Below are 57,671 nucleotides of genomic sequence, written 5' to 3'. Positions count from 1 at the left end.
GGTCTCGGCGCTGATCCGGTGGTGGTACTCGGCGACCGTGACGGGGTCGGCGACGACGCCGTCCTCCAGGGCCTCGGCCATGGCCCGCAGACCCGCCAGGGGCGTCCTCAGGTCGTGGGAGACCCACGCGACGAGCTCCCGGCGCCGTGCCTCGGCCTCCCGCTCCCGCTCGCGCGCCTCGGCCGCCCACATGCTGGCCCTGGCGAGGCGCCGACCGGCCCAGAGACCCGCGGCGAGGCTGACGGTGGCCGCGGTGCCGACGACGATGAGCAGCACGTGCAGGTCGTGGTCGGAGATGAACATCTCCATGGCGGCGCCGAGGATGCCGGCGAGCACGCTGAGGACCGTGACGAGCAGCAGCACGACGATGTGCACGGTGACGGAGCGGCCGCGCAGCGGGCCGCGCAGCACCAGCAGCCCGGCGACGGCGACGGCCAGGGAGCAGCCGAGCGCCATCAGGAACGTGAGGAGGACGTCACGCATATTCGTACCGGTACCCGACGCCCCACACGGTGAGGATCCGCCGGGGCTCGGCCGGGTTGTCCTCGACCTTCTCCCGGAGGCGTCGCATGTGGACGGTGACGGTCGACTGGTCGCCGAACGTCCAGCCCCACACCTGCTGGAGCAGTTCGGCGCGGCGCAGCACCCGGCCCGGGTTGCGCATCAGGAACACCAGCAGGTCGAACTCGCGCACGGTCAGGGCGAGGGCCTGGCCGCGGAGGGTGGCGACCCGCCGGGCGGCGTCGACGCTGAGGTCGCCGTCGACGAAGGTCTCCACGGCGACCGCGACCGGGACGACGCGCCGCAGCACGGACTGCACCCGCAGGACCAGCTCGCGGGGTGAGAACGGCTTGGTGACGTAGTCGTCGGCGCCGATCTCGAGGCCGAGGACCCGGTCGGACTCCTCACCGAGCGCGGTCAGCATGATGATCGGCAGGGTGCGGTCCTGCTCGCGCAGGCGGCGGCAGACCTCGAGCCCGTCGATGCCGGGCAGCATGAGGTCGAGCACGACGAGGTCGGGGCGTTCGGCGGCGTACGCGTCCAGCGCCCGCTGCCCGTCGCCGGCGAGCTCGACGGTGAACCCTTCGCGTTCCAGATACCGCCGCACGACGTCGCTGACGGTCGGGTCGTCGTCGACGACCAGCACGTGCTGCCCCATCGCCCGAGCGTAGAGCGCGAAGCGCGGGCGCGGCACACCGCCGGCGGGGTCGTAAGGGAACCGTCAGGTCTCGCCGCCGAGGTCGGTGTCGTAGGCCTCGTAGAGCAGGTCGGCGCCGCGCTGCCGGTGCTGCCACACCTCTCTGATCAGGCGGGCCGCGTCCTGGCGGACGACCTCGTGGCGGGTGCCCCGCGAGCCGAGGTGTCCTTCGAGGTCGTCGAGGGCTTCCCAGACGGTCTCGTGGTCGCCGACGAGCCCGTGCAGCCCCTGCGCGAGCCGCGGCGCGTCGCCGAGGACGCCGGCATAGAGCCCGGACGGGCCCTCGGTCTCCTCGACGTGGGCGGCGAACGCCGCCTTGAGTTGTGCGAGGGCCTGACTGACCGCCTGTCCCCAGGCCGGGTCGCCGGCCGGCGTCTGTATCGCGTGCTCCACCCGCTGAATGCCACCGAGCAGTTCCATTGGACGCACCTCCGCCGCGGTTACGTCAGTCCCTCCATGGTGTGACCTGGAGCACAAAATGTCCAGGTCAAAGTGTCGGAATTTCCTCATTTACCCCGGATGACGCGGCCGCCATGCGGTGCAGCCACGCGGACACCGCCGCGAGCTCCGACGGGTCGAAGCCGGCGGAGAGACGGGCCTCGACGGCCTGCACGGTCGGCAGCGCGGCCTCCAGCCGCTCCAGGCCCGCGGGCGTCAGCGTGATCTGCTGCGAGCGCCGGTCGGTGGGGTGCTGGCGGCGCTCGACCAGGCCGGCCCGCTCCAGGCCACCCAGCATCTCGTTGGCCGACTGGCGGGCCGTGGAGACCTTGCGGGCGACGTCTGCGACGGACATGCCGGGCGACTCGCGCAGCAGGAGCAGGGAGGCGAACTGCGCCACGGAGAGGTCGTGCTCCACGAGGGCCTCGGCGACCACGCCGCGCAGGCTCAGCCACGCGTGCCGGACGAGAAACGTGGAGCAGGCTTCTTCGGTACTCACGCGACCATTGTGCGCCGTACCATCATTGACAGGAACCTGACGTTCTTGCCACAGTGAAACCATGACCGTCAGGGACCTGTCAATCAGCGTATCCCAGCAACGCCGCGTGCTGTCCGTGCTCGTCTTCGCCGCGGTGCTCATCTGGATCGACACGACCATCCTCGGCATCGCCCTGGAACGCATCGCCGACCCGCGCACCGGCCTCGGCGCCACCCCGGGTGAGCTGCAGTGGGCCGTCGGGTCCTACGCGCTGCTGTTCGCGACCGCCCTGTTCGCCGCCGGCGCGCTCGGCGACCGCTACGGGCACCGCACGATCCTCGCCGCCGGCCTCGCGATCTTCGGCGCCGCGTCCGTCTGGGCCGCGTGGGCCGGGGACGCGACCGGCCTGATCCTCGCCCGCGGCCTGATGGGGCTCGGCGGGGCGATGATGATGCCGACGTCGATGGCGATCATCGGCGCGACGTTCCCGGCCGAGCGGCGCGCCGGCGCGATCGCGGCCTGGTCCGCCTCCAGCGGCGTCGGCGTCGCGCTCGGCCCGCTGCTCGGCGGGGTGCTCGTCGACCACTTCTGGTGGGGGTCGGTGTTCCTGGTCAACCTGCCGGTCGTCGGGATCGCCCTGGCGGGCGTGCTGCTCGTGGTGCCCGACCCGAAGCTCGGATCCCGCCGCCGTCCCGACCCGCTCGGTCTGCTGCTGTCCACCGGCGGCCTGGCGCTGCTGGCGTACGGCCTGATCGAAGCCGGCCAGGACACCGGCTGGACCCGGTGGCAGGTGTGGGCGCCGGTGCTCGGCGGTCTCGCGGTCCTCGCCCTGTTCACGGCCGTGGAGTGGCGCTCGGCGGAGCCGTCGTTCGACCCCCGCCTGTTCCGCAACGGCCGCTTCAGCGCCGGCAACCTCGCCCTCGCCGCCCTGTTCTTCGGCATCACCGGCCAGATGTTCTACGGCAACTTCTACCTGCAGGGCGCCCGCGGCATGTCGGCCCTGGAGACCGGCCTGGCGTTCCTGCCCGGCGCGATCGGCGTCGCCGCCGGCTCGGGGCTCGGCGCGCGGCTGGCGAAGCGCCACGGCGTCGGCCTCGTCAGCGGCATCGCGCTGCTGGTGGTCGGCGCGAGCTTCCTGACCAACCTCACGTTCGGCCTCGACACGCCGCTGCTGTGGTTCTGCGCCGTCGGCCTCGTCAGCGGCATCGCGATGGGCATGGTGATCGCGCCGACCGTCGCCGCCGTGATCGCGGTGCTGCCGCTGGACCGGATGGGCGCCGGGTCCGCGGTCAACAACACCGTCCGGCAGGTCGGCAGCGTCCTGGGCATCGCGCTGCTCGGCACGATCCTGGCGAGCACCTACCGGGACCGGATCGCGCCGGCCCTGGCCGGTTTGCCGCCGGCGGCCCGCGACGCCGCCGCCCCGTCCGCCGAGCACACCCGCGCGGTCGCGGAGCAGCTGCACCGCCCCGACCTGGCCGCCGCGGCCGACGACGCGTTCGTGACCGCCATGCACGTCACGGCCGTCACCGGTGCGCTTGTCGCACTGGCGGGTGGCGTACTGCTGCTGCTCGCCTTCAGAGCGCGCAGGTCCACTGTGGACGAGCAGCGGGTCTTGTCACCGACCGGCTGAGCGTCGACGATGGCGGGCATGACGGCACGCCGGGGGGCGCCGCCCCCACCCGAGCAACCTGCCGAGCCGACCGCCGAGCCGACCGCCGAGCCGACGGCCGAGCCGACCGTCGAGCCACCTGCCGGGACGACAGGCCCGGCGCCGGTCACGGGGCCGCCGGAACCAGGCCCCGGACCGGCGCGACCGGCGGCCCGCCGGTGGACCGCGCTCGCCCTCACCGTCCTCGGTGGACTGACCCTGGCGGTCGTCGTGACCGGCCTGCTGACCCTGTCCGTCGCGTCGTGGCGCTTCGTGCAGTTCATCCCGCTGGAGCGTCCCGCCCGATGGACGCCGATGGTGGTGGCCGCCGTGGCGGCGCTGATCGTCGCCGCCCACCTCGGCCTGCGCAGCCGGGTCGCCGCGCGGGCGGCCACTACGGTCGGCACGCTCGTGGCGCTGTTCGCGGTGTGCGACGGCGCGATCGCCAACGTCGGCTCCTCGGTCGACCCGGACCCCGTGCAGGCCACGGGCACCCGGGTCGTCGCCACCGGCGGCGGCCGCGAGCTGGTCGTGCACAACGACGGGTGGCTGCACTACCGGGTGCGCACCACCGGCCTGTTCGGCCGGGAAAGCCGCAAGGACGTCGCGTGCACGGCCCGGTCGGGCGCCCGGACGCGGGCCGAGTACGACCCGCTGCTCACCGGCTACGGGTCGCAGGAGATCCCGGCGATCAAGGTGAACTCGGCCCGCTTCACCGACGCGACGCACCTGGAGTTCGCCATGACGGACGGCCGCACGTGGACGGTCGCGGTCGACGGCGTCAAGGCCGACCGGATGCTCAACTGGTGCGGGGGCCGCTCGGCGGAGCCGAGCTAGCCGGTCGAGGCGCGGACCTTCAGCTCGCAGGGCACCCGGATGAGCTCGTGGTGCTGCGGCGCGCCGTTGATGGCAGCCAGGAGCAGGCTGCCGGCGGTGCGGCCCATCTCGTGCAGGGGCAGGGCCACCGTCGTCAGCGGCGGGCGCTGGTGCACCGCCAGGGACCGGTCGTCGAACCCGACGACCGCGACGTCGGCGGGAATCCGCAGGCCCCGCTCGTGGATCGCGGCGAGCGCGCCGGTGGCCAGGTCGTCGCTGGCGCAGAAGATGGCGTCCGGCGGCGCGGGTGCGGTGAGCATCGAGTCGGCGAGGGTGTAGCCGTCCTCCGGCGACCAGGACGGCGCGTGCCGTACCAGCGCCGGATCGAGCGCGAGTCCGGCCTCCTGCACGGTCGCGGTGAGGCCGTCGAGCCGGTCGCGGGTCGCGTCCCATGACGCGGGCCCGTTGATGAAGCCGATCCGCCGCCGGCCGATGCCGATCAGGTGCCGGGCGGCGAGCGCGGCGCCGCCCCGGTCGTCGGGCAGCACGCTCGGCACGGGCTCGGAGGTGCCGTACTCGTACAGGAACACGTACGGCGTGCCGGGCAGCGGCAGGGCGGGGCCCGGGCGCGGGCGGACCCGGTTGCCGGACATGATGATCAGGCCGTCGACCTGGCGGTCGATGAGCCGGCGCAGGTGTTTGCGCTCCCGCTCGGGATCCCCGTAGCTGTTGGCGAGCAGGACCGAGACGTCGTACTCGGAGGCGGCGTCCTCGACCCCGCGCATCAGCGCGTTGGTGAAGATCCCTTCGAGGTCGTCGGTGAGGATCGCGATAGTGTCGGTGTGCCGGGAGCGCAGCCCACGGGCCACGGCGTTGGGCCGGTAGCCGAGCCGGGTGATCGTCTCCAGGACCCGCTGCCGGACCTCGGCGCCGACGTCGGGGCGGTCGTTGAGCACCTTCGACACGGTCGCCGTGGAGACTCCGGCGACGGAGGCGACGTCCCGCATCGTGACGCGGTCGGCTGGGCTGCGCTGTGCGGTCACCCGGGGTCCCCTAATCGGTTACGTAATTCTCGGCGTACCGGACCCTAGCAGAAATCCCAGCTGACACTCTTGACATGGAGTGGACGCACGGATGTAACGTTCGCTCCACGAAATCGATTACGTAACTCGGAGGGGGTTGACCGAATGAGCCGCAGGAGGCTCGGCCCGCGGGCCCGCCGGCAGCGCCTCGGCCTGCTCTTCGTGGCCCCGGCCGTGGTGCTGGTGCTGGGCATGTTCGTGCTGCCGGTGATCGTGACCGCGGTGATGTCGTTCTACGACTGGTCCCTGCTCGGCCAGCGGCGCTTCGTCGGCCTGGCCAACTACCGGCGCCTCGCCGGCGACGGCTCGTTCCTGGAAAGCCTCGGCTTCACCACCGTCTACACCGTGGTCGTCACGGTCGCGCTGTTCGTCGTCGGCGTCGCGCTCGCCTCCGCCGTCCGGCACCGGCGCCCCGGCGTGGGGCTGCTGCGCACCGCGTACGTGCTGCCGGTCGTCATCGGCTTCGCCACCGCCAGCTACCTGACGTTGTGGCTGCTGGACGACCGCATCGGCATCGTGCCGGACCTGCTGCGCCGCCTGGGGGTCGTCGACGGGCCGGTCTCGGTGTTCAGCCACTACGGCACCGCGCTGACCGTGGTCGTCGTGCTGGTCGTCTGGAAGACCGTCGGGCTCACCATGCTGCTGCTCATGACCGGCATGCAGGCGATCTCGAAGGACTACTACGAGGCCGCCCAGGTCGACGGCGCCACCAGGGCCCGGGTGCTGCGCTCGATCACGCTGCCGCTGCTGCGCCCGACGATCGCGCTGGTGCTGATCCTCACCGTGATCGGCAGCTACCTGGCCTTCGACCAGTTCTTCATCCTGACCCAGGGCGGCCCCGACAACAGCACCATCCCGGTCGTCTACCTCATCTACCGGGCCGGGTTCATCGACTTCAACCTCGGCTACTCCGCCGCGATGTCGATCGCGCTGATGGCCATCCTGCTCGTCCTCACCAGCGTCCAGTTGCTCGCCCTGCGGTCCAAGGAGGACGGGTGAAAAGCATGCCCAAGGTGGCCTTCTACACGGTGTGCGGGCTGGTCGCGCTGCTGTTCGTCGCGCCGCTCGGCTGGCTGGTGCTCGCGTCGTTCAAGAGCTCCGGCGAGTTCGCCCAGTCGCCGCCGACGCTGTGGCCGCAGAACTTCAGCCTGGAGAACTACCAGCGGCTGGTCGACGCCGGGCTGTGGACCAACGTCGCCAACAGCCTGCTGGTCACCGCCGGGACCGTCGTCGCGGCGACCGTGATCGCGGTGTTCGCCGGCTACGGCTTCGCCAGGTTCCAGTTCCCCGGCAAGGGCGTGCTGTTCCTGACCATCCTGTCCACGATGATGATCCCCTTCCAGTCGATCGTGCCGTCGCTGTACGTCATCCTCGACGACCTGGGGCTCACCAACTCCCTCGCGGGGCTGGTCCTCGTCTACACCGTCTTCGCCCTGCCGTTCGGCATCTTCACGATGCGGGCCGCCTTCGCCGCCGTCCCCGCGGCGATGGAGGAGGCGGCCGTCATCGACGGCGCCGGCGCGATCACCAGCCTGCGCCGGGTCCTGCTGCCGATCGTGGCGCCCGGCGTGGCGACCGTCGCCATGTACGCGTTCTTCACCGCCTGGAACGAGTTCCTGGCCGCACTCATCTTCACCACCCGCCAGGACCGCTACACCCTGCCCGTGGTCCTGGCCAACCTGCAGACCGGCGCCGGCGGCACCCTCAACTGGGGCGTCCTGGAGACCGGCGCGGTCTTCGCCGCGGTGCCGTGCATCGCCATCTTCCTGATCCTGCAGCGCTACTACGTCGCCGGTCTCACCGGCGGCGCCGTCAAGGGATAACCCGAGGAGCCCTTCGTGTTCACACCCCGCCGGTCGGCGGCGATCGCCGCCGCCCTCCTGACCCTCGCCCTCGCCGCCTGCGGCAACACCGACGACCCGGCCCCGTCCGGCCCCGTCGAGCTCACCGGCGACGGCCCCGCCACGCTGTGGGTCCGCGCCGCCGACGAGCCGCTCGACAAGGCGCTCGTCGCCGCCTGGAACGAGCAGAACCCGACCCGCAAGATCACGATGCTGACCGTGCCGGACGCGCAGTACGTGCAGAAGTACGTCCAGGCCGTCCGCGGCGGCGACGCCCCCGACCTCGCCGCCGTCGACATCGCCAACGTCAAGTCCCTGACCAGCCAGGGGCTGCTGACCGACATCACCGCCCAGGTCGACGCGCTGCCGTACAAGAGCGCCCTCGCACCGGCGGGCGTGCAGATCAGCACCGTGGACGGCAAGATCTTCGCGCTGCCGCACCAGCTCGACGTGTCGATGCTGTACTACAACAAGACCCTGTTCACGAAGGCCGGGCTCGACCCGGCGAAGCCGCCGGCCACCCTCGACGAGGTGGTCGCCGCCGCCCGGAAGATCACCGCACTGGGCGACGGGAACTACGGCTTCGCCTTCGCGGGCAACTGCGCCGGCTGCAACGCCTACACCCTGCTGCCCTACATCTGGGCCAGCGGCGGCGACATCATGAACGCCGACGGCACCCAGGCCACCCTGGACGACCCCGCGGTCGCCGCCGCGCTCGACGCCCACAAGACGATGTGGGACGAGAAGCTCATGCCGCCGGCGGTCAAGGACGACAACGGCGCCACCTGGCTGGCCGGTTTCCAGTCCGGCAAGGTCGGCATGCTGGCCCTCGGCAGCTTCGGCATCAGCGTGTACAAGGCGGAGAAGAACCTCGACTTCGGCGTCGCCGCGATCCCCGGCACCAAGGGCACGTCCGCGTTCCTCGGCGGTGACGTCATCGGCATCTCCAAGGGCGCCAAGAACGCCAAGACGGCCTGGGACTTCATCGCCTGGAGCATGAGCGAGGACGTGCAGAAGAACGTCGTCGCCAAGACCGGCCAGCTGACGGTGCGCTCCGACACCGCCGACAACCCCTCCACCCAGGCCGAGCCCCGGCTGCTGACCGCGAACAAGCTCATCGCCGACGCGAAGGTGCCGGTCACCGCCAAGTACAACTCGCTGTTCATCGACCCGACCGGCCCGTACCTGCAGTTCATCCGCGACTGGGTGTTCACCGGCGACCCGGCGAAGGCGATCGACAAGGGCAAGAGCGGCTTCAGCAGCCGCCTCGCGTCCTGACCCCGTTCTAGGAGAGGCAGAACCATGCACGACCTGAGCTTCCGGTGGCCGCACCCGCGTTTCGCCACCCCGCTCGGCCCGGTCAGCGTCCGCATCCACACCGGCGAGAACGTGTACGGGCTCGACCCCGACCGCGTCCAGGTCTCGCTGGACGGGACCACCACGACGATCGTCTCCGAGGGCCTCACCTGGGCCGGCGGTCAGCAGACCGGCCCAGGTAGGGCTGTGGTCCGGATCCTTCAAAACGAGGGTATCCGGGTCGAGGTGCGCGCCGAGCACCTCGACGGGGTCCGCTGCGTGGCCGTGGTCCTGCACGACCAGCCGACCGGCGACGTGACCGCGCTGCGCGAGGGTGACCTGCCGGTGCCGGTCACCGGACGGGTCGTGACGTATCCCAACGGCTGGTTCGACCTGGCCACGCCGCTGCTCGGGCTGCGCCGGCCGGACGGCACCGTCATGGTCGCGCGCAGCCTCGACCGGCAGGTGCGCGGCAAGCGCTTCGCGGTGGTGCCGCACTTCGCCGACCCGTCGGTCTGCGACTTCGAGCTCATCGCCGACGCCGACGCCACGTGCCCGTCCGCCTCGCTCGACGTGCCGCCGTGGCAGCTCGTCCGCACCGGGGAGCTGGCGCCGGTACTGGCGGCGCACACCGCCCACATCCGCGACGCGTACGCGCTGCCGACGTGGGAGGAACGCACGGACGTACCGGACTGGCTGCGGCGGACCGCGCTGGTCGTGTCGCTCAACGGCATGCACTTCACCGGCCGGGTCTTCCTCGACTACGACGGCATGCTCGACACCCTGCGCCGGCTGTCGGAGCAGATCGAGCCCTCCCGGATCCTCGCGTACCTGCCCGGCTGGGAGGGGCGCTACTACCGCTGGTACGGCCGCTTCGACGTGGACGAGCGGCTCGGCGGCGAGGCCGGCTTCCGGCGCCTCGTCGACGGCGCGCACGAGCTCGGCGCCCGGGTCATGCCGATGTTCGGCGCCAACGTCGCCGCCCGCGACCTGCCCGGCTTCGAGACCTGGGCGGCGCCCGGGCAGCTGCTCAACCCGAGTGGGCACATGCCGATCGGCTCGGTCGACTGGGACGCCTCCCGGCACTTCGACCACAGCTGGGGCGCGCTGATCAACCCGTCGTACGAGCCGTGGCGGCGGCACCTCGCGCAGCAGATCGTCCGGCTGTACCGGCGCTTCGGCTTCGACGGGGCGTTCCTGGACATCTCCGCGATGTACAACAACGACCCGCGGGGCGGCACGACCGAGGGTATGCGCGCGCTGGTGGAGCTGATCCGCGCCGAGTGCCCGGACCTGCTCATCGCCGGCGAGGCCTGGTTCGACGCACTCGGCGGCATCATCCCGCTGGTACAGGCGGGGCATCGCGACACCGTGCCGACCCTGCACGACCAGCCGGACCCGGCGCTCTTCAACGGCACCAACCGGTCCTTCGGTCACGTGTGCCTGGGTGACCCGGCGCACGGCTCGACCGGCGTGCACGAGGCGGGCTACAACCCGCACTGGCGGCTCCCGGTCCGCGAGGGTGTGATCCCCACGCTGACCGTCGTCGACGACACCCTCGACCTGGCCTCGGAGCGGGTTTCCCTGATCGTCCAGGACGCCCACGAGTACGCGGCGAAGTTCTTGCAATAGCTTCCCGGTGGCGGCCGGGAATGTGAGGGCGGCGGCGCGGCTTGAGCAACCGCGCCGCCGCTTTCTTGCTGCTTACCGGGCCGTATTACAGGGCCGGGTAGGCGTTCTGCATCAGCTGCTGGAACTGGGCCGAGAACCAGGCACCGGAGACCGGGGCGTTGGGCAGGGCACCGCTCATGCTGTTGCCGTTGCGGCCGTTACCGGTGTACGTCGGGTCGCACATCCCGTCGAAGCCCTTGCCGCCCGGGTTGTTCGGGCCGGTGGGGATCAGCGAGCTGGAGCCGTCGGACTCGCCCGGGGGCTTGATCCAGACGTACGCGTCGATGCCGGCGGCCGGGGTGGCCCGCGGACGCTCGCCGAGACCGGCACCGGACTGGTTGCACCAGTTACCGGCGTGGATACGACGGTCGATACGCGACGCGTTGACCCAGGTGTTCATGTCGGTCGAGGTGCTCGCCGCGGTCGGACGGGCGGAGCCGCCCCAGCCGTTGCGGGAGGTGTCGATCAGCATGCCGATGTTGGCGTTGAAGCCGAGCGAGACCAGCTTGGTGCGGAACGCCTGGGCGAACGTGAGCTCGTCGGTGTAGTAGTTCCAGTCGACCCACTTGGACTGCCGGACCGACTGACCGCCGACGGTGGCGCCGATGGTGACGAACGGCTCGGTCAGCGCCGAGTAGTTCGCGGTGTTGGTGATGAAGCCGTCAACCGTGCTGAAGCCACCGGTGGCACCCTGCACCGTGGTGGCGAACAGCTGCGCGGCGGGGCCGAAGTTGCTGTCCCAGCCGAGCCAGCCGTGGTGGGCGGCGTCGATGTAGTTGTACGTGTTGCTGCCGGCCGCACGCAGCTTGCTCAGGGCGTACTGGATGCCGGTGGAGTAGTTGCCGTTGGCCTTCATGACCGCGCAGGCCGCGGTCGCGCCGGCCTCGCCGCCCGCGTTGGTGACGATGTTCGGCAGCGAGTCGATCTCGATGATGTTGACGATCCGGATCGACGCGTACTTCGGGTCGGCCTCGATCGCGGCGATCGGGTCGATGTACTCGGTCTTGTACCGGTCGATCTCTGTCGGGCCGAGCTCGCCGTTGGAGGCCAGCGCGGCGCAGTCACGGCCGGGCAGGTTGTAGATCACGAACTGCGCGAGCGTGGCACCCTGGGCGAGCGCGTTGTCGAGGTGCTTGCGCATGCTCGTGGTGTAGCCCGAACCGGCCGGCGCGGCGATCGCGGCGATCGTGTCGAGCCAGACACCGGTCGGCTGGTTGGCGATCCGGCTACCGCCGGCCTCGGCCGAGGCCTTCGCCGACCAGTCCGGGTTCACGTAGACCTTGGCGCCGACGTACGGGTTGTCGACGTGGCCCGGGTTCGTGCCGCCGGTGGTCACCGTGATCGGCACCGCGGTGCTGGTGGCCGTCGCGTTCGCGGCGTTGAACACCTTCGCGGACAGCGAGTACGAGCCGGCGGCGACGTTCGCCCAGCTGTAGGTGTACGGCGAGCTGGTGTCGGTGCCCAGCAGCGTCGTGCCGTTGTAGAACTCGACCTTGCTGACGGTGCTGCCGGGGGCGGTCGCGGTCGCGGCCAGGCTCACCGTGGCGGGCGCGGTGAACGAGGAGCCGGACGACGGGCTCGTCAGCGTCACGGTCGGCGCCGTCGGGTTCTGCGACGTCGACTGCGACGGGGTCGGGCTGGTCGTGGTGGTGCCGCCGGTGCACGCCGTGCCGTTCACCGTGAAGTTGGTGCCGGCGGGGTTGGCACCGCTCCAGCTGCCGTTGAACCCGAACGAGATCGTGCCGCCGGTGGCGACGCTGCCGTTGTAGCTCAGGCTCGTGGCGTTGACGTGCACGCCCGACTGCGTCTTGTTGGCGTTCCAGATCTGCGAGATCGTCTGGGACGCGTTGCCGAAGTCCCAGCCGACGTTCCAGCTGGTGAGCGGGTCGCCGAGGTTCGTGACGTCGACCTGGGCGCCGAAGCCGCCGGGCCACTGGTTGGTGATCGTGTACTTGGCCGAGCATCCGGCCGCCGCGAACGCCTGGTTGGCGATCACGACGGCACCGCCGGTTGCCGCCAGCGCGACAGCCGATATGAGGGCGAGCTTGCGCCTCATCGAGTCTCCTTACATCGGTGAACTGCGGTTATGCGTGATGACAGTCCGTACGGGCGCAGTACCGCGTCAAGGAGCCCGCTCATCGGCATGCCGTCTACCTCGTGCGAAGACGGAAAAAGGTCTGAAACTTTCGCTGCGCACCCGCGTTCCAACCGCGCGCCCTTGTCCCTGGGACAAGGACCGGCTCTCACCCCGGAAAACCCGTCCGACCAGGCATTGCACGGCAACCGGGCGACCCGGTCATGTCCCTGGGTCGTTTCTTGTCGTACCCGGGTGAGAGGGTGGGCGGAGAGTCGAGGAGGCAGGCATGGCAGGGCGGAGCATCGCGACCCACACGACGATCTACGACGAGGACTGGACCGACCACAACGCGGTCGGCCTGGAGCACTCAGGCGTGGCGTTCGTCGACGTCGACATGTGCGAGGCGACCAACGAGCGGTCGGTCTTCACCGAGTGCACGTTCACCAACGTCAGGTTCAACTGCTCCGTGCAGACCGACGTCGCGTTCCTCAACTGCCAGTTCGTCGGTTGCAACTTCTTCGACGCCACCTTCACCCGCTGCAAGCTCGTCGGCAGCGCCTTCGACCGCTGCACGTTCGAGCTGCTGAAGGTCGAAGAGGGCGACTGGTCCTTCGTCGCCATGCCCGCCGCAAGACTCGGCAGCGCCGAGTTCACCGGCGTGCGCATGCGCGAGGCGGACCTGACCGCCGCCAACTGCGAGGGCGGCACGTTCCGCGACGTCGACCTGTCCGGCGCCTCCCTGCAGAAGGCCGACCTCACCCGCTGCGACCTGCGCGGCAGCGACCTCTCCGGCCTCGACCCCACGACCACCGAGCTCCGCCAGGCCATCATCACCGCCGACCAGGCCACGATGATCGCGATCGCACTGGGCCTGGACGTCCGCCCCGCCTGACCCCCACCGTCACCCGCTGTCGGGGCGGGCTGTTTCCCACTCGGGCTGACGGCTTTCCGCTGCCCGGTAACCGGCTCCCTACCAGGGCTTTGTCTGACGCAAATCCCGCTGCGTTCCCCGGCAGCTCGCCCGGCTCTTCCTCAGCGCCCGCCCTGACGCCGGCTTCTTCGACCGCTTCGTTGCCTCCATCGCCCGCGTCGTGCATCTGGCCACCGCACTACCTCGCCCCTCAACGCCCGGCCTGGCACCGTTCCCGTTCCCCCGCCCCGTTTTCTGTCCGCCGCCCGCCTGGTGACGCCCGGCGAGAGCACTGCTTCGCCCCCGACGCCCGGCCTCGCGCCGCTCCCGTTCCACCGCCCTGTTTCCGGCGCTTCGACCGACCGCCCTGACGCCGGTTCCCCTACACCGCAACGCTTTCCGTCCACCACCCGACTCGTGACGCCCCGACGAGAGCAGTGCCTCGTCCCCGACGTCCGGCCCCTTCAAGTGGTCCCGTCCACCGCCACCGCCCGCTCTTGACGCCAAGCCAGAACTCGCCGCCCGTTCCGCCGCCTTGCTTCCCCTCCACCATCCGGATCCGGCGTCCCGCCTGACCGCCTCTCCCGCCCGGTCTGACCTTCGCAATTCGTCCTCCGCCCAGCTCCCTCACCCACCGCGCTCCCTCAGCCGCCCAGCTTTGACCGCCGCTCCCGTTCCACCGCTTCGCTTCCTGTCACGGTCCCGTATCCCAGCGCCGACCTTGACGCCACCATCCTCCGCTGCCAGACAACGGCGGTTTCGCTTCCACCGCGACGTTTTCCTCCGCCACTCGGTCTGACCGCTGCCGCCTGCCGCAGGTCGGTCTAGCCGGCGCATCCTTTTCGCCGCCCGCTTGACCGCCACTTCCCCTCCACCGCCCGGCTTGGCTGCGCTCCCCTACGCCGTCCCATTTCCGGTCCCGATGGGCCGCTGCCGTACAACGCTCGCTCCCCTGTGCGCCCGCTTCCCCTCCGACACGCCGGCGCCCCGTGGCTTGGCGCCCGTGCCTGGTGGCCGCGCTCCTTCACCGCCTGGCCGATGCTGCCTCCCACCACCCAGGTCAATCGCTGTCACGGGTCTGAGCGCCGTTTCGCTTCCACCGCGACCCTTTCTCGCCATCGCCCGCTACCTCCATGGCCGGCGCCGCGGATCGCCGGGTCAGGCGTGCAACCTGGGCGGGGGCGGGATGCGTTGAAGTCGGGACATGCAGGCGGAGGCGGGCGGAGGCGCGGGGGATGCGGGCTGAGGCGCAGCGGGAGTACGTCGAGTACGTGACCGGCGCGATGCCGGCGCTGCGCAGGCTGGCGTACGTCCTGTGCGGGGACGAGCACCGCGCCGACGATCTGGTGCAGCAGGCGATCACCAAGTTGTACATCAGCTGGCAGCGGATCAGGGACGTCGAGCATCTGGACCAGTACGTGCGGACGATGGTCGTGCGAGGGTTCATCGACGAGCGGCGGCGGTCGTGGTTCCGGGTGGGGCTGACGGGCACGCCGCCGGAGGCGGTGGATCCGGCCGGTTCGGTGGAGGGGAGGGTCGAGGAGGCGATCGTCCTGCGGGCCGCGCTGGCGAAGGTGCCGCGGCGGCAGCAGGCGGTGCTCGTCCTGCGGTTCCTGTGCGACCTGCCGGTGGACGAGGTCGCCGCGATGCTCGGGTGTTCGGCCGGGACGGTGAAGAGCCAGACCGCGCGGGGGTTGGCGACGTTGCGCAGGTATGTCGAGCAGGCCGATCTGACGGACACGCGGAAGGGACGATGACGGTGGAATTCGACGAGCAGGACGGTGCGACGCTGCTGCGGCCGCTCGCCGGCGCGCAGCCGGCCAGGGCGTCCACTGTGGACATCGCCAGGGCGGTCGCGGACGGCGACCGGCATCACCGCCGGGTGCGGCTGGCCGGGTCGGCGGGCGCCGGCGCCACGGTCGTCCTCGTGGCGGTCGCGGGCTGGACGGCCGTGGCGGACCATCCGCGGCAGGAGAACGATCCCCTGCAGGCGGTCCCCAGCACGACCGGGAGCGTCACGGGCAGCGGCGCCTGCACGGTGCGGCGGCTCGCGTCGCCCGGGGGCGAGGGGCCGAAGGCGGTGGTCAGCGGGTCCGATCCGACCGGCAGGTACATCCTCGGGCGCACCTATCCCAACGGGAAACCGTCCACAGTGGTGTGGGACGACCTGACGGTGCGCAAGGTGCCCATGCCAGGCGACGACCCGATGTTGTACGACGCGACGTCCGCCGGTGTCTTCGTCGGTGCCAGTTTCACCGGCGGCGACACGACCTCGGCGTGGGTCTACAAGGGCGGGAAGTTCACCAAGCTCGCGGGTGCGGACGCCGAGGCGCTCGCCGTCAACGAGCGGGAGGTCATCGTCGGATCGGTGCAGGGCAGGCCGGCGATGTGGGCGTCGCCGGGGGCGCAGCCGACGATGCTGGCGATGCCGGGCAAGGGCATGACGGGCAAGGCGTCCGGGATCGACGAGGACGGCACCGTGGTCGGCACGCTGGAAGGTGGCGAGGCGAAGGGCGGCCGGGCCTACACGTGGTCGCCGGCGGGCGCCGTACAGCAGCTGCCGCCGCCGAAGGTGAAGGACCAGCCCGCGAGCGTCTACCACGCGAAGGTGATCCGGGACGGCTGGGTCGTCGGGTGGGCCGCGTACGACGAGCCGGGCAGCGGCGCGCGGTGGATCGGTGCGCCGAGGTGGAACCTGCGCACCGGGCACATGGACACGACGGACGGCCTGCTGTGGGTGATCAACGCCCAGGGCAGCGTCGCCGGCGCGCAGACGATCGTCGGCGCCGACGGCACGGTGCGGAGGCTGCCGCTGCCGGACGGGTTCGACGAGCGGACCGCGTCGCTCAACGTCGAGGTGCTCAGCGACGACGGGACGATCGCCGCCGGGTACCTGTCCGGCAGGAACAGCGACATGACCACGCAGCCGGTGGCCGTCGCCTGGCGTTGCTAGAAGGACTGTTGACCTGGAGCGCGCTCCAGCTGGCAGCCTGAGCGGCATGACGGAAACGAGGAAACTGGGCCGCAGCGGCATCGAGGTCAGCGCTCTGGGGATCGGCTGCTGGGCGATCGGCGGGCCGTTCTGGGCCGGTGACCGGCCGCTCGGCTGGGGCGAGGTCGACGACGACGAGTCGATCCGCGCGATCCGCAGGGCGCTCGACCTCGGCGTCACGTTCTTCGACACCGCCAACGTCTACGGCGCCGGGCACAGCGAGCGGGTGCTGGAGAAGGCCCTGAAGGGCCGGCGGGACGAGGCGGTCATCGCCACGAAGTTCGGCGGCACGTTCGACGAGGAGACCAAGCGCGTGGGGCCCGACGACGGCTCGCCCGAAGGACTCGGGCGGGCCGTCCGCGAGTCGCTGCGGCGGCTCGGGACGGACTTCATCGACCTGTACCAGCTGCACATCAACGCTCTGCCGATCCCGCAGGCACTGGAGCTGATCCCGGCGCTCGAGCAGCTCGTCGAGGACGGTCTCGTCCGGGCGTACGGCTGGAGCACCGACTTCCCGGAGCGGGCGACCGCCTTCGCCGAGGCCGGCGTGCACTGCGCCACGATCCAGGCGGACCTTTCGGTGCTGCGCGGGTCGTTCGGGGTCATCCCGGTCGCCGACGCGCACGACCTGGGCGTGATCATCCGCGGGCCGCTCGCGATGGGGCTGCTCAGCGGCAAGTACACCGCCGAGTCGAAGCTGCCCGAGGACGACATCCGCGGGCTCAGCCCCGAATGGATGACCTACTTCAGCGACGGGCGGCCGGCGGCGGAGTTCCTGAACAGGATCGACGCGGTCCGCGACGTGCTGACGTCCGGCGGCCGCACCCTCGCCCAGGGCGCGCTCGCGTGGCTTTGGGCGTACAGCGGCCGGACCGTCCCGATCCCCGGCTGCCGCACGGTCGCGCAGGTGGAGGAGAACGCCGGCGCGCTCGCCCACGGGCCGCTCAGCGCGTCCGAGCTCGCCGACGTGGAAAAACTCATGGGCCGTTGACGGAACCGGCGCGGTCACCTGTGCGCCTGCACGATTGTGACCGTGGCGACTGACGATCCCGTCCCGGGAGGCCCTGGGTTCGACCCCGAGGCCTTCCGGGAGGTGTACGCCGTACACTACGCGCCGCTCGTCCGGCTGGCGTACCTGACGACGGGCAGCCTCGCCGCCGCCGAGGACGTCGCGCAGGAGGCGTTCATCGAATGGTTCCGCCGCGGCGATCAGGTCCGCGAGCCGGTGCCGTTCCTGCGCCGGGCGGTCGTGTCACGGTGCACGTCCTGGGTGCGCCGCCGCAGGCTGGAGCGCCGCCACGCGACCGTCACCATCGAGCCGGTCACCCATCCCGACGCTGACACCGAGGTCGTCCGCGCCGCGCTGCACAAACTGTCGCCGCGCCAGCGCGCCGCCGTCTTCATGCGGTTCTACCTCGACCTGCCGGAGGCGCAGATCGCCGCGGCACTCGGCTGCCGCCCCGGCACGGTCAAGTCGCTGCTGCACCGCGCGCTGACCGCGATCAAGGAGGACCTCGATGTCTCCTGACCCGCAGGCCCGTATCGGCGCGGCCGTCCGGTCCCTCGCCGACGAGGTCCACGTCGACGCGCCCGACCTGGCGTCGCTCCTGGACAAAGCGCGGCGGCCCGGCCGGTGGCGTCCGCTGCTCAGTGCTCTGGGGGTTCTGGGTGTACTGGCAGCGGCGGCGCTCGGTCCCGGGCTGCTGGCGCAGCCGGCGGCCCCCACCGGCGGGACGGTCCTGCCGACCCGCCTCGCGGGCCTGTCGCTGCTGACCGCGGCGGTGTCGGACGCGCCCGCCGGGCCGGCCCTCCTCGCATACGCGCAGGGCGCCAACGGCCCGCGCTGGCTGCACACCCTGCAGACGGTCGTCCTGAGCACCGACGGCCACACGTACCGGCGGCTCGACGAGGCCGAACGGCGCGGCGGCCCGGCCGAGTTCGGCACCTGGCAGGACGCGCCGGTGCTGCTCGCGCCGGACGGGTCGCGGATCGCGGTCGGCAGCGTCGAACCGCGCGCGGACGTCGCCGTCGTGGACCTGCGCACCGGCCGGACCAGCACCTACCGCGCCGGCGCGACGGGGATCGTCCGCCCCCTGGCCTGGTCGCCGGACGGCACCCGCCTCGCGTACCTGACCGGCGACACCGACTCCGCCGTCCTCGACATCACCACCGGCGCCTCGACCGCGCTCCCGGCACTCGCGACGGCCGCCGCGTTCTCGCCCGACGGCCGGCGGCTCGCCGTGCAGGGCCTGCCCGAGACGGAGGTCGAGCCGCGGCGGCCGGTCAGGATCGTCGACCTCGACGGCGGCGGCCCACCCACCGAGCTCACCGAGGTCGGGTTCGGGGTCGTCATCGCCGGGTCCGGCGCGTGGTCGCCGGACGGCCGGTGGATCGCCGTCGCCGACAACGCCGCCTCCGGCAAGCTCGACTGCACGATCACCTTCCTGCCGGTCGACCCGGCGGAGCGCAACCCACCGGAGCGGATCGCCACGGCGGAGCAGATCGCGCTGCTCGGCTGGGCGGCCCCGGACCGGCCGCTGGTCACCCAGGGCGGCGCCACCGGGCGCCGCACGATCAGCGGACCGGACCTGCGGCCGCTCACCACCGCCGACGGTTCCGACACCTACGACCTGCAGGCCGCGACCGCGCTGCTGCCGGGGGCGCGGGTGGCCGACGCCGGCGGCCCGTCCCGCGGCCCGTGGCCGGTGTGGCTGAGCCTCGCCACGGCCGCGGCCGCGCTGACCGTCGCGGGTCTCGGCTGGCTGCTGTGGTCCCGCCGCCGGCGGCACTGAAGACCCCGGGACGTCCGAACTGCGTCCCGGGGTCGGCCTCAGGTGTCGTTGAACTGGATCTACCGGGCGCTCTCGCAGCCCTTCGCGCCGCTGGTACCGCTAGGCGAGGGTCTCGCAGAGGTTCTCCATCGTGCCGAGCTGGACGGGCACCTCGCGGCTGCCGTCCGGGTGCCGGATGACGACGAAGTCGCCGCGGGTGATGTAGTCCCCGCCGGGGAACCCGACGTTGGACGCCTTGATCGGCAGGGCGTTGTGCCCGTTCAGCTGCGAGATCCGGGTGCCGTCCGGCAGGTAGTACACGCGGATGGTGCCGGTGGCGTCGCGGACCACCGACTTGTGGTTGCTCGTGTTGGTGTAGCGGATGACCAGTACGCCGGCGAAGTCCTGGACCTTCGGCGAACCGTCCGGATAGGTGGCGGGCGTCCGCATCTTCTCCCGGTCCCGGACGATGTCGCCCTTGACCTCGAACGAGCAGACGTCCCCCGCCGGGATGACGAACGGCGGCGTGCTCGTCGGCTCCCACCCGCCGTTGCCCGGGCCGGACGCGGCCGCCGTGCCCGCCGTCACCGCCACGATCGCCGCCGCCAGAACAAGTGTCCTCACCACGCGCATGTGGTGTCTCCCCTCAGGTCCGATGTGCTGTCCCGGACATGGTGGGCTCGGTCGATGCGGCGGCTCCACGATTCGGCTGTCACCGAATCGTCGACGCGGCTCCCAGCAGATCGGTGCCGAGGGCGGTGCGCTGGTACAGCACCTGCCGCCCCGACTTCCGTGACGCGACGAGCCCCGAGCGGCGCAGGACGGACAGGTGCTCACTGACCGACGCCGCGCTCAGCCCCAGGTCCCGGGCGACCTGCGTGGTGGACAGCGGAAGGTCGAGCGTCGCCAGCAGCGCCGCCCGGCTGCGCCCGAGCAGGTCCGCGACCGGCGGCGCCGGCGCCCGCGCCGAGCTGTCCCACACCTGCCCGACCCCGCGCGGCCCGTAGATCAGCGTCGGCCGCTGCGGGCTCGTGTCCACCAGCAGCGACGGCCACGCGAACACGCACGGCACCAGCAGCAGCCCAGCCCCGTCGAGCCGGTTCCGCGACTCCCACGTGGGCCACAGGATCCGCAGCGCGTCCTCGTCGTACTCCAACTCCGGATGCAGGTTCCCCAGCACCCGCACGATCCCGCCGGAGGTCAGCTGGTCCGCCCGATACCCGACCTCCGCGTCGACCAGCCCCGCCAGCCGCGACCAGACCGGCGCGACCGCGGCCTGCCAGTACGCCTGTACCTCGGCCGCCAACCTCCCGAGCTGCCGCTCCGGGTCTTCGTAGAGCGCGACCAGCGCCGCCGGCAGCGCCCCGCTCCCCCGCAACAGATCCAGCTGCGCCCGCACCTCCCCATCAGGCGTGCTGCGCACCAGCCCCACCTCGTCGGCGAACCGCGTGTCCATCCGCTCCGGCGCCGGCATCAGGAACTCAGGGATGTACCGCCGGTCCGCGAGCAGCGCCCGCAGCATCTCCAGCCGCAACGACGACACGACCCCGCTCACCGACCGGACCCACGGCAGATGCATCCGAACCCGCTCGGCATGCCCGCCGACCCGCACACTGCTCACCAGCTCATGCATCGGCGACCGCGCGAACCGAATCCGCGCCAGGTCCCCCGGCTCGAACAACAGCTCGATCACCCAACCCACGATACCGATGAATCCGCAGCCCAGACCGCTCCCCAACAGTCGGAAAAGCGCCCCCGGCGGTGGTCGGCACGGGCGTCGATGCGGCGGCACGGTACGGTATGCGCGCTGCTAGGCAGATCGGAGGATCCGAATGCCTGCGGCATTCTCATCCGCACCACGAATCGCATCCGCGAGGAGGCCGAGCACACTGTGGACCACCAGATCTGGTTCGTGCTCGCCGTTCTCGTCGGCAATGGTGTCGGTTCCCTGCTGGCCGTGTTCTGCCTGATCCGGATGACCGACCAGCGGCAGACGGGACGCAGCCGCCTCCTGCTGGTGCTGGTGGCGTCGTGGGCACTGGTCGAGACGGCGCGCGACGACATGCTCTTCGTCGCCGCCACCGCCATCCACATGAGCGACTACCAGGTCCACTTCTTCCTGGCCCCGAGCATGATCCTGACCGTCCTCGCGGTCGCGTTCACGGCCGGCGTCCTGTGGCTGGTCGCCAAGCATCCCCATCCAGCACGGGCAGCCGCCGCAGGAACGGCGATCGGCCTGCTGCTGGGCGTGATGAGCCTGCAGGCGGCACTCGCCGGGCGTACCGGATCGGCCCTGTCGATCGACATCTTCAACTCCGTGGTGGTCACCGCCGGGCTCGGCGTCGCGACCGGCATCTCGGTGTGGCTGGGCACCGGAGCCACTCGCCGGTCCGCCATCGCGACCGCCGTCACGCTGCTGGCAATCTGTTTGACGATCGCGCAGTACCGGATCGCCAACGTGGTGACGACGGATCCGTCCATCCCGGTCGACAGCAACGCCGGCATCGACCCGATCCAGCTGGGCGTCTTCACCGCGGTCGCATTCGGAGTCCGAGCCATCGCGCTCACCGTCATGAGCATCATCGACGAGGGCCGCGCGGAGCTCACACCGGAGCAGGAGCCGGTCGCCACCCGCGACCGGACCTGATTCCCGCTGTTCTGGCGCACGCGAACGTGCGCCAGAACGATTGGACTTCCAGGTCAGTGCGGCGAATCGAACGGCGCCATCAGTGCGTATACGGCGACTGCGACGGTGGACGCTGAGACGGCGGCCATCCAGAGCTTCGCCCGCAACGACTTCGACATTGTGATCACCTCCCCGTTGGCGATGTTGACGCAGGTTTCCCACCTCGGGAAACCGCTAAGCGGTCAACGCCGACTCCTCACCGACCGATGGTGCGGCGGCGGATCGACGGGCCGGCGCGGCCGTGAGGGTGACCAGCACCCAGGTACCGCCGAGCAGCATCAACAGGTCGCCGATGCTGACGACACGCTGCAGGCCGGGCACCGGGATGAGATCCGAGAACACCTTCAGCCTGGTGTCCGAGGTGAGCCGCGGGTGACCGAGCTTGGGCGTGACGATGTCCGGCTCGGAAAAGCCCGCGCTCCTGGCGGCGGTCGCCGAGAACGGCATGCCACCGTTGAGCGCCACGGTCAACGAATTGAGGCTGAAGCCCAGCACGAGGATCGCAAGGCCGAGCCGGGCCACGCGACGCATGGCGCCGACGTTGACCACGGCGAAGAGCATCGCCAGCAACCAGGTGGCCAGCACCGGCCACAGGCCCTTGAGCGGGGTCAACACGGGCGCCGCCCAGTCAGGGTCGGACACGCGGACGAACTGCACGGCGGCGGCCAACCAGACCAACCACACGTGGCGGAGCCGCTGGAGCGGGATGCCTCGTACGCCACCGTTTCGCACGACGACGATGAGGGCCGCGACAACGAGCGGGAGCGCCATCAACACGAGCATGCGCGGACCCGGCATCACTGCCCCCGTCCCAGACTGATCGACGCTTGCCACAGTCAGTCTGCTACGCCCTCGAAGATCGATACCAGCCGATAGTCAGAAGCGCGACGAAATGGAGCGCAGACATTCGCACGACGCTGGCCGGGCTTCTGCAGCCAGCCGGCCGGGCCGATGGTCCGTCCCCACCCGCCGGGCGACAGTAGGGCATGATCGACGGGCGTGATTCCTCGGCCGAGGGTGCCGCTCTGCCCGACGCGGGACGTATCCGAACCACCCCATCCCATTCAGGAGCGGACATGCGAAAGCATGCACTGCGCCGCACCCTGCTCTACGCAGCGGTGACGGCAACCACGATCGCCGGTGCGGCGGTCTCCAGCACGCCGGCGCACGCCGCGACCGGCACAAGTGTCATTGCGGGCGACGTCATCATCGTGGGCGCGGGAGCCACGGTGGTGGACGACCAACTGCCGACCGGGACGATCTCCGGCAGCCTGCTGAACCGGGACGGCACGCCGACCTGGGCATACCTCACGGTCTTCGACAGCGCCGCGCAGAACTTCATCACCAGCGTCAGCGTGCCGTCCAGCGGCGCGTTCACGCTCGATCTGCCGGCCGGCTCGTACAAGCTCAACTACCGGGTCCGCGGCGCGTTCGACCAGTGGTCGGGCGGGAAGACCTCCTACGAGACCGCCGTACCCGTCGAGGTGACCGCCGGCCAAGCGGTGCAGGTCGTGGAGACCGTGCTGCCGACGGGTTCGGTCGGCGGACAGCTGACCGACGCCGACGGCAGCCCGGCGGCGAACGTGAGCGTCACCGCCAACCAGCTCGATGGCAACGGCGGCTCGGGCTGGACGACCACCGGCGCCGACGGGCGGTATCGCATCGACGACCTGATGCTCGGCGAGTACGTCGTCGCGTTCGCCGGGCCCGCGGGCGTCACACAGTACGCGCACGGCAAACTCGACAGCGCTGCGGCCGACCGGTTCACGGTGACCGACGGCCGGCTGACCACGGTCGACGAGACATTTCTGCCGACCGGCGCGATCCGGGTCGTCGCGCACGACGCCACGACCGGCGAACCGCTGGAGCACTTCTGCGTATGGGCGACGAACACCGACAACGTCAGAGGCTGCGCCACGGGTACCGAGTTGCTGGTCACCGGCCTCTTCGTCGGCACGTACACGCTCAACGTCAACATCGACGACCGCCTCCACCTGACGGTGCCCTACACGCCGGTCACGGTCGCCGCCGGGCAGACCGCGACGATTGACGTGGCCATGCGCCAGGGCGCGTCGATCACCGCCACCATGGTCGACCGCGACGGCGGCACCGCGGTCGACGGCTGCGTCGGCGTAGCGAACATCGACCAGCCCTACGGCTACGACCCGTACGGCTTCTGCTCGGACGAGGGTCCGGGCCCGACGCCGGGCTCGGTGGTGATCGGTCCGCTGGAGCCCGGCACGTACCAGCTGCTCGCCGACCCGCGCGGCGACGCACTCGGCCTGCAGTGGGTCGGCGCGGCCGGCGGCACCGGCGACCGCGACGCCGCCCAGCGGTTCACGGTCGCGTCCGGAGACCAGATCACCACGCCGACCATCCAGTTCGACCGGGCCGGCACGGTCCGCGGCAAGGTGACCGACGTCAACACCGCCGCCCCGGTCGCAGGCGCCTGCGTCTCAGTCGTCGCCCTGTCGCACGGCTTCGCTCCCCAGGGCGGCTGCGCATTCTCGACCGGCGCCGACGGCACGTACAGCATCCCGGGCGTCGGCCCGTACGCATGGCCGGTGCAGTTCATCGGCCGTGGATACCAGTGGCGCTGGTCCGGCAACGCGGTGAACCGCCCCGAGGCGACGAAGGTGACGGTGCCCGCCGGCAAGAAGGTCGCCGCGAACATCAAACTGCGCACCGGCGGCGGCACGCTCACCGGCACGGTCCACGACACGGCCGGCAACCCGCGCAACGCGTTCCTGGTCGCGTACGACGCACTGTCCGGCGAGGCGCTCCACTCCGGGGACAGCAACAACCAGTACAGCAACCCGCCCATGACGTTCACGATCACGAACATCGCGCCGCAACAGATCAAGATCTTCTACCAGTTGCCCGACGGCCGCAGCGGCTGGGTCGGCGGTGCCGACCTCGCACACGCCCAGACGTACCAGATCCGGAACAACAGGACCCTGACCGTCGACGTCATCGTCCCGTAGCGACGCCGGCCGGGGCCCGCCACGGCGGACCCCGGCTCCGACACCCGGACCGGTAGGACCCGGGACGGCGTCTAGGGGCCTACTTGAACCCGGCGGATTGGTCCGCTCTCGGCGGACGGCTAGTGTCGCCGCGTGGTCAGTGAGCATGTGTGGGAGCGCATACCGGTTGCCTTCTTGAACTGCGTCACGTCGAGCCCCTCAGGCGAGATGGCACACGCGGTGTCCCGCAAGGCGACCTTGTGCGGCATCCCCCTGCGCCGCGTGGACCAGGCACCCGGCTTCTTCGCTCCCGACACCGAGTCGGCGTGCGCACGCTGCGTGGAGCGTGCCGCCGCCACGCCGCCCCGACCGTCCCCGCAGGAGAGGCTGTACCGCAAGATCGTCACTGCGGATGCCGGCCCACTGCGCGACGAATTGATCGAGGCCCTCAAGAAGGGCGCACCGGTCCACCCATGGATTCTTGGGGCGTCCGCTGACGTCATCCGGTCATCAGCCAGGCTCCATCAGGCGATCGAGGGTGGCAGTCAAGCCCGCACGGCCTTGCAGACCGAGGGCCGGTTCGGGATGGCGGAGGTGGTCACAGATTCGTGGCGGTTCGTCGCGATCATTCCCATGAACTCGCGTCCGGTGATCGTCCGCCGGCCAGGACGACGTAGCGCCGCACCCGAACGCCCCGGCTGGTCCTTTGCAGACGCCCGTGAACCGGCCTGGTTCGCTGCCGGCCTCGCACCAGGCGCAACACCGGACGGAACGGAGCATGCGGTCGACGGCGACACGACGCTGTGCGGCATCCCGGCGGCGCAGGTGACCGTCGTCCGTCACCTTTTCGCGGCGGAGCACCGATCGGCATGTTCCCGCTGCGCCGAACGCGCCGCCGCGGCCCCCACGCGACCAGGTGCCCAGGAACGGCTCCACGCCGCGATCGCAACCGCGGAGTCCGGGCCGCTACGAGATGAGCTGACCGCCGCGCTCAGCCGCGGCGCGGAGATCACGCTTTGGATCAACGGCACCGGCCCGGACCTGGCGAAGCACTACGCAAAGCTCGACGAGATCGACGAGAACCAGGCCGAGTTGATGGAGGCACTGGCGAACGGCGGGCATGTCGGCCTCGCTCACGTCCTCCACGGATCGTTGCGATCCACCGTCGTCCTCCGCGAAAACGGACGCCCCTTGATTGGTCGCGGCCCGACATAGCCGTGCAGCTCACCACGGATGATCGGCGCACGTGCCAATCCAACACATCCAGCCAGCAGCAACCACGTTCCGCCGTCCAGAGGTGGAGCTAACGATGGCCTACTGAACCCGGCCGACTGACTGACTTGTCACGTGTCATCCGCCGTGAGCCAGACCGGCAGCGGCGAGGACGGAAACACCACCGCGACATTGTCGGCGGACGGTTGCAGCTCCGTGCCAGTTCGACTGCTTTCTCCCAGAAGGAGGTTGACGTCGCCGCGGTCGTACCGAAGTGTCGCCCGACCACACCAGAACCCGCCGTCGGCCGGCGCGTAGTGCACCCGGACGTCAAGGACCGGTCGACCAACGAAGTCGGCCCAGCCACTCCGCGCCGTCACGTCCCACACCGCCACATCCGCTTCGGGTCGAACAGCGTTGCCGAACAGCGGCTGCTCCCAGAACACCAGCCCCTCGGTCCAACCAGGCGACTGCCAGGTAACGCTGAACACCCGGCCGTCGGCGCACTCGAACTCGACACCGTGGTCGACGGAGTCGAACCCATCGCATCGCCACGCCGGTCGCTCCCACTCCGCCTCGTCGACGATCCGGCGCGGACCCTCATGTTCGGCAGCCACCTCGTGACGGAAGTAGTCGATGTCGACGTATCGCACCGCGTGGACGAATGCGCCAACCATCCGCCGGGCGTGCCCCTCACGGGCATCGCGCTCGGCAACCGTACGGACGAACGACACCATCGGATCCGACACCGAGACATTGTCGACGGCATCGCGGCCGGCGCACCTGAAATTTCGTGGCATGCCAGAAAGCGACGTCGGCGCAGAACCCGGCAGGCCGGAACAACTCGGCGGCCCGACGTTGGGCGGGCTTCGCAGCCAGTCGGACAGGACGATGATTTTGAGGCGGTGTGGGTGGAGCGCAGCTCCCCCACTGGGGAGCACGAGCTTGCTCGTGCGGAGGAACCCGAACCGGTTCGGTGGAGCTGACACTGGCGCACTTGAACCCGCTCAGGTGAGGCGGCGAGGCACCCGGCGCAGCAGGTCGGCGGTGTCGATCTCGAACGTAAACGGCTCATCGACGGCGAGCACCTCGCCCGCCTTCGCGACCGCGTGCTCCGCATAGTGCGCACCGTCGAGCCGGAACAACCGCAGCGTCACAGAACCGGGCGGCTCCTGCTCCACGAGCAGGTAAAGATCGATTCCAGCCTTGGCGTACAGTTCCATCTTCACCAGGCGATCGGTCCCGGCGTTGCCCGGCGAAACGACCTCGCCGATCAGGACCACGTCGGGAGCATCGATCACCACACCGTCCTCGTCGGTGTCCGCCACGACAAGGTCCGGGATCATGATGCGTCCGCTCTGCAGCCGGACGTTGACCGCCTCCAGCGCGAGCAGTCCCGCATCGAACGCAGCCCGATCGAGCTCCACGAACAGCAGCGACGAAAGGCGCTGGTGCCGCTTGCTCGGCGCCGGGCTCACCAGCAGACTCCCGTCCAGCAACTCGATCCGGTCGACGGTCTCGCCGAGCGCAAGGTACTCGTCCTCACTCCACGGTCCTTCGTGTTCGAGCACGGCGACGCTCATCAGCTCACACACCTCCCGACGGATGCTCGTCACCAGCCTGCCATGCCAACCACTCAGCGGCGACGCACACGCCCTCAAGACTCACCCGAAACGATGGCCAACTAGTGGCCATATGCCAATTCGACAGCAGCGCAGTTACGGCCTGCCGAGCGAAGCCGCAGCAAAACTTCGTGACGCACACGAACGCTCATGCCGGGCGATCCGACCGCTCGAGACCCCGCCCGACCCAAGACCATGCGCAACCAGAGCGCGCCGCGACGGTCTTGAGGGGGTGCGGGTGGAGCGAAGCTCCCCCACTGGGGAGCGCCGGTGGAGCTGACGCTCGTCTACTTGAACCCGCCCGGTCCGATCCGCAGCTACGCCGGCCAGCTGGACTAAGCTGTTAGCTAAGGAGGTCCCATGTCAAGCGAAGCCGTCGTTCCACAGTTCAACATCCACGACGCGAAGACCAACCTCTCCCGAATCATCGACCGCGTGGAGCACGGCGAAGAGATCATCATCAGTCGCGCCGGTACGCCGGTCGCCAAGGTGATCCCGCTTCACCCACGCATCAAACGCGCTGGCCGAGGATCACTGACCGGCCAGCTCACCGTGAGTGACGATTGGGACTCGCAGGCCGTCAACGAAAGCATCGCCGACGACTTCGGCTTGACGCCGTGAGCCTCCTGCTCGACACCCACGTGGTGTTGTGGTGGCTCACCGATGACGAAACGCTTGCCGAAGAGGTCAAAGACCGCCTCGACCACGAACTCAATGTCTACATCAGCCCGGCCACCATCTGGGAAGTAGCCATCAAGCAGTCCATTGGCAAGCTGCAACCGGTGGACCTGCCAGAGCGCATCCGCGACAGCGGGTTCCGCGAGCTACCGATCACGTCTGCCCACGCCATCGCCGCAGGGCGCCTGCCCCTCATCCACCGCGACCCGTTCGATCGGATGCTCATCGCACAGGCCCAGCTCGAAGAACTCACTTTGGTCACCCGCGACGCCCACATCCACAAGTACGACGTCGACTTCCTCGCCGTCTGATTCCGCGCATGCCGAGCATGCGCCCGCAACACGACGCGCCACATTCGACCAGCGAGCCAGCGGCGACGCTCACAGGCGACGCACTCGACCTCGACCGACTGACAGTCGGGTGCCGAGCGGCGCGAAGGACCCTGATGAGTCTCATCGTGCGCCGATCATCGCTCAACACCCATGACAGCACTGCCAATCGCGAAAGCGGCACCAGCGCAAGCGCAACCCACGCCCCAGCGAAAACCGGCCCGACCACATCCATAATGCCGATGATCGGCCAGCCCGGGGGCCGCGGGAATACCGACTTACGGTCCGACTTGGCGTACCGACTTACGGTCCGACTTGCGCTCACCAGGGCAAACTGCAGCGATAAGCCAAAGATCACGTGGCCGACAGCGCGAACGAACGACCCTGGAGCGTCACATTGAGTGAGCGCGTTCAGAGCCGCAGACAACAACGGCGTCCCCGCCCGTCCGGAGCGAACTCGACACCATCGACGCCGCGAGCGGCCGCTACCACACGATGTGGCGACGCCCCTGGAACTGTCGTACTCCATCGTTAGCCTGACCTTAGCGCGTTCGGCAGAGAGCGAAGTTCGGCCAGACAGGCAACGTGCAGGACACAGGCCGCCCAGGGCGGGGTGACGCGGTGTGGAGCATTCGACAGCACAACCAACCAAGCCAGCGTGCCCCCGCGGAGAGGACGCGCTGCGACCAGTGGGCTCCGCTGCGGTTTTGAGGGGGTGTGGGTGGAGCGAAGCTCCCCCACTGGGGAGCACCGGCGAAGCCGGTGCGCGGGGAACACGACACCTCCAACGGCGGACGGCCCCTGCGTCAGCAGGGGCCGTCCAGAGGTGGAGGTGCCGGGAATCGAACCCGGGTCCTTCGTTGCTTTGCTAGGGCTTCTCCGAGCGCAGCTCGCTGTGTCTCTACTCGGCCCTACCGATCACGCGAGCGAGTCGGTATGACGGGTCCAGTCGCGATTGATCTCGCCGCACGAGCCCCGCGACAGGACTCGGTTGGCCAGCCTTCTAGCTGATGCCGGTGATCGGGTCGAAGGCGAACCCGGACCGACAGATCTACGACTCTTGCTTAGGCAGCGAGAGCGAGATCGGAGCGCTTGTAATTGGCGCTTATACTTTTCCGACGACTGATTCACGAGACAACGTCGGCTTCCTCGGCTCGCTTCCCCTAACGCGGCGCACAAAGTCGAAACCAGTCACCCCCGCGCGGGTGGTGTTGGCTGCCGCTCCCACGAGCGACTGATCCAGAGTAACGCGTCCCCGCCAGCTTTTCATCCCGATACCTGGGTGCACGGACGGGTGTCGATGGTGCAAGCGAGGGGGGTGTTGCGCATGCCCAGGCCCTGGACCTCGAAGCGGACGTTGACGGAGGCGCCGGCCGGGACGGTGCGGGTGCTGTCCACTGGGGTGAAGATCACCTGCAGGCCGGTGCGGGCCATGACGGCGCCGTCGACGTTGCGGACGGTGAGGTCGAGCAGGGGCAGGGTGATGGCGACCGTCCAGTCGGCGGCCGGGGTGGTGGCCGGGTTGGCGATGGTGACGGTCACCCGGTAGGAGGTCAGGGTGAGGTCTTCGGTGCGGGTCTGCGCGGTGAGCTGCGGCGCGGCGCTCGACGCGGGGACGGCCGAGCCGGACGGGGCGGCGGCGGGCGCGGAGCTCGCCGAGACCAGGGTCGGGCGCGGGGACCGTTCGGCGGGGGCGGCGGCCGGGAAGCTGGCCTGGAGCGGGCCTTCGACGCCGCCGCCGGTGCGTGGTGGCTTGGCCGGGTGCGGTGCGGTGGCCTTGCCGACGAGCAGGGCGATCATGGCCAGGAGCAGCAGGATCGCGGCCGCGGCGGCGACGGCCTGACTGCGCCGGTCCGCGGACCAGTCGCGCGCGGCGATCAGCCGCTGCAGGCCGCCGCGCATCCTGGCGAAGAGCGCCGGCGCGCCGGCCGCCGGCCGCGGCGACCGGTGGGCGGGCAGGGGGTCGCCGGTGCGGGCGGCGGGGATCACCGGCGGGGCGGGCACCGCGGCGACACCGGTCGCCTTGGCGCCCAGGACGGCGGCGGCGAAGCCCGGCATGGTCGTCGTCGGCCGCGGGCCCGCGGTGGAGGGCCGTTGCGAGCTGAGGCCCGGCGCGGACCGGCTCGGCGCGTTGGGCTGGCGTGGCAGCCGGTTGAACGGCCCGCCGTCGTTGCGCCGGACCACCGTCACCGGATCGGTGAGGGTCGCGGCGACGGGGGAAGCGGGTGGCGCCGCCTGCTTCGCCAGGGTGGCCGCGAGCGGGCCCTCGAACAGCCGCTGGAACGTCCCGCGCAACGTCCTGCGCCGCAGCGCCCCCTGCGGCCCCAGGAACCCGCTCTGCGTGAACGTCAGCCTGGTCCCGCCGGCGACCTCGTCGAGGACGATCGCGACGGCCGTGTGCAGGTTTTCCCCGGACCAGCGCATGACGATGCGGTGCGGCGCCTCGGTGGTGACGATCTCGCCCTCGATCGGGTCCTCGAGACCGGCGAGCGTGGCCGCCTGGAACGTGAACGTGCCGTCCTCGCGGACCATGAAGCGGGTCGTCGGCAGCCAGTCGGTGACGAGGTGGGCCTCGGTGAGCGCGCGCCATACCGCGGCGGGCGGGTGCTCGAGGTCGACATCGACCCGAATCTCGGTCACGCACGGACTATATGGCTTGTACGCATTGCTCGCCCGCCTGTCGGGCATTACTCAGCCAGCGGGGTCGATTTACTCGGTTCTGCCCTTGTTGCGGCTGCCCATGACGCGAGAGATCTCCCGCTCGGCGTCACGTTTCGCCAGAGTCTGGCGCTTGTCGTAGGACTTCTTGCCGCGGGCGATGCCGATCTCCACCTTGGCCCAGCCGTCGGCGAAGTAGACCGACAGCGGCACCAGGGTGAGGCCGCTCTCACGGACCTTCGTGCCGATGCGGTCGATCTCCTGGCGCTTCAGCAGCAGCTTCCGGACGCGACGGGGCGGGTGGTTGGTCCAGGTGCCCATCGTGTACTCAGGGATGTGCATCGCATGGAGGAACACCTCGCCGTCGGAGATCTGCCCGAAGGCGTCGACGAGCGAGCAGCGGCCGGCCCGCAGCGACTTGACCTCCGTGCCGGTCAGCGCGACGCCGGCCTCGATCGTCTCGAGGATCTCGTAGTCGTGGCGCGCCTTCCGGTTGGACGCGACGACCTTGCGTCCCTTTTCGCGCGGCATCGACCCCTCCAGCAATCTTGACAGGAGTATCAGCGTATCGCGTTGAGCAACAGGGTTAGCACAAGCAACCGGGCAGCCAGGACAACGGCTGCACGGGGCTGCCGTTGAGCCTGACCTCGAAGTGCAGGTGGTAGCCGGTCGAGGCGCCGGTGGTGCCGACCCGGCCGATGACCTCACCGCGGCGCACGGTCTGCCCGACGCGTACGAGGATCTGCGACTGGTGCGCGTAGCAGGTGGCCAGCCCCTTGCCCTGATAGAGGCCGTGGGACACGCAGGTGTAGTTGCCGTTGCCGCCCGCCCAGCCGGCCCGGACCACCTTGCCGTCGGCGGCGGCGAGGATCGGCTGCCCGCCGCCGGCCGCGACGTCGATGCCGGCGTGCAGCTGGTACACCTTGTAGACCGGGTCGAAGCGCATGCCGTAGTTGCTGGACTTCCAGCCGTGCACGGGCATCAGGAAGAAGGCTCCGGTCTTCGGCGGGAGCGCGGTGGTGAGCGGCGCGCCGCCGGTGCTCGGCTTGCCGGCCGCCTTGGCCGCCTTCGCCGCGGCCGCCGCCTCCGCCGCCGCGGCGGCCCGCAGTTCCGCGGCGACCCGGTCGCTGTCGACCTTGAGCTGCTGGTAGCGGGCGAGGACGGCGGCACGCTCGGAGTTGGCGACGGCCTCGGCCTGGGCGCTCTTGTCGATCAGGATCTTCACGTCGGCGGCGGCCTGCTCGGCGCCGGTCTGCGCGGCCATGCTGTCCTGCAGGGCCTGACGGGTCTGTTCGGCCGCCTGGCCGGCCTTGTCGCGGGCCAGCTGGGCGACGTCGGAGCGCTGCTTGGCGGTCATCCTGGCGATGGTCAGGTCGTCGAGTGCGCGCTGGCTCTCCGCGGCGACCCGGTCGAGGTAGGAGATGCGCAGCGCGAGGTCGTTCGGCGAGCCGGACTCGAGGATCGAGTTGAACATGGCGAAGCCGCTGCCCTTGTACGCCGCCGCGACGAACGCGGACACGTGCTCGCGGCCTTCTTCGACGTCGGCCTTGGCGCCGTCGTACTCGGTGTCGGCGGCGTCGAGCACGGCGTCCGCGGCGTCCCGGTCGCGCTGGGCCTGCCGGGCGGCGGCGTCGGCGGCGATGACCCGGCCCTTGGCGACCTCAAGGGCGTCCTCGGCGCCGGGCAGCGCGGCGGTCGCGGCGGCGTGGTCGGCGGCGGCCTGCTGCGCCTTGTCGGTGGCGGCCTCGAGCGTCGCCTGCGTCTCCTGGATCTGGCGGTCGATGCGTGCCTTGTCGTCGCGGGCGTCGGCGTGCCCGGCCGTGCCACTGCCGAGCAGCACGACGGTGGCGGCGATGGCGCAGACGATCCTGATCCGGTTCACATAACCCTCCAGTACCACTTGAGGGTTACCGTAAGCGGCTAAACAGCCATAAGTCCGGATTTCGGGTAAAACGCGCGGGACCGGGCACACGAAAGGGGGCGGACCGCGACGGCCCGCCCCCTTCGGTGAACGTTCGTCAGACGCGCACGTAGAACCGCAGCGTGATCCAGGCGGTGATCGCGCTGACCAGACCGCCGGCGCCGGCGAGGACCGGCAGCATCAGCCAGATGCTGCTCCAGTCGATCGGCAGCAGCACATTGGCCAGCGCCTTGAGCGACCCGTCGATGAAGAAGAACTTCGCCGCCACCAAGCCGCCGAACGCCAGCAGCGCGCCGAGCAGACCGGCAAAGACCGCCTCCAGGACGAAGGGCAACTGGATGAACCAGTTCGACGCGCCGACGAGCTTCATGACCGCGACCTCACGGCGCTTGCTGTAGGCGGCCACCTGGATGGTGTTGGCCACCAGGAGCAACGCCGCGGCGCCCTGGATGATGGCGACGGTCAGCGCGAGGGTCTGCAGGGCGCCGAGCAGCTCGAAGACCTTTTTCAGCAGTTCCTGCTGGTCGACGATGTCGCTGATGCCCTCCTGGGACCGGATCTCGTCCTGGAGGTCCTTGACCTTGGTCGGGTCCTTCAGCTTGACGCGGTACGACTCGGGCAGCGACTCCTTCTTCGTCGCGTTCACCAGGTCGGGCGCGTCACGGAACTGCGTCTTGAACCGCTCCCATGCCTGGTCCTGGGTCTCGTGCTTCACGTCCTTGACGAGAGCACTGCCCTTGAGGGCGCCTTCGATGTTGGCGCGCTGCTCGTCGGTGACGTCGGCCCTCAGGAAGATGGACACCTCTACCCGCTGGTAGAAGAAGTCCTCCATCTTGTTGACCTGGAAGAACAGCAGCAGGCTCGCGCCCAGCATGGTCAGCGACACCGTCATCGTGATGATCATCGCGATGGTCATGGTGACGTTTCGCCAGAGCCCGGTCAGGACTTCGGACAGGACGTACTTCAAGCGCATCGGGTGGGGTTCCTTCCCAGCGGACCCGGCAAAGTCAGGAGTGGACTACGGCGGAAACGCGTCAGCCGTAGACACCACGCGGCTGGTCCCGCACGATCCGGCCGCTCTCGATCTCGACGACCCGCCGGCGCATCTGGTTCACGATGTTGGAGTCATGGGTGACCATGACGACCGTGGTCCCGGTCCGGTTGATCCGGTCGAGCAGGCGCATGATCTCGATCGACGTGTCCGGGTCGAGGTTTCCGGTCGGCTCGTCGGCGAGAAGGATCAGCGGCCGGTTGACGAACGCGCGGGCCACGGCGACACGCTGCTGCTCACCACCGGACAGCTCATGGGGGTAGCGGTGCTCCTTGCCGCCCAGGCCGACGAGCTCCAGCACCTCGGGGACGACGCGGCGGGCGACGCCCTTCGACTTGCCGATGACCTCGAGAGCGAAGGCGACGTTCTCATACGCGGTGCGGTTGGGCAGGAGACGGAAGTCCTGGAACACGCAGCCGATCTGCCGGCGGAACGCCGGGATGCGCCACGAGCGCATCGAGGTCACGTCGCGCTCGTTGACGACGACCTTGCCCTTGTTGGGCGTGACCTCATGCAGCAGCAGCTTGATGATCGTGGACTTGCCTGAGCCGGAGGGTCCGATGAAGAAGACGAACTCGCCCTTTTCGATGTTGACGGAAACATCGTCGAGTGAGGGGCGGGACGCCTTCGGATACGTCTTCGTCACGTGGTCAAGCCGAATCACGGGACGTGAGTCTACGCGGTGTGACATCCACGCCAAGTACACGAAGTGCGTCGCGCGGCGTTTGCCCTAAATGCGAACCCGAAGAGCTGACCCGAAGTGCAGGGCAGCGCTGGATTCCAGCCGTGAGTGTGACGTACGCCTCACTCACGGCCCATGCACGAAGATAACCGAAGGTGATCGCCGCACTCCAATGCGATGATCATGTCCCCCGAACGGGTCACGCGGGGTTGAGCTCCCGCTGCTTCCGCCACCGGATGCCGGCGTCGATGAAGCCGTCGAGGTCGCCGTCGAAGACCGCGGACGGGTTGCCCGTCTCGTGCTCCGTGCGGAGGTCCTTGACCATCTGGTACGGGTGCAGGACGTAGGACCGCATCTGGTCGCCCCAGGAGCCCTGGACGTCGCCGCGCAGCTCGTTCATGGTCGCCTTCTCCTCGGCCCGCTTCACGGCGAGGAGCTTGGCCTTCAGCACGTTCATCGCGGTCGCCTTGTTCTGGATCTGCGAGCGCTCGTTCTGGCACGACACGACGATGCCGGTCGGCAGGTGGGTCAGGCGGACCGCGGAGTCCGTCGTGTTGACGCCCTGGCCGCCGGGGCCGCTGGAGCGGTACACGTCGACGCGCAGGTCGTCGTCGGGGATCTCGACCTCGTCGGTCTGCTCGACCACCGGCACGACCTCCAGCGCGGCGAACGACGTCTGCCGGCGCCCCTGGTTGTCGAACGGGCTGATCCGCACCAGGCGGTGCGTGCCGGACTCGACGGACAGCGTCCCGTAGGCATACGGCGCCTTCACGGCGAACGTGGCCGACTTGATCCCGGCCTCCTCCGCATATGAGGTGTCGTAGACGTCGGTGTCGTAGCCGTGCCGCTCGGCCCACCGCAGATACATCCGCAGGAGCATGTCGGCGAAGTCCGCGGCGTCGACCCCGCCGGCCCCGGCGCGGATCGTCACGAGGGCCTCACGGGCGTCGTACTCCCCCGACAGGAGGGTGCGGACCTCGAGCTCCTCGATCGACTTCGTCAGCGCGGTGATCTCGTCGGCGACCTCGCCGAGCGACCCGGCGTCGTCCTCCGCCTGGGAGAGCTCCAGCAGCACCACGGCGTCGTCGAGCTTGGCCCGCAGCCGCTCCAGCTTGCCGATCTCACCCTGGACATAGGACAAACGGGACGTGACCTTCTGCGCGGCGACCTGGTCGTCCCACAGGTTGGGCACGGCGGCGGCCTCTTCGAGCTCGGCCTTCTCCTTGCGGAGCCGGTTGAGGTCGATGACGGCCTCGATGTTGCGCAGGACGACATCAAGGTGCTTGAGCGATTCGGCGTGGTCGAGAGCGGTCACCCTCAAAGACTACGCCGAAGCCCGCGCGGCTATTTGCTGGGCGCGCCCTTGAGCCAGGCGAGGGCCGCCTTGTGATATCCGACGGCGAACTCCAGCGACGCGGCATAGAACTCGTCGCCGGACTTCTTCGCCTCTTTGGCCATTTCCCGCGCCTCGGTCAGCGCCGCATTGTGGTATTCGGCGGCGTGCGCATAGACCTGCTGCAGTTGTGCACCCGTCTGCTGCACGCCGAACGCGACACGCAATGCGACGGGATTGCGCAGCGCCTCACGACCGGCGGGCTCCGACAGCCAGCGGGTGAATGCGCGCTTCCCGGCCGGCGTGATCGCATAGGGCTGGCTCGAGCGCGCCCCCGGCTTGCCGAGCCTGACATAACCGGCGGCGGCGAGCGCCGGAAGCTCGCGATAGACCTGGCTCCGCGTCATCGACCAGTAGGCGCCCAGGCGTCGCTGCGCGGCGGCCATGAGCTGCCCGCCGGTCATCGGCCCCTCGTGCAGCAGACCGAGCAGGGCCGCCGCGGTCGCGTTGACTCCAGATTCCGCCATGTGCCCTACGCTGTCATCTTTCTCGGGCCCAGTCCAGGATTTCGACAAATCCACTGTCGACTGTCGCGTCGCGACTGTCGAGTTAGGACGGAAATTTCGGGGGTGGCGGAAAAGACGGCATCGTCGGGAACGGCGGCAGCGGATCACCGATACCGGGAAGGCTCCGGGTCGGCGAAGGCACCGACGACGGACGCTTCGTGGGCGGTTTCCCGGTCTCGCCCGGCGCGGTGGAACCGTCCACCGGAGGCGTCCCGGAGGGCTCTCCGGAAGCTCCCCCGGAAGGCTCCGCCGAAGGGTCCGTGGAAGGCGACGGCCCGGCGCTCGGCACCCCGGCGGGCGTGGTCACGTTCACCGGGGTGGGCTTGCCGCCGCCGAACCCGCCGGCCGCCAGCACCACGCCGACGCCGAGCAGGACGAGCAGCAGCACGGCCCCGCCGACCAGCACCAGGACCTTCCGGTCGGACCGCCGGGCCGGGGCGTCGGCGGACAGGCCGGTCGCGCCGCCGCCGGCACCCTCCTCCCCCGGCTCGTCCGCGGAGGCCCGCAGCCAGGGCAGCACGTCGGGCGTGACGGGCGGCTGAGGGGTCTGCTCAGCAGTCCGCGGCGGCGGCGGTACGGCGGAAGCCAGCACCTCGGTCCGCGGCTCCGCGGCGGCGTCCCACGGGCCGGCCGGTGCGTCCGCGACCACGGCAGGACCGGCGAAGACCGGGTCGGCGGCCATCGGCGCAGGGATGTTGCCGGTCTCGGGCAGCACGGGCCACGCCGCGTGCACGACGACGTCGGTGGACTTCTCCTCGGGTACGGCCTCCCCGCCGGGAGCGGTGCCCGCTCCGGCGGCGCCGGGGGTCTCGGCCCGCTGCTGCGGGATGCCGGGCGTGAGCACGACCGTGAACGCGTCCGGGGTGGGTGCCGCGGCCTCCTCCCCGTCCGGCGTGGCGCTCCCGTCCGGCGTGTCGCCGCCCCAGAGCGGCACATCGGTCACCAGCGCGGGCCCCTCGCCGTCCACGTCACCCGGGCGGTCCTGCTGGTCCACCGCCTCCTCACCGACGGCGGCGGCGTCCTCCGAGACCGCGGCCTCGGCCGGCGCGGCAGCCTCGGCGGCGGGCACAGCCTGGACCGGCGCGGTGACGTCGTCGGAAACCGCGATCCCGGACGGCGAGACAACCTCGGCCGGAGGAACGGTCTCGACCGGCGCGGTGACCTCATCGGAGACCGCGTCCTCCGCCGGAGGGACGGCACCCGCCGGAAGAACAGCCTCGTCGGAGACCGCGACCTCGGCCGGGGCGGCGACCTCGGAGGACGGGACAGCGGCGGCCTCGGCCGAGGGAACGGCTGCGGCCGGAGCGGTGACCTCGTCGTCCGAGGCGGTGGTCTCCGCCGGAGAGACGGTCCCGGCCGGGGCGGCGGCCGGCGTGGCGAGCGCCTGCTGCAGCGCGGCGAGCGCGCCGTTCACCGGCTTGGCGAGGACGACCTCCGCGGTCGGCGGCTCCGCGGCGGGCACGATGACCTCGGTCGGCGGCTCCTCCGCCGCCCCGTCCAGAGCCGGACCAGCGGGAGCGACCGGAACGGCGGGGACGGCGAAGGGCCCCCGCGCCAGGGTGGGCATCTCGGCGAGCGGCAGCCCGTTGGGCTCCGTCGGCAGGTCCTTGATCGGCACGGCCATCATCAGCGCGGCCGACGCCGCGGCCGGGGAGGTCGGCGCGGTCGGCAGCGGCACCCAGTCGACCCGGCGGACCGGCGTGGACATCGGCGCGGTCTGCTCGGCGGAGCGGACCCAGAAGGTGACCGCCTCGGCGGGCAGGCGCGGCAGCGGCTCGAAGCCGTCGAGGGCGCCCTCCGCGACCCGCAGCCGCCCCACGATCGACGCGGCCGCCGGGCGCATGCGCGGGTCGAGCTCCATGCAGGCCTCGATGATCGGCCACAGCGCGGCGGGCATCCCGGGCGGCGGCACGGGCACGCAGTCGGCGTGCCGGCGCAGGACGTCGTTGGGGGATCCGCCACGGTACGGGCTGCGACCGCAGATCAGCTCGAAGAGCACGACGCCGAGCGCGTAGACGTCGGAGGCAGGGCTGGGCAGGCCACCGGCGACGACCTCGGGCGCCACGTACTCGGGCGTGGCGTGGGTCGGGCCGGCCGGCTGGTCGAGGCGGCGGGCGACGCCGAAGTCGGCGAGGCGCACCGGGCCGCCGTCGAGCGGGACGAGCAGGTTGCCGGGCTTGACGTCGCCGTGGACGATCCCGGCGGCGTGGACGTAGGCGAGCGCGTCGGCGACCTGGGCGACGACCTCGGCCGCGGCGGCGGGCGGCAGCGGCCCGTCGGAGCGCAGCCTGCGCCGCAGGTCAGGGCCGGTGACGAGCTCCATCGCGATGGCGAGCAGGCCCTTGCCGGTGATCAGGTTGTGGACCCGGATGACCGACGGGTGGTCCAGGCCGGCGAGCAGCTCGGCCTCGCCGAGGAACCCGTCGACGAGCTCGGGCACCTCGGCGGCCTCGGAACGCATGACCTTGACCGCGACCCACTGGCCGGTCTGTTCGTCGTACGACCGCCAGACCGCGCCGATGGCACCCCGGGCGACCTCGGACTCGAGCCGGTACCGGTTGCCAAGCAAGGTCTTCGTTTTCATCGCGGACCCCTCCCCATCACCTAGGACGGTAGGCCCGCGTCGATGCCCCGCGACGGACCGGGTGGGTCGGTTGGCACAAAGAAGGGAGTAGCGCCGCTACATGTGTGAGCGCAGCTCCCACAGCTCCGGGTAGAAGCGCAGCTCGACCCGGGACCGCAGGTAGGCGCCGCCGGCGCTGCCGCCCGTGCCGGCCTTGGTGCCGATCTGGCGCTCGGCCATGAGGACGTGCCGGGCCCGCCACAGCGACCACGCCTGGTCGTGGGCGACCATCGTCTCCGCGAGGTCCCAGAAGCGGCCGTGGTGCTCCCGGTCGCGGGAGATGGCGAGCAGCGACTCGATGCGGTCCTCCTTGGTCGCGACGGCGAAGCCGGCCTTCTCCAGGCTGGTCAGGAACGCCTCCCACACGCTCGGCTCGTCCAGGCGCCGGTTGAGCCGGGCCTGCTCGGCCTCGGACAGGCCGCGGAAGCGCTGCAGGTACGTCGGATCCTTCATCCCGGAGAGGAACTCGATCTCCCGGAACTGCGCGGACTGGAACCCGGACGCCGGGGACAGCTTGTTGCGGAAGCGCAGGAAGTCCTGCGGGGTCATCGTGTCGATCACGTCGACCTGCCCGACCAGGACCCGCTGGATGGCGAGGCAGCGCTCCAGGCGCACGCGGGGCAGATAGGTCTCGCCGGTCAGCAGGCGGTCCCGGGCGTCGGTGAGCTCGTGGAGGATGAGCTTGAACCACAGCTCGTACACCTGATGGATGGTGATGAAGAGGAGCTCGTCGTGCGCGGCGGGATCCGACTCGGGGACCTGCGCGTCGAGCAGACCGGACAGTTGCAGGTAGTCACCGTACGTGAGGCGGCCGCCCTGCTCCCCGAAATGCGCGTCCTGCCAGTTACCGGCGACGTTGCCGGGCGATGGGTTGGTCACCTCCCAAACCTATAAGGTCACCACTCGTGACGAGAGGTGCACTTGTCAGCTGGCTGGGACGGTTGGCGGAGGACGAGCTGGGCGCGGTGCTGCGCCGCCGTCCCGACGCGCTCGGCGCGCCGCCACCGGAGGACCTGGTGCAGCTGGCCGCGCGGCTGTCCGCCAGGACCGGGATCGACGAGGTGGTCGCCCGGCTGCCGCTGCCGGCGGTGCAGGTCCTGGAGGCCATGACGGGGGGTGGCCCGGTGCCGCTGCCCGACCTCGCCGACCGGCTCGGGGTCGCCGTCGACGACCCGGCCCTCGACGCGACGCTGCAGGTGCTGCTCCAGCGGGCCCTCGTGTGGCCGGCGGAGGACGACGCGGCGCTGTTCACCGCCGCGTACCTGCCCGCCGCCGAGGAACAGGACGCGTTCGAGCCGGTGCCGCCGGCGCCCGCACTGCTGCCCGCCGACCGGACCGCGGTGCGTGACGCCGCGGTACGGGCGGCGACCCTGCTGCTCGAGCAGCTGCCGGTGCTGGTGGACGCCGCGGCGGCGCGCCCGCTGAGCCGGCAGCGCTCTGGTGAGGTCGCGGTCCGTGAGCGGCGCCGGCTGGCCCTCGCGACGGGGCTGCCCGAGCCGACGGTGGCGCTGCTGGCGGACCTCGCGGTCGACGCGCGGCTGCTCGGTGCGGACGGGGTGCGTTTCGTGCCGTCGGCCGCCTACGACGACTGGGCCGGCCGGGCGCCCGCGGACCGGCTCGCCAGGCTGCTGAAGGCCTGGTGGTCCGGCGCGCCGCTGCGGCAGGTCGTCGTCCGGGCGATGCACGAGCTGCCCCCGGACACCGCTGTCGCTGACGTAGTGTCGCTGGCGCCGCTCGTACGGTGGACGGCGCCGCTGCCGACGAGGTCGATCGCGGATCTCGCCGAGGTGGTGCGGGACATCGTCGCGGAGGCCACCCTGCTGGGTGTGTGCGCGTCCGGTGCGCTCAGCCCGATCGGCCGGGCGCTCGCCGACGGCCGGAGCCTGCCGGAGGTCGCGCAGCGGCTGCTGCCGGCCCCGCCCGCCGACGAGCTGCACGTGCGGGGCGTCGGCAGCGTGATCGTCAGCGAGGACACGGCGCTGCTCGACGACATCGTCGGCGCCGAGGGGCTGGCGCCGCTGAAGCTCAAGCGGGTCGCGCCGACCGTCGCCGGGTCCGCGCTGTCACCGGTCGACACCCTGGCCGCGTTGCGCGCCGCCGGCTACCGTCCGGCCCGCGACGCCGGTGCCGGGCCGGTCCGGCTGCACCGGGCCAGGGTCGACCACGCGCGGCCCGCCGTCCGGCCCACCGTGGACCCTTCGGAGCTGGCGGCGCGGCTGCTCGTGCCGGCGCAGCGCCAACCCGACCCGCTGGAAATGATCCGGCAGAAGGCGCCGCAGCTGCGCCCGGAACAGGCCCGGCTGCTCGCGACCGCGGTCGAGGACGGCTCGCCGGTGTGGATCCGCTACGTCGACGCGCAGGGCCGCGCCTCCGAGCGGGTCATCGACAACGCGCACCTGTCCGGCGGCACCATCGACGCGTGGTGCCGGCTGCGCCGCGACGACCGGGCCTTCACCCTGGACAAGATCGTCGCGGTCGCGCCGGTGCGGCTTTGAGGCGTGTTTGGTGGGTGGGCCCGCCGCGGCCCGGCATCCACCCACCAACCACGCCTTAGCCCTGGTGCGGGTAGCGGTGGTCGGTCGGCGGGACGAACGTCTCCTTGATCGTGCGGGGTGACGTCCAGCGCAGCAGGTTGTGCCAGGAGCCGGCCTTGTCGTTGGTGCCGGAGGCGCGGCCGCCGCCGAACGGCTGCTGCCCGACGACCGCGCCGGTCGGCTTGTCGTTGACGTAGAAGTTGCCGGCGGCGAAGCGCAGGGCGTGCGACGCCCGCTCGACCGCCTGCCGGTCGGTGGCGAAGATCGAGCCGGTGAGCGCGTAGGGCGCGACCGACTCCGCCTGGGTGACGACGGCGTCGTAGTCGGCGTCGGGGTAGACGTGGACGCCGAGGATCGGGCCGAAGTATTCGGTGGTGAACACCTCGTGCGTGGGATCCGTCGCCTCGATGACGGTCGGCCGGACGAAGAAGCCCTCGCTGTCGTCGGTCGTGCCACCGGCGACCACGCTGCACGAGGGCGAGTTCTTGATCCGGTCGAGGGCCTGGGCGTGCCGGTCGAACGCCCGCCGGTCGATCACCGCGCCGCCGAAGTTGCTGAAGTCCGTGACGTCGCCATAGGTCAGGCCGTCGGCCTTCTCGACGAGGTCGTCCTTGATCTTCGCCCAGATGCTGGCCGGCACGTAGGCGCGGGACGCCGCCGAGCACTTCTGGCCCTGATACTCGAACGCGCCCCTGATGAGGGCCGTGGTCAGGGCGGCCGGGTCGGCGGACGGGTGGGCGATCACGAAGTCCTTGCCGCCGGTCTCACCGACGATGCGCGGGTAGGAGCGGAACTCCCGCTCCGCGACGATCCGGTTGAGCGTGCGGAACACCGCGGTCGAGCCCGTGAAGTGGATGCCCGCCAGGTCGCGGTCGGCCAGGGCGACCTCGGACGTGGCCAGGCCGTCGCCGGTCACCAGGTTGATCACGCCGGCGGGCAGCCCGGCCGCCTCGAACAGCCGCATCGTGAAGTGCGCCGCCAGCTGCTGCGTCGGCGACGGCTTCCACAGCACGGTGTTGCCCATCAGGGCGGGCGCGGACGGCAGGTTGCCGGCGATCGCGGTGAAGTTGAACGGGGTGATCGCGTAGACGAAGCCCTCCAGGGGCCGGTGGTCGAACCTGTTCCACACGCCGGGCGACGACTTCGGCTGCTCCGCCAGGATCTGCTGGGCGAAGTGGACGTTGAACCGCAGGAAGTCGATCAGCTCGCAGGCGGCGTCGATCTCGGCCTGGATGGCGGTCTTGCTCTGCCCGAGCATGGTGGCCGCGTTGAGCGTGTCCCGCCACGGCCCGGCGAGCAGGTCGGCGGCCCGCAGGAACACCGCGGCCCGCTCGCTGAACGGCAGGTCGCGCCACGCCGGCGCGGCCCGCTTCGCCGCGTCGACGGCGTCGGCGGCGTCCTTCGTGGTCGCGTTGCGCGTGACCCCCAGCACGTGCCGGTGCTTGTGCGGCTGGACCACGTCGATCGGGTCGCCGGCGGCCATCCGCTGCCTGCCGTCGATCGTCATCGTCAGCTCGAACCGCTCACCGGCCAGCTCGGCCAGCCGGCGCTGCAGGCTCTCCCGCTCCGCCGACCCGGGCGCATAGCCGCGGACCGGCTCGTTGGTCGGGTCGGGCACGGCGAACAAGCCATCCATCACGGCACTCCACATCATCGTTGGCGGGATCCTTTCCCATCCTCCCACGGGTCCCTGAACGGTCATTAGGGTCGCTGCCGCGTACGCTGCTGCTCGTGACAAACCAGGTCGTCTCCTCTTCTTTGGACCGCCGGCCGTACACGGTCTTCGTCGTCGCGCTGGCGCTGCTCGCGTTGACGCTCTGGTCGACGTACAGCGTGATCGCCAACGCGGCGAGCGACTTCCTCGTCACCACCCTGGCCGCGCTGGTGCTGCCCAGCGTCCTGCTCGCGACGATCCTGACCGGCGCCGCCGCCGGAGTCGTCGCCGTGGGGAGGCTGCCGTGGCGCCCGCTGCTGTCCGGCGTCGCGGCCGGCCTGGCCGTCGGCCTGCTCGCGATGGGCGGGATGCTGGTGGCGTATCACCATGGCCCGGCCGTCCCGTACGTGGCCGCGGTGGTCGCGGTGACGGGCGCCCTCGGCGGCGCGACGGCGGCGCTCCGCTTCCCGGACGCGGTCGCCGCCGGGATCGCCGGCGGGGTGGCCGCGACCGCACTCGGGCTGGTCGCCGCCTACTTCCAGAACGACCTCGTCGACCTCTTCGGCAACCAGGAGACCGTCGGCACGATGGCCGAGGCGGCCTCACGCCTGCAGCTGACCACGTCCGTCCTGAGCGGCGTCCTGGCCGGCGTGGCGGCCTTCCTCGTCCTGCGGCGCACCGGTCTCGCCCTGCCGTGGCCCGTGTACCCGGCGGCCGGCGCCGCCGCGGGCGTCCTCACCCTCGTGGCGACGCTGCTGGGCTGGCTCGGCCGGCTGCCGCTCACGGCGATCGTCGAGGACTACAGCTCCTTCGACGCGCAGATCATCTACAGCCGGCTGCCTGAGCAGATCAACCACGGCATGATCGTGCTCTTCGCCGGGGCGTTCACGGCGATGATCCTGGTCGGCCGGACCATGCGGCGGCCCTAGCGGATGAGCTGGTCCAGTTCCGACGGGTCGTACCACTCCAGCTCGTGGTCCTCGGCGCCGTCGACGGTGAACTGGGCATCCGGGTCACCGGCCGCGGCCTCCTCCACGACGTCCGCGGCGGCCGACACCTCCGCCTCGGCGTCGCCGCCGTCGACGTGGATCGCCGCGACCGCCCGCAGCGGCACCTTGCCCGACACCTCGACCTGACTCGAACCGAGGTCCAGGCCGGCCATCTTCAGCGTGCTCCCCGGAAGGTCCACGCAGAGCACGACCCTCCTGCGGGGCGCCTTCGGGTCGTGCCGCAGCAGCCGCAGGGCACTCTGCGCGGCACGGGTGAACGCGACGTATTCGAGCTCCTCCTCGTCGCCCTCCGCATACCACTCCCGCAGCGCGGGCGTGACGGCGTGCGCCTCGGCCGGCGGGGGCAGCTCGCCGCTCTCCCGCAGGACGGCCAGCTGAGCCAGGGTCGCGGGCAGATACACGCGGGTGAGGTCACTCGTCACGACACCTGTCCTACACCCTCGCTCCGGCTTTTGGCACAGAATCGCCCCGCGTGTCTTCTTCTTTCGGGGCCGTCGCAGCCTGCCGGGGGCGAACGGTGGCAAACTGAGGCGATGGAGCCGCGATTCCTGCTCATGGCCGACGTCGCCGAGCAGTTGAACGTGTCGACCTCGCAGGTCTACCACATGGTCCGCAGCGGCGAACTTCCCGCGATCAAGGTCGGCGGGCGGGGGCAGTGGCGGATCGAGCGGTCCAAGCTGGAGGAATACATCGAGCGCAAGTACGCCGAGACCGCCGAATGGGTGCGCACCAACCCCCTGGGGGACCGCCCGGACGACGACTCCACGGACGGCGCGAACGGAGCGAACGGCGCGTTCGCGTAAAGCGACGGAGACCGTTTTATCTACTTTTATCATCTCTTTACGGTTCATTTGATCTTGCGTTTGCCTACGTTTGCCTTGACTCAGGTGTGGGCGAGTCTTAGAACGGAGGAAGCAAACGTAGGCAAACGCAAGGATCGGGGGATCAGTCATGGCGCCCACCACGACTCCGGCTCGCCCGCGCCGTCGCACTTCCACCAGAGCCGCTCCACCGCGCCCCGCCGCCGTGCCCGCCATCGCCGCCGTGCCCGCCATCGCTGCGGGTGTTCCTGCCGCAGGCACCGCCGCCGCGGACACCGCCGCTACGGGTGTCGAGGCGAGGTCGCGGCCGGCCGGCCCGGCCTTCGTGGCGCGGGCGGCGCCGCCGCTGGACCCGCCGTGCGAGGAGACCCCGGTCCGGCGCCCCACCCAACCCCCTGCCGGCATGGACTTCCTGCCGGGCGACTGGCTGGCGTTCCCCGGCGCGGCGCCCGCACCCGCCAGGCCTGCCCGCACACCCGAGCCGGCCGCCACGCCTGCGCTGCCGTCCCCCGCCTCGGCCGCTCAGCGGTTCGTCGGCATGTGCGTCGAGATCCTCAACGGCTACCGCCCCGCCGCCCACCTCCGCCAGATGACCCACCCGAAGCACTGCAGCGCCGTCACCGACCAGCTGATCCGCCGCACCGTCCGGGTCCGCATGTCCCCGTCCCACGCCGCCCGCCAGGGCAACCTGGTCCGCGTCCGCCGCATGCTCGTCACCGAGCCCCTCCCCGGCGTCGCCGAGCTCGTCGCCGTCCTCGAACAGGGCCACGCCGTCTGGGCGATGGCGGTCCGCCTGGAGCGCTCCGCCCGCCGGATCCCGGGCCAACCCACCTGGCAGTGCACCCTGGTCCAGGTCGTCTGAAGCCCCGGTGCCGCCCACCGAGGGAGGGCGGCGGGCGGCACCGGCCAACCCCCAGCGACCCGTCCCGTCACGGGGCAGGACGGGCCGACCCCCCAAGACCCCCGGTGCGTCCTCTGTCTGGTGGGACGGCGGGCGCACCGGGCCTCACCAGCCGATCTCGCCGTGGCCATGCCGCGGGCGCAGCGCCCCTTCCCCGCGTGGATCGCCGGCCGCCTCCGGGCCGCGATGCCGGTCAACGCCCCTCCCGACGACCCAGCAACCAGTGCCACCGGCGCACAGCCCTCGACCCAGACGCGGCGGCCGGACCAAGTCGAGGTGAGGAGAACGGCAAACCTCACCGCAGCAGCGCCACGACAGTTTGCGGGCGTAGCGCACCTTCCGAGTGCGGATCGCCGACCACCCGGGGGCGATGCCGGTCACCGACCTCACGACCGCTCCAGCAACCCATGCCACCGGCGCGCAGACCACGACCCAGAGGCGGCGGCCGGACCCAGTCGAGGCGAGGAGCCCCGCCGTAGCAGCGCCACGACAATTGCGGGCTCAGCGCACCTTCCGCGTGCGGATCGCCGACAGCCGGGGCGATGCCGATCACCGACCTCACGACCGCTCCAGCAACCCATGCCACCGGCGCACAGACCACGACCCAGAGGCGGCGGCCGGACCCAGTCGAGGCGAGGAGCCCCGCCGTAGCAGCGCCACGATGAAGGAAAGAACGACGAACGCCCGCCGGGTCCGAGGCGAGGTGAAGAGGACGGCACACCCCGCCCCCGGTCGCGCCGCGACCAAGCAAGGAAACAGCGAACGCCCGCCGGTCCAAGCCGAGGCGAGAAGGACCGCACACCCCGCCCCAACCGCACCGCGACCAAGCCAAGAAAACAGCGAACGCCCGCCAGTTCGAGGCGAGGTGAAGAGGACGGCACACCCCGCCCCGGTCGCGCTACGGAGGGGAGAAACGGCGAACGCCCGCCGCTCGGGGGTTGAAGGGCCCAGAGCGGCGGGCGCTCGAAAAGGACGGACTGTCAGGCGCCGCCGGGGGCTCCGTGGCAGCGCTTGTACTTCTTGCCCGAGCCGCACGGGCAGGGGGCGTTGCGGGACGGGCCGTTGCTGGCGACCGCCTGGCCCGGGGAGGGCTTGCGGGAGGGCGCCGGCGGGCCGGAGCGGCGCACGCCGCCTGTGGCCGGGGGCGGCGGGGCGTTGCGGGGGGCGCCGCCGAGGCCGAGCGCGGGAGCTTCCTCCTGCTGCTCGATGTGGACGCCCGCCTCGCCGTCGATGGTCGGGGCGGAGTACTGCAGCGCGCGCGGCATCCGGTTGCCGCCAAGGCCCTTGGCGCGGATCTCGACGTGCGGCTCGGGCAGCGGGACGTTGGCGCCGACCTCGGCGGCCGCGGCCACGTCCAGCACCGGGGCCGGAGCCTCCTCGACCTGGACCTCCAGGTTGAAGAGGAAGCCGACGGCTTCTTCCTTGATGCCTTCCTGCATCTGCTGGAACATGTCGAAGCCCTCGCGCTGATACTCGACCACCGGGTCGCGTTGCGCGTAGGCCCGCAGCGTGATGCCTTCCTGCAGGTAGTCCATCTCGTAGAGGTGCTCGCGCCACTTGCGGTCGATGACGTTGAGCAGGACCTGGCGCTCCAGCTCGCGGACGGCCTCGGCGCCGAGCTCCTCCTCGCGGCGGTCGTAGGCGGCGTGCGCGTCGTCGATGAGCTGGTTCTTCAGGAACTCGGGGTCCAGCGAGCCGCCGGCCTCCTCCTCGAGGTCCTCGATGGTGACGCCGACCGGGTAGAGCTGCTTGAGGTTGGTCCACAGCTGCTCGAGGTCCCAGTCCTCCGCGGTCTCGCCGAGGGAGGTGGCGGCGGTGACGTAGTCGCCGACGACGCCGTCGATCATGTTGCGGACCTGGTCGCTGAGGTCCTCGCCGTCCAGGACGCGCTTGCGCTCGGCGTAGATGACCTTGCGCTGCTTGTTGAGGACCTCGTCGTACTTGAGGACGTTCTTGCGGATCTCGGCGTTTTGGGCCTCGATCTGGGTCTGGGCGCTCTTGATCTGGCGGGTGACCATCTTGGACTCGATGGGCACGTCCTCCGGGATGTTGAAGCGGTCCATGACGGCCTCGACGGCGCTGGCCCGGAAGCGGCGCATCAGCTCGTCCTGCAGCGACAGGTAGAACCGGGACTCGCCCGGGTCGCCCTGACGGCCGGAACGGCCGCGGAGCTGGTTGTCGATCCGCCGGGACTCGTGCCGCTCGGTGCCCAGCACGTACAGGCCGCCGGCGTCGGTGACCTCGTCGGACTCGTCCTCGACGAGCTTCTCCCAGCGGGGCAGGGCGTCCTCGAAGGCGGCCGCGTATTCGTCCGGGCCCTCCTCCTCCGACAGGCCACGCTGGCGCAGCTCGGCGGCGGCGAGGTATTCCGCGTTGCCGCCGAGGAGGATGTCGGTGCCGCGGCCGGCCATGTTGGTGGCGACGGTGACGGCGCCCTTGCGGCCGGCCTGCGCGATGATCTCGGCCTCTTTGGCGTGGAACTTCGCGTTGAGGACGGCGTGCGCGACGCCCCGCTTGCGCAGCAGCTGCGACAGCAGCTCGGACTTCTCGACGGAGACGGTGCCGACGAGGATCGGCTGGCCGAGGGCGTGCCGCTCGACGATGTCGTCGACGACGGCGTTGTACTTCGCCTTCTCCGACTTGTAGATCACGTCGGGGTGGTCGACGCGGACCATGGAGCGGTGCGTCGGGATGGAGATGACGCCGACACCGTAGACCTTGTTGAACTCGGCGGCCTCGGTCTGGGCGGTGCCCGTCATGCCCGAAAGCTTGGAATACAGGCGGAAGAAGTTCTGCAGGGTGATCGACGCGAGGGTCTGGTTCTCCTGCTTGATCTCGACGCCCTCTTTGGCCTCGATGGCCTGGTGCATGCCCTCGTTGTAGCGCCGGCCGTGCAGGATGCGGCCGGTGAACTCGTCGACGATGAGGACCTCGCCGTCGTTGACGACGTAGTCCTTGTCCTTCTTGTAGAGCTCTTTGGCCTTGATGGCGTTGTTCAGGTAGCCGACCAGCGGGGTGTTGACCGACTCGTAGAGGTTGTCGATGCCGAGCTGGTCCTCGACCTTGCCGACGCCGCGCTCGGTGACGGAGATCGTGCGCTTGGACTCGTCGACCTCATAGTCACCCTCGCCGTCCTTGCCGCGCTTCATGCGGCCGACGACGCGGGAGAACTCCTGATACCACCGCGCGGACTGCTCCGCGGGGCCGGCGATGATCAGCGGGGTGCGGGCCTCGTCGATGAGGATCGAGTCGACCTCGTCGACGATCGCGAAGTTGTGGCCCCGCTGGACGAGCTCGTCGCGCGACCATGCCATGTTGTCGCGCAGGTAGTCGAAGCCGAACTCGTTGTTGGTGCCATACGTGATGTCGCACTCATACGCCAGGCGGTGCGCGGAGGACGGCTGGTTGGGCAGCACCGTGCCGACCGTGAGGCCGAGGAACCGGTGCACGCGGCCCATCCACTCGGCGTCGCGCTGGGCGAGGTAGTCGTTGGTGGTGATGACGTGCACGCCCTTGCCGGAGAGCGCGTTGAGATACGCCGGGAGCACGCAGGTGAGCGTCTTGCCCTCACCGGTCTTCATCTCGGCGATGTTGCCGTAGTGCAGTGCGGCACCACCCATGACCTGCACGTCGTAGTGGCGCTGACCGAGCACCCGGGAGGCCGCCTCGCGGGCCACCGCGAACGCCTCGGGCAGGATGTCGTCCAACGTCTGACCGTCGGCGAGCCGCTCCTTGAACTGGTTCGTCATGTCGGCCAGCTCTTCGTCGGAGAGGTCTGCGTACTCCTCTTCCAGCGAGTTGACGGCATCGGCGACAGCCTTCAACCGCCGCACCTGGCGACCTTCGCCGGCGCGGAGGATCTTCTCGAAAATCGACACGGGTCAGCGCTCCCTTAAACGTCTGCGACCCATCGTAGGCGGCCTTCCGCCCAAACTGCCGCCCCCGCCCACCCACTCTACGGACACTAACGGACAAATAGGCACAAAAAGCACGACGGTGCGAAGAATATCCGCCGACAGCAGACACATTTGGGGCAGGATCGGCGGACATGGAGCCGATCGAACTGACCACCGGCGACGGGCTCGTCCTGCGCGCCTGGCAGGAGGACGACGCCGAAGACGTCTTCCTCGCCTGTCAGGATCCCCTGATCCAGCGTTGGACCAGGGTTCCCGTGCCCTATCTGCGCGAGCAGGCGGTCGCCTACGTGCGGGAGATGTCACGGGCCGCCTGGGCCACGCAGACCTCCGCGCCGCTGGGGGTGTTCGACGCCCGCACGGGTGAACTGCTCGCCTCCGCCGGTCTCGTCACCCTCGACCTGCGCAACCGGCAGGCCGAACTCGGCACCTGGGTGGCGCCCTGGGCGCGCGGCCGGCGGGTCGCCGAGCGGGCCGGGCGGGCCGTCTCGCACTGGGCGTTCGAGGTGCTGGGGCTGACGAAGCTGGTCTGGCGCGCCGAGGTCGGCAACCACGCGTCGAAGCTCACCGCGGAGCGGATCGGCTTCACGTTCGACGGCGTGGTCCGGGCGCTGCTACCGGCGAAGGAGGGCGGGTTCGTCGACGGCTGGCACGGGGTGATGCTGCCCGGCGAGGTCTGCGACACCGCCCCGCCCTGGGTCGCCACCGGCGGGCCCGGCGCGCTGCGCGCCCACACGTTCGGCAGTCCCCCGACCCGCCTGCCGGCCGGGCCCGGCACGCTGCGGCTGGCCCGCGACAGCGACCTGGACGACCTGGTGGAGACCTTCCGCGACCCGGAGACCGTCCAGTGGACGTCGGTCCCGCTGGACTACGGCCCGGAGCAGGGCCTGGACTTCATCCAGCACCGGTACCCGAACGGCTGGCTGCACGGCACGGGCGTCGGGTTCGTGCTCGCGGACCCCGACGACCGCTTCGCCGGCACCATCGACCTGCGGATCAACCCGGCCGACCCGGTCACCGCGGAGCTGGGCTTCTCCTCGGCGCCGTGGATCCGGGGCAAGGGCTTCATGACCGAGGCGGCGCGGGCGATCTGCGGTTTCGGGTTCGACCGGCTCGGCCTGGGCCGGATCGTCTGGCGGGCGCACGTCGGCAACATCGGGTCGAGGAGGGTCGCGGAGAAGGTGGGCTTCGTGGTCGAGGGCGTGCAGCGGGACAGCTGCGAGCAACGCGGCATGCGCCTGGACGGCTGGGTGGCGACCCTGCTCAGGAAGGACCTGAAGTGAACGTGGCGCTCAGGCCGTGGCGCGCCGAGGACGCGGACACCGTCGCCGAGGCGTGCGGCGACCCGGTCATCGCCCGCTACCTGCCGTTCCTGCCGCAGCCGTACACCCGCGACGACGCCCTGGCGTTCTTCCGGGACAAACCCGGGGACCCCGCGATCGTCGACGCGGACACCGGCCGGGTGCTCGGCGCGATCGGATCGACCCCGCGCGGCGACGGCATCGCCGAGGTCGGCTACTGGGTCGCGCCGTGGGCCCGCCGCCAGGGGGTCGCCTCGGCGGCGCTGGAGCAGTTCAGCGCCAGGCTGTTCGAGCAGGGGCTGCGGCGGGTGTACCTCGTGACGGCGCTGACCAACGGTGCGAGCCAGCGGGTCGCCGTGGCCGGCGGCTACACCCGTGAGGGCATCGCCCGAGGCTCGGCCCGCGCCGCCGACGGCACCTGGGCGGACATGGTCGTGTGGGCCCGGACCGCGGGCGACCCGCCGGGGCCGAGCGCCCGGGCGCTGCCGGACCTGGCGGGCGGCGAGCTGACCGACGGCGTGGTCACGCTGCGCCCACTCACCGAGGACGACGGGACCAGCACGTACGAGCTGCGCAGCCGCCCGGACGTCAGCGGCAGGTCGGTCGTCGGCACCCCGATGGACCCGGCCGTCGTGACCCGCCAGTGCGCCGAGTCGGTGTCGAAATGGATCGCCGGGCTGCGGGCGGAGATGACGATCCGCGACGCCGCCGACGGCGCCTACCTCGGCGAGATCGCGCTGTTCTACTTCGAGCCGCTCCTGCGCGAGGCCATGATCGGCTACAGCCTCACGCCCGGGGCCCGCGGCAAGGGCCACGCGGCCCGCGCGGCGCGGCTCGTCACCGGCTGGGGCTTCGAGATCGGGATGGCGAGGATGATCGCCGGGACCGCGACCGACAACGTCGCGTCGCAGCGGGTACTGGAGGCCGCCGGCTACCACCAGGAGGGCCTGCAGCTCGGCCGGCTGCCCGGACCGGACGGCACACGGATCGACAACCTCCAGTTCGCCAAGTTGCGCCCGGCGGCCACCTAGGCGTCATCCGACGTTGCCGTACGGCCGCGACAGTCAGGGCATGCGTCGTCGTGCAGTGATCTCCGGCATGGGCGTGGCCGCCGGGGCCGCGGTCCTCCCACAGACCCTCGTCAGCCCCGCGGCCGCCCACACCACCAAGCCGCCGCACAAGTCCCGCCCGCTCGTCATCGGGCACCGCGGGGCGAGCGGCCACCGGCCCGAGCACACCCTGGCCGCGTACCGCCTGGCGATCGCCATGGGCGCGGACTTCATCGAGCCGGACCTCGTCCCCACCAAGGACGGCCAGCTGGTCGCCCGCCACGAGAACGAGATCTCGGGCACCACCGACGTGGCGTCGAAGCCGCAGTTCGCGGGTCGCAGGACCACGAAGACCATCGACGGGGTCAGCGTCACCGGCTGGTTCACCGAGGACTTCACGCTCGCGGAGCTCAAGACGCTGCGCGCGGTCGAGCGGCTGCCCGCGGTCCGCACGCACAACACGATCTACGACGGGCTCTTCGAGATCCCGACCCTGCAGGAGGTCATCGACCTCGCCCGCTCCTCCGAGCGCACCGCCGGCCGCAAGATCGGCGTCTACCCGGAGACGAAGCACCCGACGTACTTCACGTCGATCGGCCTCCCGCTGGAGCCGCTGCTGGCGCGGGTGCTCAAGCGCAACGGCCTTGCCGGGCGCGACGCACACGTCTTCCTGCAGTCGTTCGAGCCGACCAGCATCAAGAAGCTGCGCGGCCTGGTCGACACCCCGTCGGTCGTGCTGCTCGACGCGGTCGGCTCGCCCTTCGACTTCCGCAGCACCGGCGACCCGCGCACCTGGGCGGACCTGGCGAAGCCCGCCGGGCTGGACTGGCTCAAGACCTTCACCAACGGCGTCGGCGCGACGAAGAACCTGGTCATCGCGCGGGACGCGGCCGGCAACCTGCTCGCGCCGACCCCGCTGATCGCCGACGCCCACGCGCGCGGGCTGAAGGTGCACTCCTGGACGTTCCGGAACGAGAACCAGTTCCTGCCGCTCAATCTGCGCAAGGGCACCGACCCCAACGCGTGGGGCGACGTGATCGGCGAGATCAGGACCTTCCTCGCGGCCGGGCTCGACGGCGTGTTCGCCGACTACCCGGACACCGCGGTCCTGGCCCGCGACCTCTAGTGAGCAGTGGCGGGCCGGTGACCCCGGCCCGCCGTCTTCAGTTCACGCGCCGAGGCTCATGACCCCGTAGTCATACGCCTTGCGGCGGTAGACCACGCTCGGCCGGCCCGACTCCTTGTCGTTGAACAGGTAGAAGTCGTGGCCGAGCAGCTCCATGTGGAACAGCGCGTCGTCCACGGTCATCGGCTCACCGGGATGTTCCTTCTCCCGGACGATGTGCCACGGCTGGTCGTCCTGCTCCTCGACCAGATCGAACGGCTCGACGTCGGCGAGCGTGGCGACGCTGGCCCGCTCGGGCTGGGTGAACGCCAGCGACGCGGTCGCCGCGGCGACGGAGACCGGCGCGTGCCGGCCCCGATGGACGCGCCGGCGGTCGGCGGCCCGGCTCAGCCTGCTGTCCAGCTTGGCGATGGCGGCGTCCAGCGCACTGTAGAAGTCGGCGGCGCATGCCTCCGCCCGGATCACCGGTCCGCGGGAGACACATGTGATCTCCACCCGCTGACAGTGATCGGATTGGCGCGGATTGCGCTCGTGAAACAACTCGACGTCGACGCGGATGAGCTTGTGGTCGTATCGCTCGACCTTCTGCAGCTTGTCTGCGACGTGCTGCCGGTAATGGTCGGGCACCTCGACGTTGCGGCCCTTGACGACGATGTCCACTCCTGGCCTCCCCCACGGGTATCACAAAGGAACGGGTTTGGGTTCGGGTTTTGTTGATCGGACTGCTCGGCCGGATCGCGCCTCCCCAGAGGCTTGAGCCCACACGGCACGCGACCGAAACGGATGGGGCAGGGTCCTCCCTTCCGAACCGGCGCTCGCGAACGCCGGTGAGGTCGTCTCTCGACGTTAAACCGAGTACAGCCGCTAGTCACCCCCGGTTCACAAGAACTCTCCGATCAACTCCTGAAACCCTCCTCGCGGATTACCCCGAGTGGCGCACGAAGTAACGTTCCGCACAAAAGCGCACGAAGGACGTGATCTACGCGGCACGCTGCGTAGCGGCCAGAACGGCGACCCGGTCGACGCGGACCCCGGCGGCGCGCAGCCGCGCGGCCGAGGCGGCGAGGGTCGACCCGGTGGTGATGATGTCGTCGACGAGGACCACCGTGCCGCGCACCGTGGGCCGCCGGCGGCGCACGGCGAACGCCTCCCGCGCGGTGGCGGCCCGGTCGGCGGCGGACAGCTCGACGGAGTCCTCCCGCTTCGGCAGCGCCCGCAGCAGCCCGGCCACGTCCACCTCGACTCCCCGGCGGCGCAGGGTCCCGGCCGCGGACAGCGCGATCCGGTCGATGTGGTCGCCGAAACGCCGCCTGGCCGCGGCGGAGGTGGCCGGCACCGGCACCAGCGTGACGCGTCCAGGTGGCACAGCGGCGGCGACCACCCTGGCGAGCAGCCCGCCGAGCACCGGCGCCAGCTCGTGCCGGTTGCGCTCCTTGTACTGGATGAGCATCCGCCGCACCGACCCGGCATACGCGGCGAGGGCATACGCGGGCGGCAACCCCGGCGGCTCCGGCACCGGCCTGGTGCGTCCCGGCCGGGCCGCTGCCAGGGCCTCCCGGCACGGCCCGCACAGCACTCCGGTCGCCGGCTCGTCGCACCCGGCGCACGTCGCCGGCAGTACCAGGTCCAGCAGATCCTTGATCAGCACGAGCGTCGGTCCGCCTTCAGTTCGCCTTCAGTCCGCATAGAACGGCGACAGCGGATATGTTTCCGGCTGCTGCGTCGCCGACGGCTTCGGTGTCGGGCCGGACTCGTTCTCATCGATCAACTTGACCTGGTCGGTGTACACCACCCAGGTGCGCTGGTTGGCCTCGAACAGGATCAGCAGCTGCTCCGCGGTCTTGGTCGGGTCGCCGGCCCGTGCCGACAGCTCGGTGACGGACAGGGCGCTGGTCTTGTCGGGTGCGCGCCGGGGCAGCGGCTTCTCGCCGGTGCCGTCGATGCTGGTCCAGACCAGCGAGTAGCCGGGGGCGTCCTTGTCGACGTGCGGCTTGCCGCCGATCGCGAGCGTGGTCTCCGTGACCCACCCGATCGCCTGGTTGTCGCCGAGCGAGTTGGGCACCGCGTGCTGCACGCCGAGGCTGAGCTTGCCGTTGTCGACGATCAACTGGGCGACCATGGCCGTTTTGCCGACGACCAACGCGATCCGCCGGCCCTCGGGCGACACCGAGAAGGCCGAGACATTGGTGAGCTCGCTGCCGTTGGGGCCGCGCACGATCGCGGCCTGGGGCGGCTCGCCGGCGTTGCCGGGCGGGGTGACCGCCCACAGATGGAGGCCGTCGGCGATCAGGAACCGCTGCACGGGCCGGCTGATCCAGACCGGCCGGCTCAGCGTGGCGCTCGGGGGGACGGTGCTGTCGACGTACTTCGGCTCCGACGTGCTGGCGTTGACGACGAGCTGCAGCTTGGCGGTCGCGCCGGGCCCTGTCTTGCGGACCAGCGCCGCCCTCGTCCGGGGCCGGTTGATGGTCGCGGACACGACGTCCTTGTTCGCCTCGCTCTGGCCGAACAGCACGGGCGGGTCGACGGTCGTGTCGAACTGGCGGACCGACCCTTCCCGGACCGCGAACTTCACCTGGTCGACCGGGTCCGGCAGGACGGCGACGTTGTCGCTCAGGTAGCCGCCGGAGGCGTTCGTGGTCTCCTTGGCGTTCTCGTAGGTCAGCGTGACCTCCGGATGCCCGGCGAGCGACCAGCGGATCTGGCTCGCCAGCTTGCGCAGGTCGTCGGGGTCCTTGCCGCGCGCCTTCGAGGTGAGGTTGACCTCGACGCTGTCGTCGTCCCGCAGCGTCGGGCTGTCCTTGGTCTCGATGTCGGAGGGCAGCTTCTCCGCGACCTCGCTCAGCCACTGCGACGGGCCGTCGACGAGCCACTGCACGACCTCGGCGACCCGCTTCGACGGGGTCAGCACCTTCGGCATGTAGCGCAGGTCCGGCACCAGCTTCGGCGCGTCGACGCCCATCTCCCAGAAGTAGATGGGGCGCTGCTCGTACAGCTCGTCCAGCCCGGCCGTGCTCAGCACCATCATGTTGTTCGGCACGCTGGACAGCCGCAGCTTCCCCCCGACGTATTCGCCGGTGAACTCGAACTCGGAGGTCAGATCGGAGTCGTCGCCGGGCGGGATGAGCCGGCCGTCACGGTCGAGCTGACCGACCTTGGTGAATCGGGTGACGACGGTGGTGTTGTCGGCTCCCTTGTAGGTGGACTCCGCCTGCATCACGGTCAGGGTCGGCTGCGGTTTCCAGAGCTCCGCGGCCTGCGGGGTCATGAAGGTCTTCATGCGGGCCTGGGTCTCCGTCACGGCCTCCGGCTGGCCGGGGCTGGTGACGTTGCCGCCGACGGAACTCTTCAGATAGAGACCGACCAGGTCGACCAGGGTGCCGGCGTCGTCCGGCTTCGGCGCCTCCAGCGCCCGGTCCTGCACGCGGCTGGGGTTTGCCGCGGGGCCGACGTATTTCGGGTCGGTGCGGTCGGGCAGCCCGCACCCGCCGAGCAGCAGCGCGGCCGCCGTCAGGCAGGCGGCCAGGCGGCGGAGCCGGGTCACGGTGTCTCCCCGATCAGCGCGGCCTCGTCGGCGCGGGCGTCGTCGGGCACCAGGCGCAGCGGCGAGGAGACCAGGCGGTCGCCGGAGCGCACCGGCAGCGTCAGGCGGAACTGGGCGCCCTTGCCGGGCGCGCCCCAGGCCTCCAGCCAGCCGCCGTGCAGCCGGGCGTCCTCCAGCCTGATCGACAGCCCGAGCCCGGTGCCGCCGGTCTGCCTCGCCCTGGACGGGTCGGCCCGCCAGAAGCGGTTGAACACGAGCTTCTCCTCGCCGGT

Annotated in this window: 51 protein-coding genes and 1 other RNA gene (1 of these 52 running past the window's edge); 24 read left to right on the top strand and 28 right to left on the bottom strand. The window is 70.9% G+C overall.

Features of this window, described 5'->3' with window-relative positions; translation table 11 throughout:
• From ACZ6TV_RS35215 to ACZ6TV_RS35200, 4 genes are all read right to left on the bottom strand, one after another.
• Positions 1–483, bottom strand: partial view of a sensor histidine kinase gene (locus ACZ6TV_RS35215; RefSeq protein WP_465302162.1) — the 5' portion only. It extends 531 nt beyond the left edge of the window; 483 of the gene's 1,014 nt are visible here — the first part of the coding sequence; the start codon lies at positions 481–483; the stop codon falls past the left edge of the window.
• Positions 476–1,159: a response regulator transcription factor gene (locus ACZ6TV_RS35210; RefSeq protein ID WP_465302160.1), complete on the bottom strand. Its 684-nt coding sequence runs from the start codon at positions 1,157–1,159 to the stop codon at positions 476–478. Before ACZ6TV_RS35210 ends, ACZ6TV_RS35215 begins: the two co-directional genes overlap by 8 nt.
• A gap of 63 nt (positions 1,160–1,222) precedes the next feature.
• Entirely contained in the window at positions 1,223–1,618 is a 396-nt protein-coding gene (locus ACZ6TV_RS35205; protein WP_465302158.1) for a hypothetical protein, read from the bottom strand.
• A gap of 67 nt (positions 1,619–1,685) precedes the next feature.
• Positions 1,686–2,135 (bottom strand): MarR family winged helix-turn-helix transcriptional regulator, encoded by a 450-nt coding sequence (locus tag ACZ6TV_RS35200; protein WP_465302156.1) that lies wholly within the window; start codon positions 2,133–2,135, stop codon positions 1,686–1,688.
• Between the two features lie 61 nt (positions 2,136–2,196).
• Between ACZ6TV_RS35200 and ACZ6TV_RS35195 the strand changes: the two genes are divergently transcribed.
• Positions 2,197–3,747, top strand: a complete 1,551-nt coding sequence (locus tag ACZ6TV_RS35195) for an MFS transporter (RefSeq protein ID WP_465302154.1) — start codon at positions 2,197–2,199, stop codon at positions 3,745–3,747.
• Between the two features lie 18 nt (positions 3,748–3,765).
• Positions 3,766–4,602 carry a PT domain-containing protein gene (locus tag ACZ6TV_RS35190; RefSeq protein ID WP_465302152.1) on the top strand — a complete coding sequence of 279 codons (837 nt, stop codon included), beginning with the start codon at positions 3,766–3,768 and terminating at the stop codon, positions 4,600–4,602.
• Here ACZ6TV_RS35190 and ACZ6TV_RS35185 read toward each other — a convergent pair.
• Complete coding sequence (locus ACZ6TV_RS35185; RefSeq protein ID WP_465302150.1) at positions 4,599–5,624, bottom strand: LacI family DNA-binding transcriptional regulator; 1,026 nt, start codon at positions 5,622–5,624, stop codon at positions 4,599–4,601. The genes ACZ6TV_RS35190 and ACZ6TV_RS35185 overlap by 4 nt on opposite strands.
• Positions 5,625–5,768: 144 nt before the next feature.
• Here ACZ6TV_RS35185 and ACZ6TV_RS35180 point away from each other — a divergent pair, with 144 nt between their 5' ends.
• The 4 genes from ACZ6TV_RS35180 to ACZ6TV_RS35165 are packed head-to-tail and all read left to right on the top strand — an operon-like array spanning position 5,769 to position 10,432.
• Entirely contained in the window at positions 5,769–6,662 is an 894-nt protein-coding gene (locus tag ACZ6TV_RS35180) for a carbohydrate ABC transporter permease (RefSeq protein ID WP_465302148.1), read from the top strand.
• 5 nt (positions 6,663–6,667) lie between these two features.
• Positions 6,668–7,486 carry a carbohydrate ABC transporter permease gene (locus ACZ6TV_RS35175; RefSeq protein WP_465302520.1) on the top strand — a complete coding sequence of 273 codons (819 nt, stop codon included), beginning with the start codon at positions 6,668–6,670 and terminating at the stop codon, positions 7,484–7,486.
• A 15-nt stretch (positions 7,487–7,501) separates the two neighbouring features.
• Complete coding sequence (locus ACZ6TV_RS35170) at positions 7,502–8,782, top strand: ABC transporter substrate-binding protein (protein WP_465302146.1); 1,281 nt, start codon at positions 7,502–7,504, stop codon at positions 8,780–8,782.
• Positions 8,783–8,806: 24 nt separating this feature from the next.
• Positions 8,807–10,432: a hypothetical protein gene (locus tag ACZ6TV_RS35165; RefSeq protein ID WP_465302144.1), complete on the top strand. Its 1,626-nt coding sequence runs from the start codon at positions 8,807–8,809 to the stop codon at positions 10,430–10,432.
• 85 nt (positions 10,433–10,517) lie between these two features.
• Here the strand turns inward: ACZ6TV_RS35165 and ACZ6TV_RS35160 are convergent, their stop codons facing one another.
• On the bottom strand, positions 10,518–12,527 hold the full coding sequence (locus tag ACZ6TV_RS35160) for a glycoside hydrolase family 6 protein (RefSeq protein WP_465302142.1): 2,010 nt from the start codon (positions 12,525–12,527) through the stop codon (positions 10,518–10,520).
• Positions 12,528–12,834: 307 nt separating this feature from the next.
• On the opposite strand from ACZ6TV_RS35160, the gene ACZ6TV_RS35155 reads away from it, so the two are divergent.
• The 6 genes from ACZ6TV_RS35155 (at position 12,835) to ACZ6TV_RS35130 (ending at position 19,242) form a co-directional block, all read left to right on the top strand.
• Positions 12,835–13,440, top strand: coding sequence for a pentapeptide repeat-containing protein (locus ACZ6TV_RS35155; RefSeq protein WP_465302140.1), 606 nt, complete (start codon positions 12,835–12,837; stop codon positions 13,438–13,440).
• Between the two features lie 1,253 nt (positions 13,441–14,693).
• Positions 14,694–15,215, top strand: coding sequence for a SigE family RNA polymerase sigma factor (locus tag ACZ6TV_RS35150; RefSeq protein ID WP_465302138.1), 522 nt, complete (start codon positions 14,694–14,696; stop codon positions 15,213–15,215).
• A complete protein-coding gene (locus ACZ6TV_RS35145; protein WP_465302136.1) occupies positions 15,212–16,411 on the top strand; it encodes a hypothetical protein in 1,200 nt (399 codons plus the stop codon). Before ACZ6TV_RS35150 ends, ACZ6TV_RS35145 begins: the two co-directional genes overlap by 4 nt.
• Before the next feature lie 46 nt (positions 16,412–16,457).
• Positions 16,458–17,441, top strand: a complete 984-nt coding sequence (locus ACZ6TV_RS35140; protein ID WP_465302134.1) for an aldo/keto reductase — start codon at positions 16,458–16,460, stop codon at positions 17,439–17,441.
• 42 nt (positions 17,442–17,483) lie between these two features.
• Positions 17,484–17,978 carry an RNA polymerase sigma factor gene (locus ACZ6TV_RS35135; RefSeq protein WP_465302132.1) on the top strand — a complete coding sequence of 165 codons (495 nt, stop codon included), beginning with the start codon at positions 17,484–17,486 and terminating at the stop codon, positions 17,976–17,978.
• Positions 17,968–19,242, top strand: a complete 1,275-nt coding sequence (locus ACZ6TV_RS35130; RefSeq protein ID WP_465302130.1) for a WD40 repeat domain-containing protein — start codon at positions 17,968–17,970, stop codon at positions 19,240–19,242. Before ACZ6TV_RS35135 ends, ACZ6TV_RS35130 begins: the two co-directional genes overlap by 11 nt.
• 99 nt (positions 19,243–19,341) lie before the next feature.
• Here the strand turns inward: ACZ6TV_RS35130 and ACZ6TV_RS35125 are convergent, their stop codons facing one another.
• Together ACZ6TV_RS35125 and ACZ6TV_RS35120 are read right to left on the bottom strand one after the other, a co-directional pair.
• Entirely contained in the window at positions 19,342–19,854 is a 513-nt protein-coding gene (locus ACZ6TV_RS35125) for a hypothetical protein (RefSeq protein WP_465302128.1), read from the bottom strand.
• Positions 19,855–19,933: 79 nt separating this feature from the next.
• Positions 19,934–20,776: a DUF5937 family protein gene (locus ACZ6TV_RS35120; protein WP_465302126.1), complete on the bottom strand. Its 843-nt coding sequence runs from the start codon at positions 20,774–20,776 to the stop codon at positions 19,934–19,936.
• An 18-nt stretch (positions 20,777–20,794) separates the two neighbouring features.
• Between ACZ6TV_RS35120 and ACZ6TV_RS35115 the strand changes: the two genes are divergently transcribed.
• Positions 20,795–21,868, top strand: coding sequence for a hypothetical protein (locus ACZ6TV_RS35115; RefSeq protein WP_465302124.1), 1,074 nt, complete (start codon positions 20,795–20,797; stop codon positions 21,866–21,868).
• 213 nt (positions 21,869–22,081) lie between these two features.
• On the opposite strand, the gene ACZ6TV_RS35110 is transcribed toward ACZ6TV_RS35115, so the two are convergent.
• On the bottom strand, positions 22,082–22,690 hold the full coding sequence (locus ACZ6TV_RS35110) for a DUF5317 family protein (RefSeq protein WP_465302122.1): 609 nt from the start codon (positions 22,688–22,690) through the stop codon (positions 22,082–22,084).
• Positions 22,691–22,983: 293 nt separating this feature from the next.
• Between ACZ6TV_RS35110 and ACZ6TV_RS35105 the strand changes: the two genes are divergently transcribed.
• Together ACZ6TV_RS35105 and ACZ6TV_RS35100 are read left to right on the top strand one after the other, a co-directional pair.
• A complete protein-coding gene (locus ACZ6TV_RS35105) occupies positions 22,984–24,891 on the top strand; it encodes an MSCRAMM family protein (protein ID WP_465302120.1) in 1,908 nt (635 codons plus the stop codon).
• A 132-nt stretch (positions 24,892–25,023) separates the two neighbouring features.
• Positions 25,024–26,085, top strand: a complete 1,062-nt coding sequence (locus ACZ6TV_RS35100) for a hypothetical protein (RefSeq protein ID WP_465302118.1) — start codon at positions 25,024–25,026, stop codon at positions 26,083–26,085.
• A gap of 128 nt (positions 26,086–26,213) precedes the next feature.
• Here ACZ6TV_RS35100 and ACZ6TV_RS35095 read toward each other — a convergent pair whose 3' ends face one another.
• Positions 26,214–26,831, bottom strand: coding sequence for a hypothetical protein (locus ACZ6TV_RS35095; RefSeq protein ID WP_465302116.1), 618 nt, complete (start codon positions 26,829–26,831; stop codon positions 26,214–26,216).
• A 258-nt stretch (positions 26,832–27,089) separates the two neighbouring features.
• Positions 27,090–27,665, bottom strand: a complete 576-nt coding sequence (locus tag ACZ6TV_RS35090; protein WP_465302114.1) for a Uma2 family endonuclease — start codon at positions 27,663–27,665, stop codon at positions 27,090–27,092.
• Positions 27,666–28,064: 399 nt separating this feature from the next.
• Between ACZ6TV_RS35090 and ACZ6TV_RS35085 the strand changes: the two genes are divergently transcribed.
• Together ACZ6TV_RS35085 and ACZ6TV_RS35080 are read left to right on the top strand one after the other, a co-directional pair.
• Positions 28,065–28,325: a type II toxin-antitoxin system Phd/YefM family antitoxin gene (locus ACZ6TV_RS35085; RefSeq protein ID WP_465302112.1), complete on the top strand. Its 261-nt coding sequence runs from the start codon at positions 28,065–28,067 to the stop codon at positions 28,323–28,325.
• Positions 28,322–28,693, top strand: coding sequence for a type II toxin-antitoxin system VapC family toxin (locus ACZ6TV_RS35080; protein ID WP_465302110.1), 372 nt, complete (start codon positions 28,322–28,324; stop codon positions 28,691–28,693). The genes ACZ6TV_RS35085 and ACZ6TV_RS35080 overlap by 4 nt, the downstream gene beginning before the upstream one ends.
• A gap of 842 nt (positions 28,694–29,535) precedes the next feature.
• Here ACZ6TV_RS35080 and ssrA read toward each other — a convergent pair.
• From ssrA to ACZ6TV_RS35030, 10 genes are all read right to left on the bottom strand, one after another.
• Positions 29,536–29,910, bottom strand: a transfer-messenger RNA (tmRNA) gene (ssrA, locus tag ACZ6TV_RS35075).
• Positions 29,911–29,977: 67 nt separating this feature from the next.
• Positions 29,978–31,351 carry an SRPBCC domain-containing protein gene (locus ACZ6TV_RS35070; protein ID WP_465302108.1) on the bottom strand — a complete coding sequence of 458 codons (1,374 nt, stop codon included), beginning with the start codon at positions 31,349–31,351 and terminating at the stop codon, positions 29,978–29,980.
• Positions 31,352–31,420: 69 nt separating this feature from the next.
• On the bottom strand, positions 31,421–31,900 hold the full coding sequence (gene smpB, locus ACZ6TV_RS35065; RefSeq protein ID WP_465302106.1) for an SsrA-binding protein SmpB: 480 nt from the start codon (positions 31,898–31,900) through the stop codon (positions 31,421–31,423).
• A gap of 55 nt (positions 31,901–31,955) precedes the next feature.
• On the bottom strand, positions 31,956–33,251 hold the full coding sequence (locus ACZ6TV_RS35060) for a peptidoglycan DD-metalloendopeptidase family protein (RefSeq protein ID WP_465302104.1): 1,296 nt from the start codon (positions 33,249–33,251) through the stop codon (positions 31,956–31,958).
• A 136-nt stretch (positions 33,252–33,387) separates the two neighbouring features.
• Positions 33,388–34,263 (bottom strand): permease-like cell division protein FtsX, encoded by an 876-nt coding sequence (gene ftsX, locus ACZ6TV_RS35055; RefSeq protein ID WP_465302102.1) that lies wholly within the window; start codon positions 34,261–34,263, stop codon positions 33,388–33,390.
• Between the two features lie 61 nt (positions 34,264–34,324).
• Positions 34,325–35,005, bottom strand: coding sequence for a cell division ATP-binding protein FtsE (ftsE, locus tag ACZ6TV_RS35050; RefSeq protein ID WP_033367409.1), 681 nt, complete (start codon positions 35,003–35,005; stop codon positions 34,325–34,327).
• 217 nt (positions 35,006–35,222) lie between these two features.
• The gene (prfB, locus tag ACZ6TV_RS35045; RefSeq protein WP_465302099.1) at positions 35,223–36,338 is read right to left on the bottom strand and encodes a peptide chain release factor 2; all 1,116 of its coding nucleotides are present in this window, start codon (positions 36,336–36,338) and stop codon (positions 35,223–35,225) included.
• Between the two features lie 29 nt (positions 36,339–36,367).
• A complete protein-coding gene (locus ACZ6TV_RS35040) occupies positions 36,368–36,883 on the bottom strand; it encodes a PadR family transcriptional regulator (RefSeq protein ID WP_465302097.1) in 516 nt (171 codons plus the stop codon).
• An 82-nt stretch (positions 36,884–36,965) separates the two neighbouring features.
• Positions 36,966–39,506 (bottom strand): serine/threonine-protein kinase, encoded by a 2,541-nt coding sequence (locus ACZ6TV_RS35035; RefSeq protein WP_465302095.1) that lies wholly within the window; start codon positions 39,504–39,506, stop codon positions 36,966–36,968.
• Between the two features lie 96 nt (positions 39,507–39,602).
• Positions 39,603–40,424, bottom strand: coding sequence for a tryptophan 2,3-dioxygenase (locus ACZ6TV_RS35030; RefSeq protein ID WP_465302093.1), 822 nt, complete (start codon positions 40,422–40,424; stop codon positions 39,603–39,605).
• Between the two features lie 26 nt (positions 40,425–40,450).
• Between ACZ6TV_RS35030 and ACZ6TV_RS35025 the strand changes: the two genes are divergently transcribed.
• A complete protein-coding gene (locus tag ACZ6TV_RS35025) occupies positions 40,451–42,040 on the top strand; it encodes a WYL domain-containing protein (protein ID WP_465302091.1) in 1,590 nt (529 codons plus the stop codon).
• A 55-nt stretch (positions 42,041–42,095) separates the two neighbouring features.
• Here the strand turns inward: ACZ6TV_RS35025 and pruA are convergent, their stop codons facing one another.
• Entirely contained in the window at positions 42,096–43,715 is a 1,620-nt protein-coding gene (pruA, locus tag ACZ6TV_RS35020; protein ID WP_465302089.1) for an L-glutamate gamma-semialdehyde dehydrogenase, read from the bottom strand.
• A 95-nt stretch (positions 43,716–43,810) separates the two neighbouring features.
• On the opposite strand from pruA, the gene ACZ6TV_RS35015 reads away from it, so the two are divergent.
• Positions 43,811–44,662 carry a hypothetical protein gene (locus ACZ6TV_RS35015; protein WP_465302087.1) on the top strand — a complete coding sequence of 284 codons (852 nt, stop codon included), beginning with the start codon at positions 43,811–43,813 and terminating at the stop codon, positions 44,660–44,662.
• On the opposite strand, the gene ACZ6TV_RS35010 is transcribed toward ACZ6TV_RS35015, so the two are convergent.
• A complete protein-coding gene (locus tag ACZ6TV_RS35010; RefSeq protein ID WP_465302085.1) occupies positions 44,659–45,165 on the bottom strand; it encodes a DUF6912 family protein in 507 nt (168 codons plus the stop codon). The two genes, ACZ6TV_RS35015 and ACZ6TV_RS35010, sit on opposite strands and share 4 nt — an antisense overlap.
• A gap of 111 nt (positions 45,166–45,276) precedes the next feature.
• On the opposite strand from ACZ6TV_RS35010, the gene ACZ6TV_RS35005 reads away from it, so the two are divergent.
• Complete coding sequence (locus ACZ6TV_RS35005) at positions 45,277–45,546, top strand: helix-turn-helix domain-containing protein (RefSeq protein WP_465302083.1); 270 nt, start codon at positions 45,277–45,279, stop codon at positions 45,544–45,546.
• Positions 45,547–45,787: 241 nt separating this feature from the next.
• Positions 45,788–46,426: an Rv3235 family protein gene (locus tag ACZ6TV_RS35000; RefSeq protein WP_465302081.1), complete on the top strand. Its 639-nt coding sequence runs from the start codon at positions 45,788–45,790 to the stop codon at positions 46,424–46,426.
• A gap of 1,019 nt (positions 46,427–47,445) precedes the next feature.
• Here ACZ6TV_RS35000 and secA read toward each other — a convergent pair.
• Positions 47,446–50,343, bottom strand: a complete 2,898-nt coding sequence (secA, locus tag ACZ6TV_RS34995) for a preprotein translocase subunit SecA (RefSeq protein WP_465302079.1) — start codon at positions 50,341–50,343, stop codon at positions 47,446–47,448.
• Positions 50,344–50,513: 170 nt separating this feature from the next.
• On the opposite strand from secA, the gene ACZ6TV_RS34990 reads away from it, so the two are divergent.
• The 3 genes from ACZ6TV_RS34990 to ACZ6TV_RS34980 are packed head-to-tail and all read left to right on the top strand — an operon-like array spanning position 50,514 to position 53,855.
• Positions 50,514–51,662, top strand: coding sequence for a GNAT family N-acetyltransferase (locus ACZ6TV_RS34990; RefSeq protein ID WP_465302077.1), 1,149 nt, complete (start codon positions 50,514–50,516; stop codon positions 51,660–51,662).
• Positions 51,659–52,711, top strand: a complete 1,053-nt coding sequence (locus tag ACZ6TV_RS34985; protein WP_465302075.1) for a GNAT family N-acetyltransferase — start codon at positions 51,659–51,661, stop codon at positions 52,709–52,711. The genes ACZ6TV_RS34990 and ACZ6TV_RS34985 overlap by 4 nt, the downstream gene beginning before the upstream one ends.
• 40 nt (positions 52,712–52,751) lie before the next feature.
• Entirely contained in the window at positions 52,752–53,855 is a 1,104-nt protein-coding gene (locus ACZ6TV_RS34980; RefSeq protein ID WP_465302073.1) for a glycerophosphodiester phosphodiesterase, read from the top strand.
• Positions 53,856–53,897: 42 nt separating this feature from the next.
• On the opposite strand, the gene hpf is transcribed toward ACZ6TV_RS34980, so the two are convergent.
• The 4 genes from hpf to ACZ6TV_RS34960 form a co-directional block, all read right to left on the bottom strand.
• Complete coding sequence (hpf, locus tag ACZ6TV_RS34975; protein ID WP_465302071.1) at positions 53,898–54,515, bottom strand: ribosome hibernation-promoting factor, HPF/YfiA family; 618 nt, start codon at positions 54,513–54,515, stop codon at positions 53,898–53,900.
• 319 nt (positions 54,516–54,834) lie between these two features.
• Positions 54,835–55,503 (bottom strand): ComF family protein, encoded by a 669-nt coding sequence (locus ACZ6TV_RS34970; RefSeq protein ID WP_465302069.1) that lies wholly within the window; start codon positions 55,501–55,503, stop codon positions 54,835–54,837.
• A 27-nt stretch (positions 55,504–55,530) separates the two neighbouring features.
• The gene (locus ACZ6TV_RS34965) at positions 55,531–57,399 is read right to left on the bottom strand and encodes an LpqB family beta-propeller domain-containing protein (RefSeq protein WP_465302067.1); all 1,869 of its coding nucleotides are present in this window, start codon (positions 57,397–57,399) and stop codon (positions 55,531–55,533) included.
• Positions 57,396–57,671, bottom strand: a 276-nt coding sequence (locus ACZ6TV_RS34960) for an ATP-binding protein (RefSeq protein ID WP_465302065.1), incomplete at its 5' end; no start/stop codon positions are given. The genes ACZ6TV_RS34965 and ACZ6TV_RS34960, both read right to left, overlap by 4 nt.

It is taken from the genome of Dactylosporangium sp. NPDC051087, assembly GCF_055586325.1.
The sequence above is the reverse complement of the archived record's forward strand: the minus strand, read 5'-3'. Positions and strand labels throughout refer to the sequence as shown.

Excerpts from the sequence above, each read along its gene's own strand:
- ACZ6TV_RS35210 (WP_465302160.1), bottom strand. The coding sequence starts at position 1,159 with ATGGGGCAGCACGTGCTGGTCGTCGACGACGACCCGACCGTCAGCGAC.
- ACZ6TV_RS35205 (WP_465302158.1), bottom strand. The coding sequence starts at position 1,618 with ATGGAACTGCTCGGTGGCATTCAGCGGGTGGAGCACGCGATACAGACG.
- ACZ6TV_RS35195 (WP_465302154.1), top strand. The coding sequence starts at position 2,197 with ATGACCGTCAGGGACCTGTCAATCAGCGTATCCCAGCAACGCCGCGTG.
- ACZ6TV_RS35190 (WP_465302152.1), top strand. The coding sequence starts at position 3,766 with ATGACGGCACGCCGGGGGGCGCCGCCCCCACCCGAGCAACCTGCCGAG.
- ACZ6TV_RS35180 (WP_465302148.1), top strand. The coding sequence starts at position 5,769 with ATGAGCCGCAGGAGGCTCGGCCCGCGGGCCCGCCGGCAGCGCCTCGGC.
- ACZ6TV_RS35175 (WP_465302520.1), top strand. The coding sequence starts at position 6,668 with ATGCCCAAGGTGGCCTTCTACACGGTGTGCGGGCTGGTCGCGCTGCTG.
- ACZ6TV_RS35165 (WP_465302144.1), top strand. The coding sequence starts at position 8,807 with ATGCACGACCTGAGCTTCCGGTGGCCGCACCCGCGTTTCGCCACCCCG.
- ACZ6TV_RS35160 (WP_465302142.1), bottom strand. The coding sequence starts at position 12,527 with ATGAGGCGCAAGCTCGCCCTCATATCGGCTGTCGCGCTGGCGGCAACC.
- ACZ6TV_RS35155 (WP_465302140.1), top strand. The coding sequence starts at position 12,835 with ATGGCAGGGCGGAGCATCGCGACCCACACGACGATCTACGACGAGGAC.
- ACZ6TV_RS35150 (WP_465302138.1), top strand. The coding sequence starts at position 14,694 with ATGCGGGCTGAGGCGCAGCGGGAGTACGTCGAGTACGTGACCGGCGCG.
- ACZ6TV_RS35145 (WP_465302136.1), top strand. The coding sequence starts at position 15,212 with ATGACGGTGGAATTCGACGAGCAGGACGGTGCGACGCTGCTGCGGCCG.
- ACZ6TV_RS35140 (WP_465302134.1), top strand. The coding sequence starts at position 16,458 with ATGACGGAAACGAGGAAACTGGGCCGCAGCGGCATCGAGGTCAGCGCT.
- ACZ6TV_RS35130 (WP_465302130.1), top strand. The coding sequence starts at position 17,968 with ATGTCTCCTGACCCGCAGGCCCGTATCGGCGCGGCCGTCCGGTCCCTC.
- ACZ6TV_RS35125 (WP_465302128.1), bottom strand. The coding sequence starts at position 19,854 with ATGCGCGTGGTGAGGACACTTGTTCTGGCGGCGGCGATCGTGGCGGTG.
- ACZ6TV_RS35115 (WP_465302124.1), top strand. The coding sequence starts at position 20,795 with ATGCATCCGAACCCGCTCGGCATGCCCGCCGACCCGCACACTGCTCAC.
- ACZ6TV_RS35110 (WP_465302122.1), bottom strand. The coding sequence starts at position 22,690 with ATGCTCGTGTTGATGGCGCTCCCGCTCGTTGTCGCGGCCCTCATCGTC.
- ACZ6TV_RS35105 (WP_465302120.1), top strand. The coding sequence starts at position 22,984 with ATGCGAAAGCATGCACTGCGCCGCACCCTGCTCTACGCAGCGGTGACG.
- ACZ6TV_RS35090 (WP_465302114.1), bottom strand. The coding sequence starts at position 27,665 with ATGAGCGTCGCCGTGCTCGAACACGAAGGACCGTGGAGTGAGGACGAG.
- ACZ6TV_RS35085 (WP_465302112.1), top strand. The coding sequence starts at position 28,065 with ATGTCAAGCGAAGCCGTCGTTCCACAGTTCAACATCCACGACGCGAAG.
- smpB (WP_465302106.1), bottom strand. The coding sequence starts at position 31,900 with ATGCCGCGCGAAAAGGGACGCAAGGTCGTCGCGTCCAACCGGAAGGCG.
- ftsX (WP_465302102.1), bottom strand. The coding sequence starts at position 34,263 with ATGCGCTTGAAGTACGTCCTGTCCGAAGTCCTGACCGGGCTCTGGCGA.
- ACZ6TV_RS35040 (WP_465302097.1), bottom strand. The coding sequence starts at position 36,883 with ATGGCGGAATCTGGAGTCAACGCGACCGCGGCGGCCCTGCTCGGTCTG.
- ACZ6TV_RS35035 (WP_465302095.1), bottom strand. The coding sequence starts at position 39,506 with ATGAAAACGAAGACCTTGCTTGGCAACCGGTACCGGCTCGAGTCCGAG.
- pruA (WP_465302089.1), bottom strand. The coding sequence starts at position 43,715 with ATGGATGGCTTGTTCGCCGTGCCCGACCCGACCAACGAGCCGGTCCGC.
- ACZ6TV_RS35005 (WP_465302083.1), top strand. The coding sequence starts at position 45,277 with ATGGAGCCGCGATTCCTGCTCATGGCCGACGTCGCCGAGCAGTTGAAC.
- ACZ6TV_RS34990 (WP_465302077.1), top strand. The coding sequence starts at position 50,514 with ATGGAGCCGATCGAACTGACCACCGGCGACGGGCTCGTCCTGCGCGCC.
- ACZ6TV_RS34980 (WP_465302073.1), top strand. The coding sequence starts at position 52,752 with ATGCGTCGTCGTGCAGTGATCTCCGGCATGGGCGTGGCCGCCGGGGCC.